This window comes from Pseudomonas sp. ICMP 10191 (genome assembly GCF_001467335.1).
GTDB lineage: Bacteria > Pseudomonadota > Gammaproteobacteria > Pseudomonadales > Pseudomonadaceae > Aquipseudomonas > Aquipseudomonas cerasi.
This window is the reverse complement of the sequence record NZ_LKGW01000135.1, coordinates 1-55,229: the sequence shown is the minus strand read 5'-3', so window position 1 is coordinate 55,229 and position 55,229 is coordinate 1. Positions and strand designations below refer to the sequence as shown.

General features: G+C 57.8%; 62 protein-coding genes and 7 pseudogenes. 53 read left to right on the top strand and 16 right to left on the bottom strand.

All coding sequences use genetic code 11. From position 1 onward, the window contains the following. Positions 1-265: 265 nt before the first annotated feature. Positions 266-721, top strand: a complete 456-nt coding sequence (locus AO388_RS20795; protein ID WP_054082003.1) for a GNAT family N-acetyltransferase — start codon at positions 266-268, stop codon at positions 719-721. Between the two features lie 13 nt (positions 722-734). On the opposite strand, the gene AO388_RS20790 is transcribed toward AO388_RS20795, so the two are convergent. The 5 genes and pseudogenes from AO388_RS20790 to AO388_RS20775 all read right to left on the bottom strand — a co-directional run bounded on the left by AO388_RS20790 (position 735) and on the right by AO388_RS20775 (position 5,326). Next, positions 735-1,235 (bottom strand): GAF domain-containing protein, encoded by a 501-nt coding sequence (locus tag AO388_RS20790; protein ID WP_003431595.1) that lies wholly within the window; start codon positions 1,233-1,235, stop codon positions 735-737. Between the two features lie 414 nt (positions 1,236-1,649). After that, the gene (locus AO388_RS30420) at positions 1,650-2,438 is read right to left on the bottom strand and encodes a methyl-accepting chemotaxis protein (RefSeq protein ID WP_371123822.1); all 789 of its coding nucleotides are present in this window, start codon (positions 2,436-2,438) and stop codon (positions 1,650-1,652) included. A gap of 69 nt (positions 2,439-2,507) precedes the next feature. Then, a pseudogene (locus tag AO388_RS30415) lies at positions 2,508-3,275 on the bottom strand (MCP four helix bundle domain-containing protein); the annotation flags it as partial. 267 nt (positions 3,276-3,542) lie between these two features. After that, positions 3,543-4,466, bottom strand: coding sequence for a proline iminopeptidase-family hydrolase (locus AO388_RS20780; protein WP_058417048.1), 924 nt, complete (start codon positions 4,464-4,466; stop codon positions 3,543-3,545). A 95-nt stretch (positions 4,467-4,561) separates the two neighbouring features. Further along, on the bottom strand, positions 4,562-5,326 hold the full coding sequence (locus AO388_RS20775) for a LuxR family transcriptional regulator (RefSeq protein ID WP_003368638.1): 765 nt from the start codon (positions 5,324-5,326) through the stop codon (positions 4,562-4,564). Positions 5,327-5,509: 183 nt separating this feature from the next. On the opposite strand from AO388_RS20775, the gene AO388_RS29405 reads away from it, so the two are divergent. The 9 genes and pseudogenes from AO388_RS29405 to AO388_RS30410 all read left to right on the top strand — a co-directional run. After that, on the top strand, positions 5,510-5,665 hold the full coding sequence (locus tag AO388_RS29405) for a hypothetical protein (RefSeq protein WP_003368637.1): 156 nt from the start codon (positions 5,510-5,512) through the stop codon (positions 5,663-5,665). Beyond that, positions 5,665-6,612 (top strand): ABC transporter permease, encoded by a 948-nt coding sequence (locus AO388_RS20770; protein ID WP_058417047.1) that lies wholly within the window; start codon positions 5,665-5,667, stop codon positions 6,610-6,612. Before AO388_RS29405 ends, AO388_RS20770 begins: the two co-directional genes overlap by 1 nt. Then, positions 6,609-7,472, top strand: a complete 864-nt coding sequence (locus tag AO388_RS20765) for an ABC transporter permease (protein ID WP_058417046.1) — start codon at positions 6,609-6,611, stop codon at positions 7,470-7,472. The genes AO388_RS20770 and AO388_RS20765 overlap by 4 nt, the downstream gene beginning before the upstream one ends. Then, positions 7,469-8,473, top strand: a complete 1,005-nt coding sequence (locus AO388_RS20760) for an ABC transporter ATP-binding protein (protein WP_058417045.1) — start codon at positions 7,469-7,471, stop codon at positions 8,471-8,473. Before AO388_RS20765 ends, AO388_RS20760 begins: the two co-directional genes overlap by 4 nt. Next, positions 8,470-9,450: an ABC transporter ATP-binding protein gene (locus AO388_RS20755; RefSeq protein WP_058417044.1), complete on the top strand. Its 981-nt coding sequence runs from the start codon at positions 8,470-8,472 to the stop codon at positions 9,448-9,450. The genes AO388_RS20760 and AO388_RS20755 overlap by 4 nt, the downstream gene beginning before the upstream one ends. Positions 9,451-9,500: 50 nt before the next feature. Beyond that, positions 9,501-11,015, top strand: coding sequence for an ABC transporter substrate-binding protein (locus AO388_RS20750; RefSeq protein ID WP_058417090.1), 1,515 nt, complete (start codon positions 9,501-9,503; stop codon positions 11,013-11,015). A gap of 164 nt (positions 11,016-11,179) precedes the next feature. After that, complete coding sequence (gene nhaA, locus AO388_RS20745) at positions 11,180-12,358, top strand: Na+/H+ antiporter NhaA (protein WP_058417043.1); 1,179 nt, start codon at positions 11,180-11,182, stop codon at positions 12,356-12,358. A 101-nt stretch (positions 12,359-12,459) separates the two neighbouring features. Further along, positions 12,460-13,434: pseudogene (locus AO388_RS30085) on the top strand (PAS domain-containing protein); the annotation flags it as partial. A gap of 36 nt (positions 13,435-13,470) precedes the next feature. Further along, positions 13,471-13,758, top strand: a pseudogene (locus tag AO388_RS30410) (methyl-accepting chemotaxis protein); the annotation flags it as partial. A gap of 90 nt (positions 13,759-13,848) precedes the next feature. On the opposite strand, the gene katG reads toward AO388_RS30410, so the two are convergent. Continuing rightward, on the bottom strand, positions 13,849-16,119 hold the full coding sequence (katG, locus tag AO388_RS20735) for a catalase/peroxidase HPI (RefSeq protein ID WP_058417041.1): 2,271 nt from the start codon (positions 16,117-16,119) through the stop codon (positions 13,849-13,851). Between the two features lie 392 nt (positions 16,120-16,511). On the opposite strand from katG, the gene AO388_RS20730 reads away from it, so the two are divergent. Next, positions 16,512-16,943, top strand: a complete 432-nt coding sequence (locus tag AO388_RS20730) for a GNAT family N-acetyltransferase (protein ID WP_024662458.1) — start codon at positions 16,512-16,514, stop codon at positions 16,941-16,943. 15 nt (positions 16,944-16,958) lie between these two features. Here the strand turns inward: AO388_RS20730 and AO388_RS20725 are convergent, their stop codons facing one another. The 9 genes and pseudogenes from AO388_RS20725 to AO388_RS20690 all read right to left on the bottom strand — a co-directional run bounded on the left by AO388_RS20725 (position 16,959) and on the right by AO388_RS20690 (position 24,015). After that, positions 16,959-18,044 carry a GGDEF domain-containing protein gene (locus AO388_RS20725; protein ID WP_058417040.1) on the bottom strand — a complete coding sequence of 362 codons (1,086 nt, stop codon included), beginning with the start codon at positions 18,042-18,044 and terminating at the stop codon, positions 16,959-16,961. Between the two features lie 188 nt (positions 18,045-18,232). After that, a pseudogene (locus AO388_RS29230) lies at positions 18,233-18,423 on the bottom strand (chromosome segregation protein SMC); the annotation flags it as partial. A 224-nt stretch (positions 18,424-18,647) separates the two neighbouring features. Then, positions 18,648-20,342 (bottom strand): ATP-dependent nuclease, encoded by a 1,695-nt coding sequence (locus AO388_RS20720; protein WP_003313711.1) that lies wholly within the window; start codon positions 20,340-20,342, stop codon positions 18,648-18,650. Between the two features lie 144 nt (positions 20,343-20,486). Then, the gene (locus tag AO388_RS20715) at positions 20,487-21,644 is read right to left on the bottom strand and encodes a site-specific integrase (RefSeq protein WP_058417039.1); all 1,158 of its coding nucleotides are present in this window, start codon (positions 21,642-21,644) and stop codon (positions 20,487-20,489) included. Between the two features lie 207 nt (positions 21,645-21,851). Next, positions 21,852-22,052: a hypothetical protein gene (locus tag AO388_RS20710; RefSeq protein WP_003313708.1), complete on the bottom strand. Its 201-nt coding sequence runs from the start codon at positions 22,050-22,052 to the stop codon at positions 21,852-21,854. Further along, on the bottom strand, positions 22,049-22,288 hold the full coding sequence (locus tag AO388_RS20705) for an Arc family DNA-binding protein (RefSeq protein ID WP_003313707.1): 240 nt from the start codon (positions 22,286-22,288) through the stop codon (positions 22,049-22,051). Before AO388_RS20705 ends, AO388_RS20710 begins: the two co-directional genes overlap by 4 nt. Then, entirely contained in the window at positions 22,275-22,472 is a 198-nt protein-coding gene (locus tag AO388_RS20700; protein WP_003313706.1) for a carbon storage regulator, read from the bottom strand. Before AO388_RS20700 ends, AO388_RS20705 begins: the two co-directional genes overlap by 14 nt. Before the next feature lie 77 nt (positions 22,473-22,549). Further along, positions 22,550-22,936 (bottom strand): response regulator transcription factor, encoded by a 387-nt coding sequence (locus AO388_RS20695; protein WP_003313705.1) that lies wholly within the window; start codon positions 22,934-22,936, stop codon positions 22,550-22,552. Positions 22,937-23,070: 134 nt separating this feature from the next. After that, positions 23,071-24,015, bottom strand: a complete 945-nt coding sequence (locus tag AO388_RS20690; RefSeq protein WP_236713925.1) for a LexA family transcriptional regulator — start codon at positions 24,013-24,015, stop codon at positions 23,071-23,073. On the opposite strand from AO388_RS20690, the gene AO388_RS27910 reads away from it, so the two are divergent. The 11 genes from AO388_RS27910 (at position 23,903) to AO388_RS20635 (ending at position 31,482) form a co-directional block, all read left to right on the top strand. Then, positions 23,903-24,211, top strand: a complete 309-nt coding sequence (locus AO388_RS27910; RefSeq protein WP_083515856.1) for a transcriptional regulator — start codon at positions 23,903-23,905, stop codon at positions 24,209-24,211. The two genes, AO388_RS20690 and AO388_RS27910, sit on opposite strands and share 113 nt — an antisense overlap. A gap of 490 nt (positions 24,212-24,701) precedes the next feature. Then, the gene (locus AO388_RS20680) at positions 24,702-25,112 is read left to right on the top strand and encodes a hypothetical protein (protein ID WP_058417037.1); all 411 of its coding nucleotides are present in this window, start codon (positions 24,702-24,704) and stop codon (positions 25,110-25,112) included. Further along, positions 25,109-25,348 (top strand): hypothetical protein, encoded by a 240-nt coding sequence (locus AO388_RS20675; protein WP_003313700.1) that lies wholly within the window; start codon positions 25,109-25,111, stop codon positions 25,346-25,348. The genes AO388_RS20680 and AO388_RS20675 overlap by 4 nt, the downstream gene beginning before the upstream one ends. Further along, entirely contained in the window at positions 25,345-26,064 is a 720-nt protein-coding gene (locus AO388_RS20670; protein WP_058417036.1) for a Rha family transcriptional regulator, read from the top strand. The genes AO388_RS20675 and AO388_RS20670 overlap by 4 nt, the downstream gene beginning before the upstream one ends. After that, positions 26,061-26,438: a hypothetical protein gene (locus tag AO388_RS20665; RefSeq protein WP_058417035.1), complete on the top strand. Its 378-nt coding sequence runs from the start codon at positions 26,061-26,063 to the stop codon at positions 26,436-26,438. Before AO388_RS20670 ends, AO388_RS20665 begins: the two co-directional genes overlap by 4 nt. Then, positions 26,435-27,211: a helix-turn-helix domain-containing protein gene (locus AO388_RS27905; protein WP_083515855.1), complete on the top strand. Its 777-nt coding sequence runs from the start codon at positions 26,435-26,437 to the stop codon at positions 27,209-27,211. The genes AO388_RS20665 and AO388_RS27905 overlap by 4 nt, the downstream gene beginning before the upstream one ends. Then, positions 27,208-27,996 carry an ATP-binding protein gene (locus tag AO388_RS20655; RefSeq protein ID WP_058417034.1) on the top strand — a complete coding sequence of 263 codons (789 nt, stop codon included), beginning with the start codon at positions 27,208-27,210 and terminating at the stop codon, positions 27,994-27,996. Before AO388_RS27905 ends, AO388_RS20655 begins: the two co-directional genes overlap by 4 nt. Further along, the gene (locus AO388_RS20650; RefSeq protein WP_058417033.1) at positions 27,993-29,375 is read left to right on the top strand and encodes a replicative DNA helicase; all 1,383 of its coding nucleotides are present in this window, start codon (positions 27,993-27,995) and stop codon (positions 29,373-29,375) included. Before AO388_RS20655 ends, AO388_RS20650 begins: the two co-directional genes overlap by 4 nt. After that, on the top strand, positions 29,368-30,720 hold the full coding sequence (locus AO388_RS20645) for a tyrosine-type recombinase/integrase (protein WP_058417032.1): 1,353 nt from the start codon (positions 29,368-29,370) through the stop codon (positions 30,718-30,720). Before AO388_RS20650 ends, AO388_RS20645 begins: the two co-directional genes overlap by 8 nt. 94 nt (positions 30,721-30,814) lie before the next feature. Then, on the top strand, positions 30,815-31,099 hold the full coding sequence (locus AO388_RS20640; RefSeq protein ID WP_058417031.1) for a hypothetical protein: 285 nt from the start codon (positions 30,815-30,817) through the stop codon (positions 31,097-31,099). Further along, on the top strand, positions 31,096-31,482 hold the full coding sequence (locus tag AO388_RS20635) for an antiterminator Q family protein (protein ID WP_058417030.1): 387 nt from the start codon (positions 31,096-31,098) through the stop codon (positions 31,480-31,482). Before AO388_RS20640 ends, AO388_RS20635 begins: the two co-directional genes overlap by 4 nt. Positions 31,483-31,594: 112 nt before the next feature. On the opposite strand, the gene AO388_RS20630 is transcribed toward AO388_RS20635, so the two are convergent. Then, complete coding sequence (locus AO388_RS20630; protein ID WP_058417029.1) at positions 31,595-32,176, bottom strand: DUF6037 family protein; 582 nt, start codon at positions 32,174-32,176, stop codon at positions 31,595-31,597. A gap of 252 nt (positions 32,177-32,428) precedes the next feature. Between AO388_RS20630 and AO388_RS20625 the strand changes: the two genes are divergently transcribed. The 31 genes and pseudogenes from AO388_RS20625 to AO388_RS20485 form a co-directional block, all read left to right on the top strand. After that, positions 32,429-32,800 carry a hypothetical protein gene (locus AO388_RS20625; RefSeq protein WP_058417028.1) on the top strand — a complete coding sequence of 124 codons (372 nt, stop codon included), beginning with the start codon at positions 32,429-32,431 and terminating at the stop codon, positions 32,798-32,800. Continuing rightward, on the top strand, positions 32,800-33,138 hold the full coding sequence (locus AO388_RS20620) for a hypothetical protein (RefSeq protein WP_058417027.1): 339 nt from the start codon (positions 32,800-32,802) through the stop codon (positions 33,136-33,138). Before AO388_RS20625 ends, AO388_RS20620 begins: the two co-directional genes overlap by 1 nt. A gap of 47 nt (positions 33,139-33,185) precedes the next feature. Next, entirely contained in the window at positions 33,186-33,470 is a 285-nt protein-coding gene (locus AO388_RS20615) for a hypothetical protein (RefSeq protein ID WP_058417026.1), read from the top strand. A 3-nt stretch (positions 33,471-33,473) separates the two neighbouring features. Further along, positions 33,474-33,812 carry an HNH endonuclease gene (locus tag AO388_RS27900; RefSeq protein WP_083515854.1) on the top strand — a complete coding sequence of 113 codons (339 nt, stop codon included), beginning with the start codon at positions 33,474-33,476 and terminating at the stop codon, positions 33,810-33,812. Positions 33,813-33,816: 4 nt separating this feature from the next. After that, positions 33,817-34,440: an HNH endonuclease gene (locus AO388_RS27895; protein WP_083515853.1), complete on the top strand. Its 624-nt coding sequence runs from the start codon at positions 33,817-33,819 to the stop codon at positions 34,438-34,440. A gap of 163 nt (positions 34,441-34,603) precedes the next feature. After that, positions 34,604-35,110 carry a terminase gene (locus AO388_RS20605; RefSeq protein ID WP_058417024.1) on the top strand — a complete coding sequence of 169 codons (507 nt, stop codon included), beginning with the start codon at positions 34,604-34,606 and terminating at the stop codon, positions 35,108-35,110. Further along, positions 35,107-36,795, top strand: a complete 1,689-nt coding sequence (locus AO388_RS20600; RefSeq protein ID WP_016568945.1) for a terminase large subunit — start codon at positions 35,107-35,109, stop codon at positions 36,793-36,795. Before AO388_RS20605 ends, AO388_RS20600 begins: the two co-directional genes overlap by 4 nt. 2 nt (positions 36,796-36,797) lie before the next feature. Further along, positions 36,798-38,012, top strand: coding sequence for a phage portal protein (locus tag AO388_RS20595; protein WP_058417023.1), 1,215 nt, complete (start codon positions 36,798-36,800; stop codon positions 38,010-38,012). After that, a complete protein-coding gene (locus tag AO388_RS20590) occupies positions 37,996-38,640 on the top strand; it encodes an HK97 family phage prohead protease (RefSeq protein WP_003418882.1) in 645 nt (214 codons plus the stop codon). Before AO388_RS20595 ends, AO388_RS20590 begins: the two co-directional genes overlap by 17 nt. After that, positions 38,637-39,842 carry a phage major capsid protein gene (locus AO388_RS20585; protein ID WP_016568944.1) on the top strand — a complete coding sequence of 402 codons (1,206 nt, stop codon included), beginning with the start codon at positions 38,637-38,639 and terminating at the stop codon, positions 39,840-39,842. The genes AO388_RS20590 and AO388_RS20585 overlap by 4 nt, the downstream gene beginning before the upstream one ends. A 52-nt stretch (positions 39,843-39,894) precedes the next feature. Further along, positions 39,895-40,095, top strand: a complete 201-nt coding sequence (locus tag AO388_RS20580; RefSeq protein WP_016568943.1) for a DUF7302 family protein — start codon at positions 39,895-39,897, stop codon at positions 40,093-40,095. Next, the gene (locus AO388_RS20575) at positions 40,096-40,395 is read left to right on the top strand and encodes a head-tail connector protein (RefSeq protein WP_003418877.1); all 300 of its coding nucleotides are present in this window, start codon (positions 40,096-40,098) and stop codon (positions 40,393-40,395) included. After that, positions 40,395-40,715: a head-tail adaptor protein gene (locus AO388_RS20570; protein WP_058417022.1), complete on the top strand. Its 321-nt coding sequence runs from the start codon at positions 40,395-40,397 to the stop codon at positions 40,713-40,715. The genes AO388_RS20575 and AO388_RS20570 overlap by 1 nt, the downstream gene beginning before the upstream one ends. Before the next feature lie 9 nt (positions 40,716-40,724). Next, positions 40,725-40,889, top strand: coding sequence for a hypothetical protein (locus AO388_RS29400; RefSeq protein ID WP_010416569.1), 165 nt, complete (start codon positions 40,725-40,727; stop codon positions 40,887-40,889). A 3-nt stretch (positions 40,890-40,892) separates the two neighbouring features. Further along, a complete protein-coding gene (locus AO388_RS20565) occupies positions 40,893-41,393 on the top strand; it encodes an HK97-gp10 family putative phage morphogenesis protein (protein WP_003313677.1) in 501 nt (166 codons plus the stop codon). Then, positions 41,386-41,772, top strand: coding sequence for a DUF3168 domain-containing protein (locus AO388_RS20560; RefSeq protein WP_003313676.1), 387 nt, complete (start codon positions 41,386-41,388; stop codon positions 41,770-41,772). The genes AO388_RS20565 and AO388_RS20560 overlap by 8 nt, the downstream gene beginning before the upstream one ends. Before the next feature lie 54 nt (positions 41,773-41,826). Beyond that, positions 41,827-42,324, top strand: a complete 498-nt coding sequence (locus AO388_RS20555; RefSeq protein ID WP_020339850.1) for a hypothetical protein — start codon at positions 41,827-41,829, stop codon at positions 42,322-42,324. A gap of 11 nt (positions 42,325-42,335) precedes the next feature. Further along, entirely contained in the window at positions 42,336-42,671 is a 336-nt protein-coding gene (locus AO388_RS20550; RefSeq protein WP_057434444.1) for a hypothetical protein, read from the top strand. A gap of 65 nt (positions 42,672-42,736) precedes the next feature. After that, entirely contained in the window at positions 42,737-42,913 is a 177-nt protein-coding gene (locus tag AO388_RS20545; protein ID WP_235811922.1) for a hypothetical protein, read from the top strand. Between the two features lie 21 nt (positions 42,914-42,934). Further along, positions 42,935-46,339: a phage tail tape measure protein gene (locus AO388_RS20540; protein ID WP_058417021.1), complete on the top strand. Its 3,405-nt coding sequence runs from the start codon at positions 42,935-42,937 to the stop codon at positions 46,337-46,339. Positions 46,340-46,360: 21 nt separating this feature from the next. Further along, positions 46,361-46,945 (top strand): hypothetical protein, encoded by a 585-nt coding sequence (locus AO388_RS20535; RefSeq protein ID WP_058417020.1) that lies wholly within the window; start codon positions 46,361-46,363, stop codon positions 46,943-46,945. Continuing rightward, a complete protein-coding gene (locus AO388_RS20530) occupies positions 46,945-47,547 on the top strand; it encodes a hypothetical protein (protein WP_003418869.1) in 603 nt (200 codons plus the stop codon). The genes AO388_RS20535 and AO388_RS20530 overlap by 1 nt, the downstream gene beginning before the upstream one ends. A 2-nt stretch (positions 47,548-47,549) precedes the next feature. Then, positions 47,550-47,948: a DUF6950 family protein gene (locus AO388_RS20525; RefSeq protein WP_058417019.1), complete on the top strand. Its 399-nt coding sequence runs from the start codon at positions 47,550-47,552 to the stop codon at positions 47,946-47,948. Further along, entirely contained in the window at positions 47,948-51,010 is a 3,063-nt protein-coding gene (locus AO388_RS20520) for a phage tail protein (RefSeq protein WP_058417018.1), read from the top strand. The genes AO388_RS20525 and AO388_RS20520 overlap by 1 nt, the downstream gene beginning before the upstream one ends. Positions 51,011-51,018: 8 nt before the next feature. Then, a complete protein-coding gene (locus AO388_RS29725; RefSeq protein WP_005739968.1) occupies positions 51,019-51,327 on the top strand; it encodes a hypothetical protein in 309 nt (102 codons plus the stop codon). After that, a complete protein-coding gene (locus tag AO388_RS20510) occupies positions 51,327-52,013 on the top strand; it encodes a hypothetical protein (RefSeq protein ID WP_058417017.1) in 687 nt (228 codons plus the stop codon). Before AO388_RS29725 ends, AO388_RS20510 begins: the two co-directional genes overlap by 1 nt. Positions 52,014-52,038: 25 nt before the next feature. Further along, positions 52,039-52,377, top strand: a pseudogene (locus AO388_RS27890) (phage tail protein); the annotation flags it as partial. 492 nt (positions 52,378-52,869) lie between these two features. Further along, positions 52,870-53,424, top strand: coding sequence for a tail fiber assembly protein (locus AO388_RS20500; protein ID WP_057405343.1), 555 nt, complete (start codon positions 52,870-52,872; stop codon positions 53,422-53,424). A gap of 62 nt (positions 53,425-53,486) precedes the next feature. Then, positions 53,487-54,020, top strand: coding sequence for a glycoside hydrolase family 19 protein (locus AO388_RS20495; RefSeq protein ID WP_058417015.1), 534 nt, complete (start codon positions 53,487-53,489; stop codon positions 54,018-54,020). Further along, a pseudogene (locus tag AO388_RS20490) lies at positions 54,017-54,542 on the top strand (DUF2514 domain-containing protein). Before AO388_RS20495 ends, AO388_RS20490 begins: the two are co-directional and overlap by 4 nt. A gap of 183 nt (positions 54,543-54,725) precedes the next feature. Beyond that, positions 54,726-55,229 (top strand): annotated as a pseudogene (locus tag AO388_RS20485) (SGNH/GDSL hydrolase family protein); the annotation flags it as partial.

Sequence of the window (55,229 nt, the reverse complement as noted above, 5' to 3'; positions counted from 1 at the left end):
AATCGGCCGCAGATCGGATTTTTTGAACGCTATCGTTGTTCAAGCCGCGCACGGCGAGGGGTTGGCCATTTGTTTACGGTATCTTGTGAGCACTACCATTCGTCGACTGGCCGAAAATAAGTTGACCGAACGTCGTTATTCGGGCTGTTCGCCTACATTTTTTGTATGAGGAGTGCGCAAATCCTTCGCCGTATGAGCGGTGTCTTGCTTGCCATTGCGCGTTCGAAATGAATTCACCTACTGCAGGGTAACCAGGAACCACGCCATGAGCATCAAGGTACGACCCGCCCGCATAGCCGAAGCGGATGCCATCAGTCGAGTGATATTGGCGGCCTTGCGAACCAGCAATGCCAGGGATTATCCCGTCAGCGTGATCGAGCGCGTGCAATCGGGTTTCGGCCCGGGTGCGATCGAGCGGTTCATGCTGCAGCGTCAGGTGTTCGTGGCGTCAGAGGGCAATGTGGTGGTGGGCACTGCGAGTCTGGAGGGGGAGGTCGTGCGCTCGGTATTCGTCGACCCTGACAGGCATAGGCAGGGGATCGGGCGTTTATTGATGGCCGAGCTGGAGGCTGTCGCACGCAATGCGGGCGCGGTGCGAATGGTTGTACCGTCATCCTTGACTGCGCAGGCGTTCTACTTGGCGCTGGGTTTCAACGTGGTGCGGGAGCATCTGGAGGGAGAGGAGCGCACATTAATCATGGAGCGGCAACTGCGCGTCTGAGGCATTCCATGCCTTAAGCGGTGACTTCCTGCATTTCCTGCAATTGATAGTGCGCATACAGCGTGCTGGCGATCAGCGTGCAAAACACTTTCAGGGTATCGAGGGTATTGGCGTCATCGAGTGGCGCAGGCTTGGTATCCAGGCCACACAGGGTGCCGAAGAACTCTCCGTTGGGAAAAATGATCGGCAACGAGAAGTAGCTCTGGAAACCGTACATTTTAGTAATGGGATGCTCTGCGTAGACGGGGTCGGTCGCGACTTCGTTGATCACGATAGGCTGGCGGTGCTGACGCAACTCATTGCAGAACGTGGTCTCCAGCTTGAGCTGATGACCGGGTTCCAGCCCGAACTGGATTTCATCGTATACAGCACATGCGGTCCAGCTGGCCTCGGTTACTTTGGCAATTGCCGCAAATCTCAGCCCGGTCAGCCGGGTCACCAGTCGTAAAAGACTGGAAGTGGCCTCGATTTCACTGATGACTGCCAGCTCTGCTGAAGTCAGTTTGTTGTTCAAAATGTGTCACCCTGGTCATAAAAGCACTGATGCGGCCTTGGCGGTACGCCGGGCGCTGCCGATCCCGTGCAGGAAGTGATCGTGTCATACCTGATCGTGGCTTACATAAATATTGTGTTGTTCGACGCCAACTATTGAATGAGTTCAATGCCCCTGTCAACGTTGCGGGCTTTTTCAAATAGCCTGTGCTTGTAAATAGGTCTTTATGGATCCTATTTCAACTAATGAAGACTATGTGTCTGAAAGGCTGTCAGCAGAGAGATGCGGCTCACAGTTTTTGAGAGGAGGGGACTGCCGGCTGGAGGAACCATTGCGGTTTTTTTGCCGAAAACGGTACTGACGCTATAAAAGAAGGGCAGCAGACGAATCTGCTGCCCTTCTGTCATGCCCGGCATGTGTGGGTGTTGTTCTGGATTACGTCTTGAAGCGCAGCACCAGATCATTCAGGTTGACCGCCAACTGCGAAAGTTCGGTACTGGCGATCAGGGTCTGACGGGTGCCTTCGCTGCTCTGCACGGCCAGGTCGCGAATGCTGACCAGGCTTCTGTCGACATCACGTGCTACATGCGCCTGCTGCTCGGAGGCCGCTGCGATCTGCAGGTTACGGTTATTGATCTCGAGTACCGAGTTGGTGATCTGACGCAGCGACTCTCCGGCGTCCTCTGCCGTCTTGCGGGTGCTGTGAACTTCCTCAGTGCTCTTCTGCATGGACTCGACCGTGGCGGAAGAACCGGCCTGAATCGCTGAAATCATCTGTTCGACTTCCTGGGTGGACGTCTGTGTGCGATGCGCCAGAGCCCGCACTTCATCGGCTACCACAGCGAAGCCGCGACCCTGTTCACCGGCACGCGCCGCTTCGATGGCTGCGTTGAGTGCCAGCAGGTTGGTCTGCTCGGCAATGCCGCGAATCACGCCCAGCACTTTGCTGATGTCCTGAGCCTGGCCAGCCAGCGCAGTGACTTGCGCTGAAGAGCCCTCGACCAGGCCTGTCAGGTTCTGCATGGCCGTCAGGGTTTCGTTAACGCGCTGGTTACCCAGGTCGGCGGAAAGGCTCGACTGTTGGGCGGCCTGCGAGGTCGACGTAGCATTACGAGCGACCTCTTCTACGGCAGCACTCATTTCGTTTACCGCAGTAGCAGCCTGCTCGATTTCGCTGTTCTGCTGCTGCAGCGTGCGGTCGGCACTTTCGGTGATCGACGTCATCTCGACGGCGGCAGTGCTCAGTTGTGCGGAGGCGCCGGAAATTTCGTGAATGGTGGTGCGCAGGTTCCCCGACATGGTATTCAGGGCCGTCATCAAGCGTGATGCTTCATCACTGCCGGCAACGCTAAGTTGTCGGGTCAGGTCACCGGCGGCGATGTCTTCTGCGAGTTTAAGCGAGACGCTGATCGGGTCGACGATGCTGCGTGTCAGGGCAATCGCGAGGACCACGGTAAGCAGGAACGCTGCGATCAGCACAATCATCAGGACGTTGACGCTGTGATTGTAGACCTCGGTTGCATCTTTCCCGGAGCTCACGGCTTCCGTGGCATTTTGCTCGCGCAGTCTGGTAAGTTTTTCCTGGTACGCAGTGGCCTTTTGGGCCTGCTCTCCGTTGGCAAGGGAGACCGCTCTTTCATGATCAGAACTGTCCAACGCGACGACCTGTTTCAAGCCATCAATGTATACGCTCATCTTGTTGTTGGCTTCTTCGAATTGCGCGCGGTCGGCTTCACCTGAAAGCAGGTGTTTTTGATAAAAGTCGCTGTTGGCACGTAGCGCCTCGATCGCTTCCCGGACCTTGGCTTCCGCGGTGGCGTGTACAGCGGGATCGGTGCTCGCAAGCATCCTGATGCTTTCCAGGCGAGCGTGAAGCAGGGCGATCTGAATGTCGTCGACTACCTGGATACTGGGCAGTGAGTTTTCTTCAATGTTCTGCTCAGCCTTGCGCAGATGGTCGATCTGCACGTAGGAGAAGGCACCCAGACCGATCAACAGTAAGGTAATGACGCCAAAGCACAGGGAGGCCCTGCGTGAAATACTTAACGATCTGAGGTTCATGGTTGCCTCCAGCGGCAAAACAGGCGGAAGGCCAATACTTTCCTTCCAGTAACTGTTTTTCTGCTGAAAACGAGAGAGCTTTAACAAAATAGCCATGAAAGTTATTTCATAATGGCCTTTTGCAACTATCTGCTGTAAGGCAGCTGTATGTTGGCAAAAAGTTCCAGTAACACTGTGAGAAAAGTTAACCGTTAGTCGGGTGAATGCTACTAAAGTATTCACTCTAATAATGCAACTCTCAGGGCGTGGATCCATCAGGCCTGAACATCAAGCTGCGGACTCTGCAACCGATTCGACCAACGTGTCCAGAAAACCTGCGATGCATCCCATGCAGGCCATTCGCTCTTCTACATGGGGCATGTGACTGGACTCTTCGAAAACAGACCAACTGATGGTGGGGACGTTATCCACATAGGGCTTCACGACGAGCGGTGTGGCTTCGTCATACTTACCGGAAATCAGCAAGGTCGGAACGCTGATGAGTTTCAGGCGATCGACGATGGTCCAGTCCTTCATCGTGCCGATAACGTGAAACTCGGTAGGGCCATTCATGGCGTGGTACACGGTCGGATCGGCGTCAATCGCGTCGAAGGTACGTTTTACCTCCTCCGGCCACGGTGTGATGCGGCACACGTGACGGTCATAGAATGCTCGCGAGGCTTTCAGGTATTCCGGGTCTTTCAAGGTTTCCGCTTTTTCATGCTTGAGCAACGCGGCCTGTACGTCAGATGGCAGATCCTCGCGCAGCCGGTTGGCCTCACTTACCCAGGTGCGCATGTCTGCGGGGGAGTTGGCGATGATCAGCGCTTTCAGCCCTTCGGGCTGACGCACGGCATGCTCTGAAGCCAGCATGCCGCCCCACGACTGGCCCAGCAATGCGTAGTTGTTTTCGATGCCCAGGTGCTCAAGCAGGTTATCCAGCTCACTCAGGAACAGTTTGACCGTCCAGAAGTCGCGACCCTTGTCGGGCAAGTGGGTCGACTTTCCGTTACCCAACTGGTCGTAGTGGATAACGGCCCGGCCGGTGCTGACGATGTCCTTGAACGAATCGACGTAGTCGTGCGTACAACCGGGGCCGCCGTGCAGAATGACCAATGGTGTGCCGGGACCGTGCAGGTCGCCTGTGATGCGATACCACGTCTGATAGTCGCCAAAAGGCGCAAAACCTTCCTTGATCGTCATATCTGCCATGTCGCCGGTCCCTGCTGGATAGTTTGGGGGCACCATAGCGCGGCGTCTTGCGCCTCATAACTATAGAAAATGATAGGTTTTGGCCGATAAACCGGTCAGTGGTCGAGTAAACGGTAGTGAACGGCACGCACTACCGCCTGTACACGGTTTTTGGCCCCCAGCTTCTGCATGGCCGAATTCAGGTGCAAGGTCACCGTGGCGACAGAGCGGTTGAGCTGATCGGCAATCTCTCTGGCCGTCAGGCCCTCGGCAGACCAGCTCAGGCATTCGCGCTCGCGCGGGGTCAGCCTGATCGCATTGCACGAGCGAATTTTCTGGTCGAACAGCGGGTAGGCGACCTCCTGAAAGGCGTGAGCCAGCAGGCCGAACTCGGCCAGGCTCTGGCGGGCGTCCTCAAGGGCGACGTCGCTGCCGTCCGCACACAGACCGGTCAATGTGGCGAAACCGCCTTTGGGCATGTGGATCGGCACCGTCACGCCACAGGTCATGTGTGAGTCATGCAGATAGCGCACCACCGGCTTGTGCATATCCGTGATGAAGGTTTTCAGGACCGTCTCGGCCCTGGGCTGGTATGACCATACAAAAGGCGAGACGCTGGCGACGGCCAGGTGTTGCACCGGATCGATCTGGTAATAGCCCTGACTGCACCAAAGCGCGTACCAGTCCGCAGGTGTATTGCGCAATGACAGCAGCGACGGGGTGATCAGTGCTCCATCATGGGACACCGGCACAGGGCTGTAGTCATAAATCACGGCATCGAATCCGAGATCCGATGCCAGCAGCAGCGCGCAATCCATTTGCTGATCCAGCGTGGATGCAGACTGCAGCCGCGAATTGAAATCCGACAACCTGATATGCATGGCATGACCTCCTTTGTCATTGAGCCGATGTAGGGCGCTAATATAGCAATTAGCAAGGACGGTGCCACGCGTGCGCCCAATCGGCTGCCAGTCCTGTAAAACCTATAAGAATTGCTAGCTGTCTGCGCTCGCCTTGCAGGATAGGGTTGATGCCATGAGCGTCGTCCGCAAAGGTGCAATGCAATGGGCTATGAACACAGGCCGGATGAGCTGAAAACAATCAAAGTCGACGGATGGTCAATGTTCGACTACAACTTTGCTCTGCCCTTTTACGTAGAGGGGGCGGCGGCGTACTTTCCGGTCCTGCTGAATTTTCTGTCACAGCATCGGGGCGTCTGATGAATCTGGGTCGTTATCGTTTCATTCTCCAGCGTCCGTTGCAGCTGCTGCCGGTGCTGTTCGGCATCAGCCTGGTCACCTTCATTCTGGTGCGTTCGATCCCCGGCGATCCGGCGCGCATCCTGCTGGGCTCGCGTTCCACACCGCAGGCCTTGGCCAACATCCGCGCCCAGTATGGTCTGGATGAGCCTCTGTGGACACAGTACGTGTATTTCATGAAAAACCTGGTGCAGGGCGATATGGGTAAATCGCTGCTGTACAAGATAGACGTACTCAAGCTGATCAGCACACGGATCGAGCCCACGGTACTTCTGGTGTTGGGCAGCGTTCTGCTGGCGTTGCTGATTGCCGTGCCCCTGGCCACGCTCGCGGCTCGCAACAAAGGCAGTTGGAGCGACAACCTGATCCGCGTCTTCACCACCACCGGGCTGGGCATGCCTGCGTTCTGGCTGGGGATCATGCTGATCCTGATGTTCAGTGTGCAGCTTGACTGGTTTCCGGTGTCGGGCTACGGCAGCGACTGGCTGGACAAGGTTCATCACCTGGTGCTGCCCTGTCTGACCATCGCTCTGGCCCTGTCTGCGGTGCTGATTCGCAACCTGCGTGCGAGCATGCTCGTGGAGCTGCAAGCCGATCATGTGACGGCGGCCCGGGCGCGTGGCCTCAGTGAAAGTGCGCTGTTTCGGCGCCACGTGTTGCCCAATTCGCTGGTGCCTTCGATCAACCTGCTGGCGGTGAACATCGGCTGGCTGATCAGCGGCACCGTGGTGATCGAAAGTCTGTTTGCGATTCCCGGCATCGGTCAGTTGCTGGTGCGCGGCATCTTCAGCCGCGATTACATGGTGGTGCAGGGTGTGGCGATGGTGCTGGCATGCGCCACGGTGATCGTGAACTTCCTTGCCGATGTGGCCACGGTGGCCATCGACCCGCGGGTGAATATCAAATGACCGTGGCCCATGCGCATCTTCGTCCGCACTGGCGTTCCCGGCTGCGCCTGCGTTTGCGCAATGGCCGGCTGGCGATGCTGCTGGGCGGCTCTTTACTGGGCGGGTGGCTGATACTGGCGCTGTTTGCGCCATGGCTGGCACCTTACGACCCGATCTACCAGAACACCGAGCTGCGCATGCTCGCGCCGCACCTCGCGCATCCGTTCGGCACCGACAATTTTGGTCGCGACATTCTGTCCAGAGTGATCTGGGCGGCACGCGTCGACCTGCAGATCTGCGTGCTCGGGGTGATCTTCCCGTTCATGATCGGGACCTTCATCGGCGCCTTGTCGGGCTACATTGGCGGGCGCTTCGACAACCTGTGCATGCGCGTGATCGACATCGTGCTGGCGTTCCCGTTTCTGGTGTTGATGCTGGCGATCATCGCGATTCTCGGGCCGGGCCTGGGCAGCTTCTACATCGCCATGGCGCTGGTGGGCTGGGTGTCTTATGCGCGGCTGATCCGCTCACAGATCCTGGTGCTCAAGGAAAGCGATTTTGCCTTGGCGGCCAAAAGCCTGGGTTTTGGTCACTTGCGTATCCTGTTCCGCCATCTGCTGCCCAACGCGATGTTCGGCTCGATTGTGTTTTCCATGTCTGACGCGGTTCTGGTGCTGCTCAGCGGCGCATCGGTCAGCTACCTGGGCCTGGGTGTGCAACCACCGATGGCGGAGTGGGGGACCATGGTCGCAGAAGGGCAGGCGTTCCTCACCTCGGCGTGGTGGATCTGCACCTTTCCGGGCCTGGCCATCGTGACGTTGGCTATGGGCTTCAGCCTGTTGGCGGACGGCGTCGCCGAAACCCTGGGAGAACGGCAATGAGTACGCCCGTGCTGCAGGTCAGCGAGATGAGCGTGGTGGCGACCCATGCAGCGAACCATCGAAATCGCGAAGTGACCTTGGTTGACCGGTTGTCGTTCGACCTGCACCAGGGCGAGATTCTCGGGCTGGTCGGTGAAAGTGGCTCTGGCAAGACCATGGCCTGCCGGGCGTTGATGCAATTGATGCCGTCGCCGGATCTGCACGTGCGCGGCGGCTCGGTACGCCTCAATGATGTCGATCTGTTGACGCTGGATGCCGCTGGAATGCGTGCCATGCGCGGACGGCGGATCGGCATGATTTTCCAGAATCCCAGCAGCCACCTGGACCCGCTGATGCGCATCGGCGAGCAGATCGCCGAAGGTGTGCGTCTGCATCAGGGCGCGTCGAAGCGTGAAGCCCGGGCGCAGGCCATCGATCTTTTGCGCCAGGTCGGCATTCCCGATCCGGCGTCGCGTGTGGATAACTTCCCCCACGAATTTTCCGGTGGCATGCGCCAGCGCGCAATGATTGCCGTAGCGCTGGGCTGTGGGCCGCAGGTCCTGATCGCCGATGAGCCGACCACCGCACTGGATGTGACGGTGCAGGCGCAAATCCTGCGTCTGTTGCTGGACTTGCGCGACCGGCACGGGCTGTCGTTGATCATGATCACCCACGACCTCGGCGTGGTGGCGCAAACCTGCGACTCCATCGCGGTGATGTATGCCGGTCGCCTGTGTGAGCACGGCAGCAAGCGCGACGTGCTCGCTCGCGCACGCCATCCTTATACCCACGGCCTGATCGAATGCCAGCCCGCCAGCAGCGCGGGCAGCGAACTGCTACGGACCATTCCCGGTCAGCCGCCCTTGCTCGACGCACTGCCAAGCGGCTGTCGTTTTCATGCCCGCTGCAGTCATGCGGGGGCAGACTGCCCTGACAAGCTGCCGCTGATGCGGCCGATGGGCGTTGCCCATGCTGCGGCCTGTCACCACCCGTTGGTGCAATCCCGGGAGGCCGTTTCATGAGCGGCACCACACTGCTGAACGTCAATGATCTGGTGGTGCGCTTCCCGGCCCCCGGCTCGGGTTTCCTCGGTCTCAACAAGCGTTGGGTGCACGCCGTCAACGGGGTGTCGCTGAGCATTTGTACGGGTGAAACGCTGGGTCTGGTCGGCGAGTCCGGCAGCGGCAAGAGCACGCTGGGGCGGGCTATTCTGCGCCTGAATGACATCACCTCCGGGCAGATCGTCTTCGATGACGTCGACATGGCCCAAGGCAGCGGTATCAATCTGCAACGCCTGCGCAGCGAAACCGCGATGGTCTTTCAGGACCCGTCCTCTTCGCTCAACCCGCGCATGACCATCGGTGCGACGCTGGCCGAGGTGCTCGCCGTGCAGCGCAAGGTCGCCACTTCCGACATTCCGGCGCGGGTCATCGAGCTGCTCGACATGGTCGGTCTGCGGCCCGAATTTGCCGAACGCAAGCCGGGTGCCTTGAGCGGCGGACAATGTCAGCGTGTCGGCATCGCCCGCGCGCTGGCCATCGAGCCACGGCTGATCATTGCCGACGAGTGTGTGGCGGCACTGGACGTCTCCATTCAGGGACAGATCATCAACCTGCTGCTGGAGCTGCGCCAGCGCATGAACCTGGCGATTCTGTTCATTGCTCATGACCTGGCCATCGTGCGTCGCCTGTGCGATCGGGTGGCGGTCATGTACCTGGGCAAAATTGTTGAAGAAGGCCCGGTAGAGGACGTCTTTCTCTCGCCGCGTCACCCCTATACCGCTGCGCTGATTCAGGCGATTCCGGAAATCGATCCGGATCGCCCGTTGCCCGGCGAGCCGTTGCAGGGTGAGCCGCCAAGCCCCCTGCAGCTACCCGACGGCTGCGCGTTTCATCCGCGTTGCCGGTTTGCCAGGCCGACCTGTTCCAGCGTCGCGCCACCGACGCGGCATGTCGGCCAGCAGCGCTACGACTGTGTGCTGGAAGCCCCGATTTTTTGATCCTGATCTGTAACGACATCTGTCCCGACATCGACAAGGAGTTCATGCGTATGAAAGCTCGACCAATGAAAATGCTGACCGTCGCCATGCTGGCGGCCTGTTCACTGGCGGCGGGTGTTGCCGAAGCTGCGGGCGTGCTGACCATCGGCCGTCGTGAGGACGGCACCACGTTCGACCCGATCAAAAGTGCGCAGAACATCGACAACTGGGTGTTTTCCAACGTCTACGATGTGCTGATCCGCGTAGATGACAAAGGCACCAAGCTGGTGCCGGGGCTGGCGGAAAGCTGGTCGATCTCGCCTGACGGGCTGACCTATACGCTCAAGATGCGCCCGGCCAAATTCTCCGATGGCTCGGACCTGACAGCCAGTGACGCAGTATTCAGCCTGCTGCGAATTCGCGACGACAAGGGTTCACTGTGGAGCGATTCCTACAAGATTATCGACAAGGCCGTTGCGACAGATCCGCATACGCTGGTCATCACGCTGAAGAGTCCTTCGGCCTCGTTCCTCTCGCAACTGGCCCTGCCCAACGTGTCGATTCTCTCCGAGAAAGCCATGAAGAGCATGGGCGAAGAGGCGTATGCCGAGCAGCCTGTCAGCTCCGGCGCATTTACCGTGAAGGAATGGCGTCGCGGTGACCGGGTAATTCTGGCGAAGAACCCCAACTTCTGGGAAGCGCCGAGCGTGAGCCTGGACGGTGTCGAGTGGATCTCGGTGCCGGACGACAACACCCGCACGCTCATGGTCCAGAAGGGCGAGCTCGATGCTGCGATATGGATACCGTTCTCGCGCATCGCAAATCTGCAGAAGGACCCCGATCTGGTGGTCCACCTCGACCCCTCCACTCGCGAGGATCACCTGCTGATCAACCACGAACACGGCGCATTGGCCAAGCCTGAAGTACGTCAGGCGCTGGACATGGCCATCGACAAGAAATCGCTGGTCGAAGCCGCTACCTTCGGGCTGGGCACCGTGGCCAATTCCTACATTCCCAAAGGCGCGCTGTACCATTACGCCGACAACCTGCAACGCCCTTATGACCCGGTGAAGGCCAAACAGATGCTGGCGGACGCCGGCGCGTCGGACCTGAAACTCAATTACGTGGTCAACGCGGGCAACGAAGTCGACGAGCAAATCGCGGTCATGCTGCAACAGCAACTGGCCAAGGTCGGCGTGACCACAACGCTGCAGAAAGTCGACCCGAGCCAGAGCTGGGACATGCTGATTGCCGGTGACTACGACATCTCCGTGATGTACTGGACCAACGACATCCTCGACCCGGACCAGAAGACCACCTTCGTGCTCGGCCACGACACCAACAATAACTACATGACCCATTACAAGAACGACAAGGTCAAGGAGCTGGTCGCTGCCGCACGGGTCGAAATGGACCCGAAAAAGCGCGAGCAGATGTACATCGACCTGCAGAAAATGGCCAAGGCCGACGTCAACTGGATCGACCTCTACTACAGTCCCTACATCAGTGTGTCGCGCAAGAACATCGAGCACTTCGGTCAGAACCCGCTGGGCCGCTTTACGCTCGAGGAAACGGTCAAGAAGTGACATGAACAATGCCTGCCTGATCGGCAGGCATTGTTCAGCGACGTTTCCCGGCCCGGTTTCGGCCGGGAAGCGTTAATTTGTATCCTCAGGTTTACCAAGCCTTCAACAGGCTCTGCGGATGGTAAGGTTGCGGCCTTTTTTGCGCTGTACCCCGCGGAGCCGTCATGCATAAACCCACCCCCCGTACCGAATCCCCGAACGCGCTGGCGTTCATCACGCGTTTCTTCGCCGCTGAATCCGCTGGCGGGCTGGTGTTGATGGCGGCTGCGCTGGCGGCCTTGATCGTCGCCAACTCACCGCTGGCCGACAGCTACTTCGCCGCGCTGCACGCAGTGTTCGCCGGGTTGTCGGTTTCGCACTGGATCAATGACGGTCTGATGGCGGTCTTCTTCATGCTCGTCGGCCTGGAGATCAAGCGCGAAGTGCTCGCCGGTCAGCTCGCGTCGTGGAACCAGAGAGCCTTGCCAGGCTTTGCGGCACTGGGCGGCATGGTGGTTCCGGCGCTGATCTACGTGGCGTTCAACTGGGGACGGCCAGACACCATCGGCGGCTGGGCCATTCCGGCAGCGACCGATATCGCATTCGCCCTGGGGGTGCTGTCCCTGCTGGGCAAGCGCGTACCGCTGTCGCTGAAGATATTCCTGTCTGCACTGGCGATTCTCGATGACCTCGGCGCTGTATTGATCATCGCGCTGTTCTACACCAGCGATCTCTCCATGCCCATGTTGCTGGCAGCGCTGGGTTCCATCGCCGTGCTCGTCGCGCTGAATCGTCTGGGTGTTAAAAAACTGCTGCCTTACCTCATCGTTGGCGCGCTGCTGTGGTTCTTCATGCTCCAGTCCGGCATCCACGCCACCCTCGCTGGCGTTGCGCTTGCGCTGTGCATCCCGTTGGGCAAACCCGATGAAGAGGCTCGCTCGCCACTGCTGCATCTGGAAGAAAAGCTGCACCCGTGGGTGGCGTTTGCCGTCGTGCCGATCTTTGGTTTTGCCAACGCTGGCGTGTCACTGTCGGGCATTACCGCCGACAAGCTCGTGGACCCGGTCCCGCTCGGCGTTGCGCTAGGGCTGCTGGTCGGCAAGCAGGTCGGCATATTCGCCATGGCCGCGCTGGCGATTCGCGCAGGCCTGGCCCGTTTGCCGGACGGCAGCAACTGGGGTCAGCTTTACGGCGTTGCGGCCTTGTGTGGTATCGGCTTCACCATGAGCCTGTTCATCGGCGCACTGGCCTTTCCGGGCGCGCCGGAACTGGTCGACGAGGTCAAGGTGGGTGTGCTGATCGGTTCGGTGTTGTCGGCTGTGTTGGGTGTGGTTGTGTTGCGCAGGTTTGCGCAGCGGGGGTGAATCTGATCGCAATCTGGCATTACAGAAACCGGGCGGCAGGACGATAAAGACGGGACGTGCCAGGGACTCGGCCAACTTCTCCTACTTTGAGAGCCCACAGCATGCTTCACCTGTTCAGTCCCCGTCGTGACAAAAAGGCCCTTCAGCAACTGATCTCCTCGCTCAAGGGCGGCACTGAGCCCGCGGTAGGGGGATGTGCTGAAAAAACCGCGGTACTTGAATGCTGGAGCTCGCTGAGCACCCAGCGTCGCCTTGACGAGCAACGTATTGCCGATCTTGAGCAAGAACTGGAAACCGCCCGCCATCTACTGGGTGAAGCCTCTGCCTCGGCTGCCGCTTATGAAACCCGCTTTGATCTGGTCAACCGTGCATCGAGCGAGGGCCTCTGGGATATGGAGGTGGTCGCGGGCGATCCGGTCAATCCGAACAACCGATTCTGGTGGTCTCAGCAACTACGCACGCTTCTAGGTTTCAACGACGAGCGCGACTTCCCCAACGTACTGGCGAGCTGGGCAGACCGGCTTCATCCTCAGGATAAACAAGCCACGCTCGATGCATTTGCCAAGCACCTGAATGACCGTTCCGGCAACACGCCGTACCGAGTCAAGAATCGTCTGGCGATGAAGAACGGCACGTATCGCTGGTTCTATGCCCAGGGCGAAACGTTAAGAGACGCACGCGGAACGCCGCTGCGGGTCGCCGGCTCTCTTCGGGATATCCACGACGAGCTTGAACGTGATCTTGAACACGATGTGATCATTACCCGATTCGAACTGGCCCGGGAGATGCTCTCCGACGGGCTCTGGGACATGGAGGTCATTGCTGGCGACCCGGTCAATGCGCGCAATCCTTTTTGGTGGTCTCCACAATTCAGGCGTCTGCTGGGTTTTGAAACGGTGGAAGAGTTTCCCGACGTACTGGATAGCTGGGCGTCACGGCTGCACCCTGAAGACAAGGAGCGCAGTCTGACGGCTTTCGGTGAGCACCTGAATGACCGGACTGGCAAGACGCCGTTCGATATCGAGTACCGCCTGAAGATGAAAACCGGCGAGTACCGCTGGTTCCGTGCGCGCGGCCAGACTCGCCGTGACCCCGAAGGTGTTCCACTCAGGGTGGTGGGTGCGTTGGTGGATGTGCATTTGAAGCATGAACAGGACGCTCTTCGCGATACCGAAGCACAGCATCAGAAAAACCTGGAAGAGAACATCGCTCAACTGACCCAGATAGTTGGTACTATCCAGAGCATTGCCAGCCAGACCAACCTCCTGGCGCTCAATGCGGCAATCGAAGCTGCGCGCGCCGGTGAGGCAGGGCGGGGCTTTGCGGTTGTGGCAGATGAAGTTCGCAAGCTGGCGACCCGAACGACCGAAGCGACGGAGCAGGCGGCAAGCATGATGAGCCGCTCATGAAACCAGCCTTCGCTTTTTGATCGCAGCGAAAAAAACGCCTCCGCAAGGGAGGCGTTTTTTCAACTCAGCACATCAGACACATCAAGCCAGGTCGAAGCGGTCCAGGTTCATCACCTTGGTCCAGGCTGCCACGAAGTCTTTGACGAACTTCTCGTGAGCATCCGAGCTGCCATACACCTCGGAAATCGCACGCAGTTGAGCATGCGAGCCGAAGACCAGGTCGACACGGGTGCCGGTCCATTTCACTGCGCCAGTCTTGCGGTCACGGGCCTCGAAGGTATCAGTGCCACCTGCGGTCGCTTTCCACTCCACGCCCATGTCCAGCAGGTTCCTGAAGAAGTCGTTGGTCAGGGTGCCCGGCTGATCAGTGAAGACGCCATGCTTGCTCTGTCCGACGTTGATGTTCAAGACCCGCAGGCCGCCCAGCAGTACAGTCATTTCCGGTGCAGTCAGGGTCAGCAATTGCGCCTTGTCGACCAGCAACGATTCTGCCGAGACCTTGTAATGCCCCTTCTGATAGTTGCGGAAACCATCAGCGATTGGCTCAAGGAAGCCGAACGACTCAACATCGGTCTGCTCTTGAGACGCATCGGCGCGGCCCGGTGCGAATGGAACGGTGACGTGCTGGCCTGCATTTTTCGCAGCCTGCTCGACACCTGCGTTACCCGCCAAGACGATCAGGTCGGCGATTGAAACCTTCTTGCCGCTCGACTGACCCGCGTTGAATTCGCTCTGAATGCCCTCGAGGGTCTTCAGCACGCCCGCCAGTTGGTCAGGCTGGTTGACCGCCCAATCCTTCTGCGGAGCCAGACGCAGACGGCCGCCATTGGCACCACCGCGCTTGTCCGAGCCACGGAAGGTAGAAGCTGCCGCCCAAGCCGTCGATACCAGCTGCGAGACCGAAAGGCCCGAAGCGAGAATCCTGGCCTTGAGTGCGGCCACATCCTGATCATCGACCAACGCATGATCAACGTTTGGAATCGGGTCCTGCCACAGCAGCTCTTCGGTCGGTGTTTCCGGGCCGAGGTAGCGGGCCAGCGGGCCCATGTCACGGTGAGTCAGCTTGAACCAGGCGCGGGCGAACGCGTCGGCCAGTTGCTCAGGGTTGTTCAGGAAACGGCGGGAGATCTGCTCGTAAGCCGGATCGAAGCGCAGCGCCAGGTCAGAGGTCAGCATGCTCGGTGCATGACGCTTGGAGGGATCGTGGGCATCCGGAATCTTGCCCGCGCCAGCGCCGTTCTTCGGCGTCCACTGATGCGCGCCTGCCGGGCTCTTGGTCAGTTCCCATTCGAATCCAAAGAGGTTTTCGAGGTACTCGTTGCTCCATTTGGTCGGCGTCGAAGTCCAGGTCACTTCCAGGCCACTGGTGATGGTGTCGCCACCCTTGCCGCTGCCGAATTTGTTTCTCCAGCCAAAACCCTGCTCTTCAAGGCCGGCTGCTTCAGGCTCCGGACCAACGTTGTCGGCAGGGCCGGCACCGTGGGTCTTGCCGAAGGCGTGACCACCGGCGATCAGCGCCACGGTCTCTTCGTCATTCATCGCCATACGACCGAAGGTTTCACGGATATCCCTTGCCGAAGCAACCGGGTCCGGCACACCCTCAGGGCCTTCAGGGTTCACATAGATCAAGCCCATCTGCACGGCGGCGAGCGGGTTTTCCAGGTTGCGTTCGCCGCTGGCAGTACGGCTTTCTTCGTTGGCATGGTTCTCCGGCTCGGCCACCAGCGTGCCGTCGCCCGGTTGCTGCATTTTCTTCTGCGCGCCGTAGCGCTCCTCACCACCCAGCCAGGTGGTCTCGGAACCCCAGTACACGTCTTCTTCCGGTTCCCAGACATCCGCGCGACCACCGGAGAAACCGAAGGTCTTGAAGCCCATGGACTCCAGCGCGACGTTACCGGTCAGCACGATCAGGTCAGCCCAGGAAATCTTGCGGCCATACTTCTGCTTGACCGGCCAGATCAGGCGGCGCGCCTTGTCCAGGCTGACGTTGTCAGGCCAGCTGTTGAGCGGCGCAAAACGTTGCTGACCGGCACCGGCACCGCCACGACCATCGCCTGTGCGGTAGGTACCGGCGCTGTGCCAGGCCATACGAATGAACAGCGGGCCATAGTGGCCGAAGTCTGCCGGCCACCAGTCCTGGGACTGAGTCATGACGTTGCGCAGGTCCTGTTTGACCGCTTCGATGTCAAGGCTCTTGAATTCCTTGGCATAGTCGAAGCTCTCGCCCATCGGGTCGGAGAGCGAGGAATGCTGATGCAGAATCTTCAGATTCAGCTGCTTGGGCCACCAATCACGGTTGGTAGTGCCGCCGCCAGCAGCGTGGTTGAAGGGGCATTTCGATTCAGTTGACATGCTTGATACACCTTTTTTGTCATTTGCATCCGGCCATCCAGTCCACTCGTGGGACCTCAGACAGTGATGACGGAACTCAACAGCACTGGGTTCATGCCGGCCGCTCGGTCAACGATCGGGCCAGCTCTACAGATACGCAGCACAGCGATCATCAGATTGCTGCGAGGCAAGCCCGCAACGTGCGTCGCAAACTTGAGCTCATTCTTATCTCCTTATCAGGGTGGAACCGCGCGGCTCTCACCGACGCTTATCCAGATTAGCCTTCTTCGCGAAGATTTCTAATAGAAAGAACATTACGGGTTGATAGGCAGACTCTGGCGGCGCTGTCATCAAGGCATCAAGCGGCTCTGCTAACCTGTCCAGCCCATGAGACTGCAGGCCAGGCTTAGCCCATGATCACGATTCGCCGCATGACCCTGGACGACTACGACGCGGTCATCGAACTGATGCGCAGCACGCCGGGCATTTCCCTGCGCGACGCCGATTCACGCGAAGCGACCGCACGTTACCTTGAACGCAACCCCGGCATGAGCTTCGTCGCCGAGGCAGGCGGCGCCCTGTGCGGCTGTGTGATGTGCGGGCACGACGGACGCCGCGGTTATCTGCAGCATCTGATCGTGCTGCCCGAGTATCGCCGGCGCGGTATTGCCCATGAGTTGGTTGAACGCTGCCTCGAGTGTCTGGACACGCTGGGTATTTACAAATGTCACCTGGACGTCATGAAGAGTAATGAAGCGGCCGGGCGTTATTGGCACGGGCAGGGGTGGACGTTGCGGGAGGATATCGATCGGTATTCGAAGGTGCGGCGGGGCGGGAATGTTTGAAGGGGGAGACGGGCGCTACGCATGCGTAGGGGCGTCAACTAATTGCATCGCTTGATTCTGCTTTGTCGTGCTGGCAGCGCTCGGTGAAACTATCCTGCCTTCAAAGGCGATACATTTTCTGCCACTGCGCTTGGCGTGATAGAGGTTCTCATCAGCCTCTTTCAACAGGTCATTGAACGTTTCAACCCGCGACAAACTTGCAACACCGCCACTGAATGAATAGGGCACTTGAGCCGTTTCATCCTTTTGCGTGAGCATCAATAACTCTTCCAGTGCGTGTATAGCGTCTGTGGCGTTCGCCGCCGATAAGATCACACCAAACTCTTCCCCACCCAAGCGCCCAAAAGCGATTCGCCCCTTTATGTCTTTGAGGCGTGTCGCAAAACTTATAAGGACATTGTCGCCCACCTCATGCCCATGGGTGTCGTTGATACTTTTAAAGTGATCCAGATCAAGCATGGCAAACCACAACGACGATTTTTCAGCGGACGCCAGCGCAGTATTCAGACTGTCAACCAGCGCACGGCGATTGGGGGCGTGCGTCAGGGTGTCGGTTTCGGACAGTTCCTGATAGCGGTCCCTGGCTGCCATGGTCTGCATGATCAGACTCAGGAAGGTCGCATTCAGGCAGCCGCCCAGCAAGGTCGAACTGATCAGGAACACATAAAACAGCGGCTTATGGCCCACGCCGATGGCCGTCAGGTCCGTGTGCCACATGATCAACCAGATCAGCGCAGTGGCGGCGATGTAATCAATAAACTTGACGAAGAACACGCTCATTCCCGTGATGAGCAGGGAGGTGACAACCAGTCCCCACATCGACGCTTCCTCGCCCATGCGTTCGATCTGTTCATTGAACAGAAAGGTCAGTGACGCCATGTAAATAATGCCGAACAGACGCCACGCCAGCATGCTCCTGCTATTGGACGTGACAATGATCGACAGCGTCGCCCCCGTCAGCGCGCAACAGATGAATACATCCAGTGATCGATCAATGGACGGATTCAGGCACCAACTGATAACCCAACTGAAAAGACCGATCAGTTGAGACAGCTTCAAGGGTATGAAAATAGAGTTTTTCAGGTTTCTTCTTTGCGGCATGTGCAGTTTTCCATACTTACGCCAGCCGAACCATTATCGACGGCACACGCCTTGGTCGAGAGGGGTGATGATATATGGCCACTATACGTGATTGTCAGATGGGGGGCATGGCCGCTGGTCTTGCTGTGGGCGGCGTGCGCAGGCCTTGTTGAATGAGGGGCAGGGCAGCGGCCAGTCTGATCTACAGTTGCTTGCGCATTGCGCGAGTCGAAGCGCCTTTTCAGCTCTTTGTACTTGTCGCGCAATTCGCGCTCCTGGGCAGGCCTAATGGACTGCTCATTTCCAGCGCGGCTTCAAAAGGCAGCATCTGGGTATGCAACTGGTCAGCCTCTTTCAGCAGTTGATCGCGGCGGTCTTGCCGTTCTTGGATCTCGTTCATGTGTCTGGTCTCTGTTCAATTCGATTGGGAGTTGGTTGTGTGGCTGGCGAGGCCGGGAATCAGCTGGCGCTACCTCGATCAGCGGGGAGGCACTCAGGCAGTCCGCCCACAAAAAAAGACGCCTTAGGACGTCTTCATTTGCAATTTGGTGGGCCGGGGGGATTTGAACCCGCATCCAGCCTTTGTAAACCGGAGCTTACAAGGCCGGAGTTGTCATTATGCTGTCATTTCGCAACGAACGCTTTACTAATCGCCTGAAAAAGGGGCTTGAAAGACGCTAATTCAGACTTCGACCAATTCGCACGCTTTTTGAATTCATCAAGCATTAGTCGTTTTAACGAGTTTTTAGCACTTTTTCGATCGGCCTGGTTTTGACTTTGAGCTTTCATTACTAAGTTATGATTATTTCCAAATACAGATGAAACGATCAGAGGCGGTAATAGCCCTTCGATGCAGTCTCTGCCCGGCTCATTCACGCCAATCCCATAATAGTCAGTATCTTTCTCAAGGCCTAAAACTTTCATAGGGCGCTCTAGTTCAGATGTCGCATCTAGGTCAAATGTTACATACACCCGATGGAACTTTTCAATGACAAACTTGAGTAGTATGGAGTTCTTTAACGCGTCCTTTCCATCATATGCTAAAACCTCTGCACCTTCTGGCAGCGTAAGTCCGCTCAGACCAAGGCTGGAAATAAACTCAAGGTACTCTTTATCCAGAATTCCTTCGACAAAAATAGCGCAGTTTTTGCGCGCGCCTATGACCGTCTGCCAAGGCGTAAATGAGGCATTATCCAGTCCTAAAATTTGGCTAAAAGGGGACATCCAATTACTGGTATCGATGGGGACAATCTCAGTTTGTCTCAGATTGTTCCTAAAAGTCTTCCTCTCTAATAATATGTTTGAATCTGGGAACTCTTGGCACAACATGTATGGGCTATGAGTAGAGATTATTATCTGAATGTCTAAATCTCTGGACAAGCTTCTGATTACTCGGCCAAATTCAGCTTGAGCGGATGGGTGTAAGAAGCTTTCTGGCTCTTCTATTATTATAATCGGCGTTATCCTGTTTTCATCGCCAGCTTCAAGTCTTATTTTGTTGGCATAAAGAATCAACATCATTATATGTGTACGATTCTGTGTGCCAGTACCCCATTCGTTAAGTGAGACCTCGACGCTTTTATCTTTTAGGTTTAGTTCTAAAGGGATGTGGCCGTTTAAGTAGTTGTCGAAAACGGTAAGCTCTACTTCATATTTTTCTTCGAGTTTTCCTAGCAGTCCCGATAGCTCGGCTCTGTGCTTGCCAGCCAATTTTTTTATTTTCTTCTTCAGACGGTCTTGTTCAGCAGAGATTTCATTAAGCTCAGCACTTGAGAACATTAAGTCTTGAGCGAGTCTGGAAAAGCCTCCATTCAAATAAGCACTCATTCCAACTTCCGCGGAATTATGGAAAATGGCAAGCGTTGATGCTGTGATTTTGGTATGGATTTCCTTAGATGCAAATCTTTCGAGCGGCGCATCATTGAAATAAACAGTAGCGTCGTTATCGCTTGTCTCGGTATATCGCACCAAAATCCTCAAAGAAAAACTTTTTTCCTCATAATTTTCTATCGATGCGATTTTTAGTACAAATTTATACATGCCAGGGTCATCAAGTTCGCTAAAATATAAGATGTATTCTAGCTCGATCGGCATCGCTTCTTGAGTCCACTGAGTCTTTGCTGTAGCGTACTCAATACCTTCCCGCTCTGACCACCAAACATTTTTCCCCTTGTCTTTTAGTAACCCTTGTAGGGCTTTTATAACGCTAGTCTTGCCCGCGTTATTACGACCACTTATAGACGTAAAGGTGTCGCCAAAGGTGAGTGGAACGTTTTCCAGCGTTTTATAGTTTTTAACTACGATTGACTTAATCTTCACGCTACCGCTCCATGGCTAAAATCGGAGCGTGGCACATTGATGGCTTACCAATCAATCGCTGTGATTATGTACAGTTCTCTTTCTCCTGTGCGTTACCAGTAGTCTCTTGCACCAGGGTGCTATTTTATTTTCTGACCTGTTGGTTTAGATTTTCGATTTTAAAGTCCACAGCGTTTCCGCCTTCGCACCTGCGTGAAGATCGGCGGATGGCATCCAGCGTCCGTAAACTCGCGCGATCATCATCCAGTCAGCATGTCCCATTTGCTTCGCGACCCACATTGGATGTTCACCTGCTGACAGCATCATTGACGCGTAAGTATGCCGGGTTTGATAAGGGCGACGGTACCGCACTCCTGCTTTCTTCATAGCGGGAACCCACATTGTCTTTCGGATCGGCCCGTCGCCGGTCCAGCGTTCAAGTGTGCGAGGATTTTGGAACACCTCCGCGTCAGCCAGAAATGTGTGGGCCTTCTGTGCTTTCAAGGCGTCCATAGCTGGCCTGAGCAGCTTCACGGCCCTACGTCCGGCCGCCGTCTTTGTCACTTCAGCTTGCCCCTTCGCAGCTTGGGTAATGGCCCGGCTGACCAGGACTTCCTCGCGCAGCCAGTCGATATCCCCCCAATCCAGTGCAACGAGTTCGCTGGTGCGTAGGCCTGTCCACAAAGCGAACTGCATCATGTTGCGTGCTTGGCCATTGAGGGCCGCTAGTATTGCCTGCTGCTCTTCTGGGCTGAACGGGTCTACGTCGTCGTCCTTGGCTGGTGCCTCCTTCCGCGAGTAGGTCCAACCAGCCAGGGGATTCACCTCGATCAGCTCTTCCTCTGCAGCGTCAGTCAGCGCCGATCTGAGACAGCTCTGAATGTTGCTCAGTGTCTTGTTGCTGATTTCCAAGGTGCTTAACCAGTCGCGCACGTCTTTTCGTTTCAGCTCGACCATCATGTGCTCGCCAAGAGCCGGCACCAGACGCAGCTCCACGATCTTACGATAGCCGTCGAACGTGCTGCTCGAGACGTGCCGCTTCTTTCCCTCCAGCCAACGAGTCAGGAAGCCTGCCACTGTTTCCTGGTTTGCCTTAGGCGCAAACTTCGCGGCCCTAGGCGAGCCGGGAAACGTCACCGAGTAGTCGAACGCGCCGATCGATATCGCATGCTCGATCGCTGCCTTATGCTGCTCGGCCTTCTTCAGATTAGTGGGGGAGGGCTTGAGCGTGATGCGCTCGCGGCACCGGACGCCCCGATACATGAACGTGATTTCGATGCTCGTATCGGAGACCGCCCGAACTCCCCGCCCGTCTCTACCCATGACTCGTACCCTTCCATGTCGATGAGCGTCCGGCCATCCGGAGCCCTGTACCAAATTTCGCCAAGCCGCCAAATTCCATCACGGATTTTCGAGCGGATAGCGTCCTCGCTGTAGCCAGACTCGCTGGCGAATTTCCTGATGGTCATGTAGCGCATTGATTGCTACTCCTGCCGCTTCAGGTTTTGAACTGCGGGCGAAACTGACGCTTCAGCCTTCATCATCACGCGCCCCCGATTCAGCGACCGTGCGCAGCTTGAGTGCGATCCCGCATGAGGTGGCCAGGCCGGTCAACTGTCCAACGGTGGTGGCCGGGTCTTGAAGCGCCTGACCGAACCGAATCAGGCGCTCGCCCAGGCTTTCGAACTCGGTGCGCGGGTGTCGCTGGGTACCTTGGCTTAGTGTGCTCATGCCTGCTGCTCCTGGTCAGCCTCTGCAGCTTCGTGCGCAGCGGCCTTGGCCAGCGCATCAAGCAAGAGCTCTTGCCGCTCCTGGCCGTGCAGGTACAGGCGAAGGGCACGGATCACGACGGTGTTCATGCTGGTGTCACTTGATGCCGCTGCGCGCTCGACCTCGCTGCGCATGTCGTCCGGGAGGCGCACGACAAATTTGTCTGCACCGCGGCTGCCGCCTTCATACCGCTGCATGACGATCGCTCCCGGTGCGAGGGTTGGCCAACTTGGCAGTGCGGATTTCGGAACGGTCGACTGCCAGATCGGCCGGAGCATCGATGCCGAGTCGGATTTGGCCGTCCCGGCCGCTGATCACGGTGATTTTGATGTTGTCGCCAATGACAATTGATTCGCCGAAGCGACGGGTTAGACACAGCATGGTGCAACTCCTTTTGGTTTCTACAGGCAAGCCGAGGGCCTACCGCGATTGTTGGCTTTCGCAAAATTAGGTTTGGGTTATGCCGCCAGCGTCACTTCATAGCGTTTGGCTGCGATTCGAGTTTCGATCTTGGATTCACTCCCACCGCTGCGGCGGACTTTGGTCATCGGGTCGGTAGCGAGCGCACCGTGGGCGGCCAGCACGAGCGTAAGAGCAGCGGCGGGTGAAATCACGCCACGGCGAAAAGCTTCCAGAACAAGGCCACGCATGGTCTTGGCCCCGAACTTGAACCTGGCGCTATCGAGGCGCTTCTCAGCGGTAGCAGGACTTACGCCCATTGCACGACCAATCTCTTTTACCGTCAGATCGGCAGCCGCCCACAAGGTTGCCTCAAGCTCGCGAGGAGCCAAGCCCATTTTGAGGCTGCCTTTCCAGTTGCCGGCGGTGAGGGTGTTGGCGGTCATGGTTTGAGCTCCGTGCTTGTTTGGCGTGGGTCAAGTAAACATTCTGTTTACCTCAAGGTCAACACAATTTGTTTATTTTGTTTATTTTAGACCAAAAAAAACCGCCAAGGTGGCGGCATGATTGACGAGAGGCGTCAGGAGAAGAGAGATTTCGGCATCTTTCCGTCGACAACTGTGCCTACGATTTCCCAGCTATCGGTCAGCTCCTTGACAGGGAAAGCAGGGTTCAGTGGCCTCAAGTAAAGATCGCCTGCATCTTTAACAAGCTGCTTGAAGGTTGCTTCGTTGCTGTCGACCAGCCTGGCGACCACAAATTGGCCTGGCCGGGGCTCTAGGTCGGGTGCTACTAAAATCAGATGACCCTCTGGAAAGCTTGCTGGTCCTGAGCTGGTCATTGAGTTGCCGGTGACTTTCAACCAGAAGCCGCCTTCGCCTGCCCATACATCTGAACTGTGTCTTGGACACAGCGCGATGTTACTGGGGTCTATAGCTTCCGAAGGGCTTCCTGCCTGGACCCATGAGACCTCGGGGTACTCGAAAGAGCGCCGAGGCTGTATAGCCGGCTCGATATTCGTCGTCGGGCTGTGTGCTTCGTTCCATTCGCGATAGGCCTGGTCTGCCTTTACCTTCTCGGGCGCGGAAAGGCGACGGTAATCCTCGTCGATCTTGGAATAGTGTGGCTCCCCGGCTCCACTTTCTAACCATTCCGGATTCATTCCTAAGCGCCGCGCGACTGACAGCAGGTGACGCCCAGGAATGCCTCTGACGAACCAGTTATTAAGCATCTGGTTGCTGATTCCAAACTCAGCAGCGAATTGCGAGGCAGAGAGCCCCCTACTGCGCAGCAGATACTTGAGGCGATCGCCTGAATGTTTAGTAGTCATAAACACCGAGTTTACTGAGATTGCAATGTTTATTAAATAAACGTATTGTTGATTTGTCGAGGTCGCTTGCTGAGAAACGTTTATGACACAGACCCCTGTAGAACGAGCCATCACGGCGGCCGGTTCTGGCGTCGCATTGGCGAAGATTGTTGGAGTCAGCCCTATGGCCGTTTCCCACTGGAAGGTCAGAGGCATTCCAGCTCATCAGGTCATCTCCATCGAATCCGCTACCGGGGTGTCTCGCCATGAGTTAAGGCCTGACATTTACCCAGATGCTTCACCTATCTCGGACGAAATAATGCGCCAAATGCTGCTCGAGGAGCAGGCGGGCAAACCCTCTGTTCATACATCCAGTACCCGTCGACCGCGCACTGCGGGAGAAAGGGTATGAAAAATTCTGCATGCGAAAACTTTCAAAATTCCGCGCATGCGCGAGATTTCACGATATCTGTACGTCATAGGCGCCAAATAATGCGGCGTTATAGCCAAAAGCTACTTTTCTGGAAATTTCTTTCCTTATCAGGAGCGTTCGCCCAGCACTACTTAGGAAAGGACAGCATTTTTCGGAACTATCACATGACCTTGCAGATGTGCGCACGCAAAACTCGACCCTCCATAGGCCCTCGCTTGCTAGGTAACTTAGGGTCGTGCACGTTTTTAATGGAAAAGGAAGGCCCTCGCCAGGGCCTCTTCAGCAACTTCCAATGGTTGGCTTTTTTGCTGCCCAATGAAAAGGAATCAAGCATGAGTCAGCTCACTCCATTTCAGTTTTTGTTGTCCGGCTAAATCACGGGCAACAAAAAGGCCCGCAGTTCGCGAGCCTTTTTAAACCAGTCCACGCCAATGGACTTTTTGAACTTCTTCGTCTAGAGGACGATTTCATGCACCCGAAAAATACCACTGCACCCCCATTGGCGCAAGCGCCTTTGGAAGTCACGTTCACCGTTGAGCAAAAGCGGTTGATCGCAGACCTGCTGATCGCTGAAAGAAAGCATGCATCCCGCTGGTGGACTTACTTGAACGAAATGCGCCTCGTTAGGCAACTACCGGAATGGTGTGCGGACAAGAAAGACGTAGGCGGCCATCTGGATTATGACGCCTGGGCCAAGGACTGCAGCGCTACAAGCTGGGAGCTTCTAGGGTTCAGTGGTCACCTGAATCGTTTTGACACAGCGTCGAGCAAGGACGTGATTGATCTTGGCGTTGGCAAATGGGCGACGCTGGACGACAAGCGCGCGCCACAAAACGACGACCCTGAAAATCGTGGCGCCAGTGATGGGGGTGTTCAATGAGCAACCCAGAACATTACACCCACGTAGCCAAGCGGATCGCTGAATCCCTGGACGCCATCGGAATTCTCTCGGACGTGCTGGCGGAAAACACTGTTGCCCGCGAAAGCTCGGACGATGGCGAAGAGCAACTGAACTGCCGATGCGAGGCCGGCGTGCAGGCAGCCATCCGCCTTATTGCGATAGCTGCCTATACCGACCTTCAGTCGATTGCCCAAGGCTTGGGGATACCGGAATGAATCTGATCAACAGCACCGCCCCGACAATGTCCTCCCAAGAGATTGCCGATCTGGTCGGCTCCCGTCATGACGACGTGAAGCGCTCTATAGCTCGGCTTGCGGAGAGAGGAACAATTCAACTCCCGCCAGTGGCGGAAGTTAAAAATCACCTCCGCCAAACCGTCGCCGTTTTCCAGGTCTGCAAGAGAGACAGTTTCATCGTGGTGGCCCAGCTAAGCCCTGAGTTCACAGCAGCGCTTGTTGATCGCTGGCAGGAGTTGGAGGACGGCGCTCGCCCGATGACGCAGGCAGAAATCACGGCGGCGAATGCCAACCACCTGGTGGAAATGGAGCGCCAGCAACGTGAGCAGCAGGTGGCCATCGAACGGATCGAGCGCAGGGTCGAGGTGATCGCCGAACAGCGCGTTTGGGACCACTGCCCGCAGAACTGCATCCCGCTCGGCCGCATTCAGGCGGAAATGAACAAGGCCTATGGCCTGTCCGGGTCGACGGTGTCGTTCGTGCTGCGCCAGTGGCCAAACCAGCCAAATCACGCAGGCATGGTCCGTAACGGGCACGAGGAAGCGAAGGGCAGCCAGTACATCGTCTGGTCAAAGAGCCTCGTTACCGCCGCGTTCAAGCGTTTCATTTCCGAGTGCCAGATGGTCAGCGCCACTCAGGCCACACACCCCTATTTTGAAGGCCGGTTTCGACTGGTGCATAAGGTTAAGTCATGAGCAAAAAACCGTCCCATCAACAGCTTGTTCAGCGCGTGGCTGCTCTGACCGTTGACTGGTACCGCGCGCAGGCGCTCGTCCGAGACGTGCGGCAGCTGCTCAATAACGAGTATCAGCAGTACTTCGCAGTACACGGTGAGCCCGAGCCGAACTTTCGCCGAATCAACCCTGACGACCCGGCCTACACGCCAGTTATCAACTTCACGAATCAAACATATGAGCAGTCGCAGAAGGCCAAGCAAGCGAAGGGCAGCGCGAAACGCCGTATGGAGACCGCTGTGCGCGCTCTGATGGCGTATCGCGGCGAGGCCATCGAAGCGCCAAGGGCTGCAGTCGTGCGGCGCGCTAATGCAGCCGGGGAGACTTTGCAATGAGCAAAGACACCCCACGCAAATTCCAAGGCGTCTGGATTCCTGCCGAACGCTGGCTTGACCGCACGCTGTCGCCGGTGGAAAAGGTCATGCTTGGGGAGATATCCAGCCTTGAGACGGACGCCCGCGGCTGCTACGCGACGAATGCCCACTTCGCCGAGTTCTTCAATCTGTCGATTTCCCGCGTGTCTGAAATCATCAGCGGGCTGGCTAATCGCGGGCTTTTGGATGTCGAGTTGATTCGTGACGGCAAGCGCATTGTAGAGCGCCGAATTCGTCTTGTTGACCCATTCGATTATCCGAATACCCCTTCGGAAAAAGGCGCGAACCCCTTCGGAAAAGACGGCGAACCCCCTTCGGAAAACACGCAGGGGAACAATACAAACATCAACAATACAAAGAGCACTAAAAACCCTGTTCGCACCGGGGTGGAAAACGGGTCATTCGATACTTTCTGGAGGCTGTACCCACGCAAGGTTGGAAAGGACAAGGCATCGAAGGCGTGGCAGAAGCTCCAGATGACCGAGGCACTGTATGACCTGATCGTCTCGGCGCTTGCCAAGCATGTGGCGACACCTGGCTGGACGAAGGACAACGGCCAGTTCATCCCGCACGCCGCGACCTGGCTCAACGGCAAGCGCTGGGAAGATGAAGTAGAGCCGGCCGGCAATGTAGGTTCGGGCTCCCGTCACACCCAGCTCGATCAGGTGGACCACACCGACGGGCTGGAGCTGGACGACAACGGTAACTACCGGATTGCGGGGGATGGCCAATGACCTTCCAACCGCGTTACACCATCGACACCCGCCAGGGCGATTGCTCAACACACGGCCGCTACACCAGCGCGTTGGTCGAGCAGTTCGGCGCTGACCCGATCTGGTACGGCTGCCCTGGCTGCGAGTTTGATAACCGTCACTCGGCTGACATCAGTATCCGAGCTGGCGGCGTGCTGGTCCACACCGAGCGGTTGCTGAACTCACGGCTGCTCGATTCATGCATCCCGGCCCGGTTCCAGCAGGCCACCCTTGAAAACTGGAAGGCTGGGGATGACAACGCCAAAGCTAGGGCATGGAGCGTCGCCACGGGCTTCGTGGAGGCCTTCGCCGAAAACTATCAGGTGGGCCGCTGCGTGATGTTGCTGGGGCAGGTGGGCACCGGCAAGACTCACCTTGCGACTGCCATGCTCCAGCAGGTCATCCGGTACTTCGGCAATCAGGGCGTGACCGGTTTGTACGTAACGGCTGGTGGCATCATCCGCAGCGTGAAAGAGACGTTCGGCTCGCAGGCCAAAACCGAGTCGCAGGTCTACGCCGATCTGATCGGACCGCATCTGCTGGTTATCGACGAAGTGGGCCTGCAGAACGGCACCGACTTCGAGCGCCAGGTGCTGTTTGAGGTGATCAACGGGCGTTACGAGCAGCTCAAGCCGACGATTGTCGTCAGCAACCTGAGCATCACCGATTTGAAAGTGAACATGGGCGACCGCGCCGTGGATCGCCTGCGCGACCGTGGCGGGCTCGTCTGCGTGTTCCGCTGGCCCTCAGCGCGAGGTGCAGCATGAGCCGCGAACTTTACAGCGCTGACGCTGAATACGGTCTGTTGGGTGCGCTGCTGCTGGACGCATCGCTATTCGACAGCATCACGGCTCGCGTGAGTACCGCTGATTTCGCTTTTGACGATAACGCCGCGCTGTATCAAGCGATTATCGATACGCACGCCACGGGTCAGCCAATAGACGTGGTCACGGTCAGCACAGAGCACCCAGAGCTGCCCAGCGGTGAGCGAACCTTGTCCCATGCGGCAGAAATTGCGAAGAACACCCCCAGCACGGCGAACTGGGCCGGGTATCAACGCATCGTACTGGAGCGTTCAGCCCTGCGCCGTGTGGTTGAGGTTGCGGAGGTGATCAAGGATTCGGCCAGTGAGAACCTGCCGGTCGCTGACATCATCGCGCTGGCTCAGCAGGCAACGGCGGACTTGCGCGATCTGGGCGCCCCCGACCGAAAGGATTACTACAAGTACAGCGAGGTCTTGCCGGGCGTTATCGACGGCATTGACAGTCGGTTCAACAGAGCGGCGCAGCTCGGCCACGAAACCGGGCTGAAGGATCTGGACGAGCTGATCCGCGGCCTTCGCAACAAGAACATGATCGTGATCGCCGGCCTGCCGGGCTCAGGGAAAACCTCGCTGGGCGTGCAGATCGCTCAAAAAATTGCATGCACTGACAATGGTGTCGGGCTCATCGTCTCGATGGAAATGACGAAAGAGGAGCTGGTCACGCGTGGTCTCGCATCAGTTGGCGGCATAAGCCTGACCCGTATCGATCAGGGGCACACGCTTCAGGATGACGACTGGCCCCGTCTCACCAGCGCTGTGAACGTGCTGCAGAATTCCAAGCTGTTCGTCTGCGATGAGGAAGGCATGACTGCTGCCCGTATTCGGTCAACAGCCAGGCAGGTGCAGCGAAAGGAAGGGCTGAGCATCGTGGTGGTGGACTACATAGGCCTGATCGCCGCCGAGGGCGCCGGGCAGAACCGAACGCTCGAGCTGGGCAAGATATCCACAGCGCTCAAGAACATGGCCAAGGAACTGGACGTGCCGGTGATCGTTCTGGCGCAGCTCAACCGCGGATCAACCAACCGCACTGACAAAAAGCCACGCCCAAGCGACCTGCGCGACTCGGGCCAGATCGAGGCCGACGCCGACGTGGTGATCCTCGTGTACCGTGACCCGGATAGCGAGGAAGGGCAGAACGGTGTCACGGAGCTGATCGTGGGCAAGTGCCGCCACGCCAAAACAGGGTCGTGCATGGTCCAGCAGCAGGGGCAGTTTGTCCGCTTCGTGGACTTCGCCGGTAATTCCTACGCGACGGACGAAGAGGTCGAGATTGGCCGCGCCTTCGCGAACCGTGGGTATCGGGGGAGGGCAGGCAATGAATGATCTGGTGAAGACACTTACGGTGATCATGACAGACGCAGAAATCAGGCGGCATGCCTCGCGCCTTCACGTGCGTGCGCTGCGCGATGCTCGACACCCTGAACTGCACTTCCGTTATTCCACCGTCGACCGAGCCAAAGGTTCCTGGCATGTGGTGGTGCGCGGCAAGTGGGGTAAAGCCGGCAACTATCCTGGCATCAACGCCAAGCTGATGCAGTCCACGCTGCCGAGCATCCTTGCGCGCCGATCTGCGGACCCGGCGGCAAACTCGGTCACTACCAGTTGGGCCACTGTGGGCGACGTGCTGGAGTGGTACACCGACCGCATGAGCCGCGACCGTGGGTTGTCAGCCAAGCGCAAGGCCAGCGCCCAGTCCGCGCTACGCCGCCATCTGGTGCCCCGACTCCAGGATGTGGAGCTTGAAGCCCTCACCAGCCCTGCGTTGGACAGGTTGCTGATGTGGCCCCTGCAGGAGCGGTACGAGTTGTCTTTCGTGCGCTCGGTGTACGGCGTGCTGGCCGTAGCTTTCCGTCAGGCAACCCGGTTGGCGCTGCTGGGCTCCAATCCGATGGCCAGTTTCAAGTACACCGACTTCGTGCAGACGCGAATCCGGCCCAAGGCGGCCCGGTTGCGCAGCGATGACCTGCCGCCTCTGCTGCTGGAACTGGCTGAACGTATCGAGCGGGCACCGCTAGAGTCCATGCTCGCGCTGATGATGCTGTGCCACGGCACTCGCCTGGGTGAGACGCGGCTGGCCCGCTGGAAAAACGTGAACCTCACGACCCGGCAGTGGTTCATCCCGGCGGCAGACACCAAGACCAAGGCGGAACACACCCTGCCACTGACACCGCAGGCGTGCGCGCTGATCGAGCGTTACCGGAGTCTCCAACAAGCCAGCGGGTATCAGGGGCCGTTTCTGTTTCCTGGCCGCTCCGGTGCAGCCATCAGCGCAACGTTGGCCAGCACCCTGTTCTCTGGTTTGGCCAAGGGTGAGTGGTCCAGCCATGACTTGCGCAAGGTGGCCCGTACAGCGTGGGCCGATCTGGGAGTGGACTACATGGTCGGCGAGATGTTGCTCAACCACGCCATGAAAGACCTCGACGCGACTTACATCCATACCGCCGCCGAGGGCCTGAAACGCCAGGCACTGGAGGCGTGGCACAACTACCTCGAACAGCACGGGCTGACCCCTTTGCTCGGTGAGATATATGCAGGACACGAAAACATGAAACCTAACCCTAAGGCCACGGATATTAAGGCGTTCAGCGATTCTCAGTATCCATCCCAAGGGAGGAAGCATAACGAAAAAGCTACCGCATATACCCCCAGTGGAGGTGGCAGAGCATGAGGCCTTTTTACTGGTTGAAGCTGCGCGCTGTGTCAATTCAAGTATGTGGAAACGAAACCCTCGATAAATCAATGCAGGTCTGGAGTCGAGCGCTATGAACAATTTATCTGCAGCATTACCGCGCAAGAGCCTGACCGCCGTGGAGTGCAAATTCCTAAAGATCGGCAACCGCCAGTTGCTTGAGGCCAGCAACGGACGAATTGCATCTGCTGCCCTGATGGACATCGTCGCCGACTGGCATGCCTCTCGGGCGAGCGCAGGCTTTGAAGCGTTCGCCAGGGCATGGGTCATTGAGGGCAATGCCAGGAGCACCATAGCCACCAGACTGCTGATGGAACTCTTCGGCATGAATGAACCAGATCCTAGGAATGCAGCATGAAAAAGCGTACATACGTCGACAAGCCCTTGGGCGATACCGAATACCTGCTGGAAAACTGGGGCTCCTGGCGGATGTCTGGCATGGGTATCCCACGCTATGTCTCCCCACTGGCGGCGTTGTTGAACCAGTACTGCCCAGAGCCGAGCGTGCTGACTTATGTGATCACCGATGAGACTGCAATGCTGGTGGATGCCACCATCGCAAGGTTGATCGCGCGCAACCAGCAGATGGGCGATTTCATATGGTGGTACTTCGGCTCCAAGTGGACGATGGTCCGGATTGCTGAGACTCACAAAATGTCGGAGCGATCGGCCCGCGAAATCATTCGGCAGGGAGTGGCTTGGATCGACGGTGCTTTAGGAGATACTTGCGCAGCAGCGTAAAAAGTTCTTTCAGGCCTGATAAACACCTGTTTTCATGGCACGGTGTTCAGCTTTCAAGCGCGACACCCAGACAGTTAAAAGAAAACCCGGCCATATTTGAGCCGGGTTTTTATCACTGCGGCGGCGGCACGACTTGTTTTTTGTCCCCTTCGATGTCGGTCCATTTCGAACTGACATTTCGTTTCAAGCATGATTCATAAATAGGGACGCCGAGCAACTCCTTGGTCTTGTGCAAGTTTTTCGCCGTCACTTTCTCTCCACGGATATCGTTATTCCGCCACCCAAAAAAGAACCGCTTATGGGCTTCATCAACATCCCGTGTGCTGGATATTTCATGAGGCTCGGGGATCGCCGGAGAGGATGCTTTTGTTGGGATCTTAAGGTTGAACTCCTCAATAAATGCGGTGATGGAGAACTTCTCACCGGAGCCGCCTTTGATCCCAAGAATCTCTCTTAGCTTGAAATAGTCCTCCTCTTTTAGGTACGGGAACACTTCGAAACCTGGTTTGACGATCACCGTGAATGCGAAATTGTGGCCCTTTGCACCGAAAAGGAGTTCATTTGGTGTCTCGTCGATGAAGTAGTAAACGTCAAATTCCACCGCCAAGTGGTGGTACGTGAATCGTTGTCGAGTTATCTCCTGCATCCGCATTGACTTTTGAAGGGGGCGAAGTCCATTTAAGACGATTGTCATTTCTTGTCCTTGGGTTTTGCCGCAACGCTGAAAGCGTCTAGGTCTGGTGGTGTGGGTATTAGCTAGCGACTCTGCCTGCTCTTATACCTCTAAATCAACATGGTTTGAAGCAATGACGGCGACGAACTAATGGCAAGGATGGCTTGCCATCCAAACCACTATCGAGGCCACGCCTCAACGTTCATACCAGTGACAAGCCCATTCATTTCTTTGGCGGTATTTCCGCCTTTTTCTTTGTTCGTGGAGTAACGGATGGACCCAACCGACCTCGGCCCAGGCACAGCTACCTGGCTGGGCGGAACGGGCACCGTATTGCTTGGCGGATTTCTCTGGTTGAGGAGACTTCTCTCCAAAGATGCCGCTGACCGCGCAATGGACAGCGCCGATATCGGCACCGTCCGCAGGCTGAACGAACTGCTCGACTCGGAACGCCTGGCTCGCAAAGAGGCCGAGGCCCGATCTGACCAGTTCGCCAAGGAGCGCAACGAACTCGCTGCCGCTGTAGGCCGTATGGAGGGAAAGATCGAAGCCCTCACCAGCCAGATCACTCAACTCACCGACAAGGTCACATCGCAGAGCGCAGAGATTGCCCGTCTGCGCACCAAACTGGGAGGGATGAACTGATGGAAAGATGCGCACTTGATTTCATCGCTCGCCGCTGGTGGCGCCGCCTGGAAGTTTGGGTGATCGCCTCGCTGCTGGTAACCGGTTCGTTCGCGTTGGGCTTCGGTGCCTCTCAATGGTCGCTTGCCAGTTGGTATAGCGCCCAAGTCGCCGAAGTTCGCCGCGGTTACGACGAAGCCACGGTGCAGCGCGACATGCGTCTGAATAAGCTGGCCAAGTCTGCAACTGAAGCGGCCGTGAAGGTTGAGGGTGCAGCAGGTAAAGCCACGCAAGCGGCAGAGGTGGCCAGCAAGGCCGCCGACAAGGTCAACGAGGCGGTAGAGCGGCAGACGCCGTAACGCGCCACAAATTCAGACACTGCCATTTCGTGGCGCGGAGAAAGAACATGACCGACAGCAACCCTATGGCCGTTGGCGCTGAACTCAAGTTGGATCAAGTAGCAGGATTCACCAGCGGCTTTATGCTTGACCCATTGGAGCAGGCCATCGAGTCCACTGTTCGCATGCTGCGTGATGAGCATCAGCAGATGAAGGATATGAACGCCGAGCAGGACACCCCATTGAGTGATCGACTGGGCTCGCACCTCGACGCGTTGCTGGCGATCCAGATCCAGCGCGTGAATGGCGATGAGGATCGTGGCGTGCCGGTGACGCACCAGCAAGTGGAGTGACACATGGCTCGACTCAAGACGCTCGGCAACCGCGTAGCTACTCAAGGCGACCGGGTAAGCACCGCGCCTCCAGCTACCTGGCGAGCGGGCAAGACTACGGCGAACCAGCGAGGTTACAACTACGCATGGCAGAAAGCGCGCTTGGTCCATCTGGGCGACAACCCGCTGTGCGTCTACTGCGACCGAGCAGGGCTAGTCGTCGCTGCGTCGGTAGTGGACCACTCAGTACCTCATCGCGGTGATCAGGATATTTTCTGGGATAGAAGCCTTTGGGTTTCTCTGTGCACCCACTGCCATTCCTCTGTGAAACAACGCGAAGAAAGCTCACACCAGTTCAGGTAATCCTATGCAAACCGATAATTCCCAGCCGGCTCATTGCCGTGTCGCTGGATGTATTGCTGTGGCCAACAGGAAGGGCGCGGGACTTTGTGAAAAACACTACACCAGGCATCGCCGGCATGGATCCACCGACAAGGCCATAGTGGTCAAGCCTGGACTGCTCAACCATTCTCACGGCTACACGCTGGCCTATGCGCCGGAACATCCGTTGCGCCGCGATTCCAGCTGTCGAGTGTATGAGCATCGCAGGGTTTATCACGCCCAGCACGGGGATGGCCCATTTAGCTGTCATTGGTGCTCAACCGTCGTAAGTTGGGACGACTTGCACGTCGACCACCTTAACGATGTGAAGGATGACAATACTCCCAGCAATCTGGTTGCAAGCTGTGCCACCTGCAACCAGAAGCGCGGCTTCAGCAAGATGGCGCGGACTCACCGGCTGAGGTCCAACCGACGCTACACAGTGCATGGGAAGACGATGTGCCTCATCGAGTGGGCGCGCTATTTGAACCTGTCTCGCAATGCACTGGAGTACCGGCTGAGTGCTGGATGGAAGCTGGAAGACGTGTTCTCCCCAAGGAAAGGCAGGTCGGGACCACCAAGCCGTGCTCAACCCGTCGTTACAACATGAAGTGGCTCCGGGTCGCGCGTTTTGACCGTTTTCGGCGTGATCTGCACGGTTTTGGTGCGAAATCGGACGATTTGGAGGGGGGGGCAAAAATATAGAGTTTTTCGATCACTAGACCGCCCTCGACCGCACGTACAGATTTTTTCCCGCTCAGGATTTTTTGTTAATGGCCCTCACCCCTAAAAAACGCGCATTTGTCGATGCGGTCAGGGGAGGTGCGTCCAATAAAGATGCAGCCATAGCCGCAGGATACGCGGCTTCCAGCGCTGCGCAGGCGGGTGCGAGGCTGGCGAAAGACCCGTTCGTGATGGAGGCTTTAACAGGCTCGGCAGTTAACAAAAAAGTTAACAAATTTGTTAAAGGCAGCTCCCCAGCAGCGGCGTCACCCGCGGCACCTGTCGGCGAGCATGGCCAGGCTGAAGAACAGCCCGACGAGGCTTTCGATCTGTCGAAGGCTTTGCGCTTCTCCGACCCGAAAGACTTCCTGCTGGCAACGATGAATGACTTCGAGGCCGAGGCCAAGCTGCGGGTAGACGCAGCTAAGGCGCTCATGCCGTTCATTCACCCGCGCAAAGGGGAGAGCGGTAAGAAGGAGACGGCTAAGGACAAGGCCGCAGGCGCCGCTCAGGGCAAGTTCGGGGTTCGTAAAGGCCCGCTCTCGGTGGTGAAATGATGGAGTGGTCGACGTCCTGCACAGACTGGGAGCAGCGCATCGTCGCTCGCCAAAGCCTGATTCCTTTCGAGCCTCTGTTCCCGGATCAAGCAGCCGAGGCGCTGAATGTCTTCGGCGACCTGCGCATGGTGGATGCTACCGGCAGCCCTTTGATGTGCGAGACAGTCCGGCCTTGGGTGAATGAATTCGTCGCCGCGATATTCGGCGCATACGACCCGTACAGCGGTCGTCGGATGATCAGCGAATTCATGCTGCTGATCAGCAAGAAGAACGGCAAGTCGACCATTGCCGCCGGCATTATGCTGACTGCTCTGGTACTGAACTGGCGCACCTCTGGCGAGTTCATCATCCTGGCGCCGACCAAGGAGATTGCCGACAACTCCTACATCCCTATACGGGACATGGTGAAGGCCGACGAAGAGCTATCGGCCTTGCTCAAGGTGCAGGATCACTTGCGCACCGTTACGCACATGCAGACCGGCGCGACCCTCAAGGTGGTGGCAGCCGACAGCGAGACGGTATCGGGTAAGAAAGCCATCGGCGTATTCATCGACGAATTATGGGTCTTCGGCAAGCGAGCCAATGCCGAGGCCATGCTGCGCGAGGCTACTGGCGGCCTGGCCTCAAGGCCTGAGGGCTTCATTATCTGGGCTACGACCCAGTCCGATGCACCGCCTGCTGGCGTGTTCCGGCAGAAGCTGCTTTACGCACGCCAGGTGCGCGACGGTCTCATAGTCGATAAGTCGTTCTTGCCGGTGCTCTACGAATTCCCGAAACACATGATCGACGCGGGCGACCACCGCGACGTCAAACACGCGTATATCACCAACCCGAATCTGGGGCTGTCGGTAGACGAGCCGTTCATTGAACGCGGCTTCACCCAGGCGCAGATCGACGGCGAAGAGTCGTTCCGTGGTTTTCTCGCCAAACACTTGAACGTCGAGATCGGTTTGGCGCTGCGCTCTGATCGATGGGCCGGTGCTGAGTTTTGGGAAGTGCAGGCCAAGCTCCCCGGCCTGACGCTGGACGATCTGATCGAGCGCTGCGAAGTGATCGATATCGGCATCGACGGCGGCGGTCTGGACGACCTGCTTGGGTTTGCGGCAATTGGGCGTGACAAGCACACGCGCCAGTGGCTTTTGTGGACGCATGCCTGGGCTCACCCGTCGGTGCTTGAGCGCCGTAAGGGCGAGGCGCCACGGCTTCATGACTTCGCCAAAGAGTGCCATCTAACCATGGTTCAAGTCATTGGCGATGACCTCGAGGAAGTCGCGGACCTGGCTGCCCGCGTCGAGAAGGCCGGGTTGCTGGATCAGGTCGGCGTTGACCCGGCTGGCATTGGTGGTGTGCTTGATGCGCTGGTCGCCGCTGGCGTACCGCAGGACAAGATCATCGGTATCTCTCAGGGCTGGAAGCTGGGCGGCGCGATCAAGACTACCGAGCGCAAGCTGGCTGAGGGCGGGCTGATCCACGGCGGCCAACCCATGATGGCCTGGTGCTGCGGTAATGCCAGGGTCGAGCCGCGTGGCAACTCGATCCTCATCACCAAGCAGGCTTCGGGCTCGGCCAAGATTGACCCGCTGATGGCCACCTTCAACGCGGTATCCCTTATGTCACTCAACCCTGAAAGCAAAGGCGGGATGGATGACTACTTGAATAATGGTTTCTTCGGACTTGTAGGCTGACTATGTCATTTCGTTGGTACAACCCACTGACGTGGCGTTTCTTTGGCTACACCGATCCGTTGACCGGTGACTACGTCGAAGTCGATCTTGAGATAGGTGGCAAGCGCACCAAGGCTGGCGTGCGTATCACGTCAAAAAATGCGCTGAGCATCGGCATTGTCTGGTCTTGCGTGAAGATTCTGTGCGAATCGGTGTCCGGGCTGCCGCTCAAACTGTATGACGACCAGGACGGCAAGCGTGTGTTGGTCCCGTACAAGGACCGGGCAGCAAGGGTGCTGCGCAAGCCCAATCCCTATATGACTCGGCTGAATTTCCTGAAAGCGGCCGTCGTGAACATGGCGTTGCGAGGGAACAGCTACAACCTGATCGAGCGCGCGGCGAACGGCGATCCGATAGCGTTTCTGCCAGTTCCGTTTGACTCGGTTGAGGTCAATACAGACGGCGACCTGATTTATTTCGTGACCTTGGGTGGCGAGCGGTTTCCGGTGTCGCCCGAGAACATGCTGCATTTCAAATTGTTCAGCATTGACGGAATCGTTGGGCTTTCACCAATCGAGTATCAGGCAGAAACGATGGGGCTGGCCAAGGCCGCGCAGGACTGGTCAGCACACTTCATGCGCAAGGGCGGCTTCACTGGCGGCTATGTGATCTACGAGCAGTTCCTGACCAAGGAACAGCAGGCGCAGGTCATGGAGAAATTCCCAGACGTTCGTAAAGGTGACGCCGCTGACATCGGCAAGATGGCGATTTTGCAGGGCAACCCCAAGATCATACCGGCGGGTCTCAGTCAGAAGGACAGCCAGTTCATTGAGTCTCAGCAGTTTCAGGAAGAGGCGCTTGCAGGTGTGTGGGGCGTTCCGCTCTATCTGGCTAACCGGGCCGGTAAAACCTCAATCATGGGTTCGAATCTGGAGCAGCAAACCAGCGGCTTCGTAACCTTCGGCCTCAAGCCGTACCTCGACGCCATCGAGGACGAGCTCAACGACAAGCTGTTTGCAGGCACGACTCGCTTTGTCGAGTTCATCGTGGAGGGCCTGCTGCGCGCTGACAGCGCTGGTCGATCGGCTTACTACACAGCGGCCCTTGGTGGCTCCGGCGGCTCTGGCTGGATGGCTATCAACGAAGTCCGCGAAAAAGAAAACCTGCCCCCGCTATTGGGCGATCAATACAACCAGGTCACCCGATGGGAGATGCAGACCAATGCTGACAAAAATTGAAGTTCCCTTCGAGGTAAAGGCCGTTGATGACGCCGGTAACTTCGAAGGTTATGCCTCGGTGTTCAACAACGTTGATCTGGGCGATGACGTGATTCTGCCGGGCGCTTTCACCAAGGTGAAGGCAACGCGGGGAGGGCGCTTGAAGCTGGCGCTGTTTCACGACCTGACTCGCCTGGTTGGGTCTGCCGAGTTCACCCAGGACGCCCACGGCCTGTTCCTGAAAGGCAGGATCAACCTTGCCGTCAGCTATGCCCGTGATGCCTACGAGCTGATGAAGGAGGGCACGCTGGACAGCATGTCCATCGGCTTCAACACGCTGCTGTCGAGTTATGAAGAGCGTGCAGGCCGGCAGATTCGCATCATCAAGGAGGCTGAGCTGTGGGAAGCCTCGATCGTCCCGTTCGGCATGAACCCCGAGGCGACCATTACCGACGTGAAGTCGGATATCAGACTTTTTGAAAAGGCCCTGCGTGAACGCATGGGCCTTTCGCAAAAGGAGGCGGCTGCGGTCGCCTCGCTCGGCTATACCGCCGTCCACCGTGATGGTGGTGCAGCGGACACGGTGATCGTGGATGAGCTGAAAGCAATCTCCCAACTGTTCAATACCCAATTTGGAGTTCAGCCATGACCGCTGACGTAAAAGAAATTCGCGAATCCCTCGAAAAGCAACTCAAAGAGGGCTTCGGCAACCTGCAAGTGAAATACGACGCCGTTTCTGGTGAGCTGGAAAAAGGTAACGCTGTGGCTGGAGATCTGAAAAAGCAGATCGAAAACCAGAAAGGTGAGTTGGAGCGCATCATCGAGCAGGTGCAAATTCTCGAAGAGAAGGGCATCAAGTTGCGTGGCCAGGGCGGCGACAAGAAAGGCTTTATTGACTTCGTCAAAGGCAATGACGACTACAAGGCCGTGAGCTCGCGAAAGCAGGATAAGGCTGAAATCGAGATCACCAAGTCCGACATGGCGTCGATGACTGAAATGAAAGTCACCAGCTCCGGCCTGGTGGTCCCTCGGTACGACCCGACTATCCAGGACGTACCCCGCCAGAACCTGCTGATTCGCGACCTGATCCCGAGCACTCCGGTAGACGGAAATTCTTACAGCTACTTCGTCGAGAACGTCCACACACGCGGCGCTGGCATGGTTGCTGAAGGCGGTGTGAAGCCCACCAGCAACGTGACGTTCACCCAAAAGACCGACACCATCAAGAAGATGGCGGTTTGGATGCCGATCACCGACGAAGCGCTAGACGATGTGCCGCAGCTGTATTCCTACATTCAGGAACTGCTGCGCTACGACCTGAAGCTGGAAGAAGAAGGGCAGATCCTCAAGGGCGACGGTCAAGACAACAATCTCAACGGCGTCATGACCCAGGCAAGAGCATTTGACGCTGCTCTGTCCAAGACTGGCGACACGGCAATCGACACCGTGCGCCGCGCGATCTACCAAGTCCGCAAGCAATCCAAGCGCGCCGCAGATGCCGTGGTCATGACCGACCTCGACTGGATGAACATCGAGCTGCAGAAGGATGCTGAAAACCGCTACCTGTTCGCCAACCTGCAAGGCTTGGTCACTCCAATCCTTTGGGGTCGTCCGGTAGTTGCTTCGGACAGCATGGACGAGGGCGATGGCGACACCACAGGTGGCGAGTTCCTGACCGGCTCGTTCGCCCAGGGCGCGCGCATCTATGACCGCATGGCGTTCACCGTGAAGGTCGGCATGATCAATGACGACTTCGTACGCAACCAACGCGTCGTGCTCGTCGAAGAGCGTCTTGGCTTGGCGGTCCGCCGTCCATACGCCTTCGTCAAAGGTCGCTTCGCGGCCAAGTAAGCAGCACTTCATTCACAAGGGCCTGACGGCCCTTTTTTTATGGATAACGAATATGAAAATTCGAGCGCTGTGGGGCTTTAAGGGCATCCAGGCAGAGTTGAAAAACGCTACGGGCCAGGCCCGCGCTGGCGAAGAGTTCGACGTTAGCGATGAATACGGGCACACCCTGGTAGGCAAAGGTTTGGCTACGGAGGTTGACGGCAAAACCGCTCCCAAGACCACCAAGCAGGCCAAGCCCGAAGAGAACAAGTAAATGATCGACCTGGCACGCGTGAAGCTGCACCTCAAGGTGGACGGTGAAGAGGAAGACACGCTCATTGCTGGCTACTTCGAGGCGGCCAAGTCTCACGTCGCCATGCACTGTGACCGGGAGCTGGTCGAGGGAAATCCGGCCGGACCAGAGCAGATGGGTTTTACCCCGGACGTCGTGCAGGCCGTATTGCTGATGGTCGGTCACTGGTATGCAAACCGCGAAGCCGTCGTTATTGGAGGCGCGCCTGCTGAGGTGCCGCTGGCGGTAGACCGCCTGCTTTGGTACAGGAAGCGATTCTGATGAGAGCAGGCTCAATGCGACACCGTCCTACGCTCTACAAGCCTGCGCGGGTCAAGAATCGAACCGGTGGTTTTGACGACACCTGGATAGAGTCCGGCCAGCTTTGGGCCGAGATCACGCTGCCTACCGGGCGCATCGAGGCCGTTGCTGAAAAGCTTGCAGCGGTGGTTACCGCGGAAGTCCGGGTGAGGCCTCGGCCGGATCTGGTTGCAGGCTGCCGCCTGGTGAACAGAGGCGTCACCTATCTGATTGTGGCTGCACTGCCAGACAACGAGCTTTCAATGCTCCGTCTGCTCTGCACCAATGTCCCCAACCCTTGAGGAAATCCCATGAACGTTAGAGCACTTGCCAACATCTCCGGCGCCGTAGGCGAGCGGACTACAGGCGATGAATTCACCGTGGACGCTGCTACGGCAAAGTCTCTGATTGAGCGAGGCCTGGCCGAAGAGGTCAAGAACACCCCGGCGCCGAAAGCCGACAAGGCAAAGGAGTAACCCATGGCGCGCCGGTCCCGTATGTCCGGCGACTTCAAGCTACGCCGGACGCTGCGCAACATTCATCAGAACGTGGATAACGAGCTGCGCCCGGCCATGCAGGAGGCCGCCAACAAGATCCTGGCCACCATGAAGTCGACCATCCCTCGGGACACTGGCGAAGCGGCTGGCGCCCTGAAGGCGTTTGTCTCCAAAAGTGGGTTGGATGCGCAGATCGGCATTCGTGGCAAAAAGGACAACCGCCGATTCTTTTACCTGCGGTTTCTGGAATATGGCACCAAGGGCTACGACGGGAAAAAGCGCGCGGGCAACCGTAGTCGCTCGGTCAAGAATAAGTCGGACGGCTCCACGTTTTTCGGCAAGTACCCGAGCATACCTGCGCTGCCGGCTCATCCGTGGTTGCGGCCTTCGCTGGACGTGAACCGGGAGGTGGTGATGGCAGACATCCGCGCCGCCGTGAATCGAACGCTGAAGAAGGCCAGCCAGGGAGGAAACGATGGCTGATCCGTCCGTTGCCCTGCAGGTCGCACTTTTCGAGCGGCTACAGGCCGAGGTGTCATGCCCCATTTACGATGGTGCACCGCTGGACACGCCTATGCCGTATGTCTCCATCGACCGCGAAATCTCGACCAACACCAGTCCTATCGCCGGGCGCAAGCGTCAACAGCGCCTGCTCTACCTTACCGTCTGGTCAGATGCTCACGGCCAGGCCGAGGTCAAGCGCATTAACGCTGAGGTAACCGCCGCGTTGGATGAGCGCCCCTTGCCGCTGGAAGTTGGCAGGGCAGTGTCTGTACGCGTTGAGCGCGCCGACTCACAGCGTGATGCAGACGGCGTCACGTACATGGGCGCTATCACGGTCCGCGTCATCACCACTCACTGATTCAACATCTGCCGCTTCGCGGCTTTATCCAATGTGCCTTTTGGAGGAATTTCCATGGCCGACGACAATTTGAACACCGCTGCAGGCTGCCGACTTGGCCTCGGCACCAAGACCGGCGCCGATACAGAAGCCGATTACAAACAGGACGTATACGTCGACGTTGGCGAAATCGAAGACCTGGGCGAGTTTGGCGACACCTTCAGTTCGGTGACCTTCACGTCGCTGAAGGATGGCCGCGTGCGCAAGTACAAGGGTACTGCCGACGCTGGCGACATGACGCTGACTGTCGGTCTGGACAACGGCGACGCAGGCCAAAAGGCCGTGAAGGTTGCCCACAAGGACCGCTCCAAGGGCGATTACAACATCAAGGTCACGCTGAACGACGGTGACGCGACAGCAACGCCTGCCGTGCTGCCGACCACCTTCTACTTCCGCGTGAAGGTGATGAACAACACCGTTGCGCCTGGCGCAGCGGACAACGTCGTGCGCCGTAACATCACCATGGGCATCAACTCCGATGTCCTCGAAATCGCTGCCGGCCCTGCCGCCTGATCGGGTGAACCATGAGCAAGACATTGCACGGCAACATCGATCTGGTCATTGGCGGGGCCACCTACCAACTGCGGCCGACCCTGGCTGCCGTCCGTGCTATCGAGGCGCGTTTCGGCGGACTCCGAGGCGCAGCCAGCGCGCTGCATCAGGTCAGCGTGGACGGCGCCGCGCTGATCATCGCTGCCGGTGCCAACCTGACTGAAAAGCAGACGGAAGGCCTGGCAGAGGCGGTATGGCAGGCGGGCGTAGCAGACATGACCCCGCAACTTAACGATTACCTGGCAGCCCTGTACAACCCGCGCGGTGGTGAGCCGGGAAAGGAGCAGCCGATGGAGTCAGCGCCGTAGAGGCGGGGAGCTACGTCGATCGGCTTTATGCGGTGGCCACCGGCTGGCTCGGTTGGTCACCGCAAGTGGCTTGGCATACCTCGTTGCCCGAACTGTTCCTCGCTATGGACGCGAAGATCGAGTGGGCACGGATGACCAGCCCATTCCCCAGCAGCACCCAGTCCAGCCCCCAATCCAAACCCAAACTGACGACTGTCGCGCAGAAGCTGCGCATGGCGCTCACCGGCAAGGGCAGCACATAACGTTTTTCCGGAGTTCTACACGTGGCCGATACCGACGTCCAAGGCATGCTGGTCCGCATCGAAGCCACCACGGCGCAACTGCGCCAGGAGCTGACCCGCTCGGAAGGCTCGGTGTCGAGCACAGCTCATAACATCGATCAAAGCCTGGGACGGATCGACAACGCTTTCGACCGAGTGAACGCCAGCGCCCAAACGGTGGGCCGTGCGGTCACATCAGCATTCGATCAGATCGGCGCCGGTAACCTGGCCGCTGCTGGTTCGATCGCTGGGTTGGTGGCGCTGACGACCAGCACCATCGATTACGCGAAAGAGGTCAAGAACCTTTCCGCGCTATCGAATACCACGGTCGAAGACTTCCAGCGCATGAGCTACGGCGCGAAGACTGTTGGCATAGAGCAGGACAAGCTGGCCGACATCTTCAAGGATACCAATGACCGCGTCGGAGAATTCCTGCAGCGTGGTGGCGGCGAGATGGCTGATTTCTTCAAAGAGATTGCGCCAAGTGTGGGGGTGGCAAGGGAGCAATTTGCCAATCTGTCCGGGCCACAGGCTTTGCAGCTCTATTACACATCTCTTGAAAAAGCCGGAGCGAATCAGCAGCAGCTCACGACCTTCATGGAGGCAATGGGTGACGAATCTACGGCGCTTATTCCGTTGTTGCGAAACAACGGCAAAGGCTTCAAGGATTGGGGTGATCAGGCAGATCGCACGGGCAACATCATTTCTGAATTCAACATCAACCGTCTCGTCGCCGCGGGGCAGGCAATTTCGGGTTTGAAAGCAACCTTCTCCGGGGCGGCCAACCAGATCACCATCGGCCTGCTGCCAGGTATAGAGAGCATCACCAAGTCTCTACAGGGCCTGAGCGACAACGGCGGCGCTAAGCGTCTGGGCGAGACGATCAGTTTTCTGGCCGAGAACGTGGATGTACTGGTCGCAGCCCTGGGCGGCAAGATGGCGGCGGCTTTCGCCAAGTTCGCCATTGATGCGGTCGCATCGTCTGCGACGGCTACCAAGGCGATGCTCACCAACATTGCCACCACCAAAGCTTCTGCCATTGCCAAGGCCGAGGAAACGGCGGCGTCGGCAGCGTCTTCTGCTGCCAAGCTACGCGAATCAGTCGCGGCATACTCGGCCGCTCAGGCGTTGGAAGCTGAGACAATCGCGCGGCTCGCCCAGGTGCAGGCCTCGCGCCAGGCGCTTGCCTATCAGGCTAGTCTGGCCGTCGGCACGGTGGAAGAGACGCGATACACCGCCGCGCTGGCCGCCATGGATGTCGAACTTGCAGCAGCCAAGACGGCCGCAGCGGCTGCCACCCAGCGGCTGGCAATCGCTACTGCGGCGTCTTCGTCTGCCATGGCGCGCGACACGGCGGCTACGGTCGCCAACGCTGCAGCCCAGGCTCAGGCCGCAGCGGCCAAGAACGTGCTGGCGCGGGCGAGCTCGTCCCTGCTGGCGCTGCTGGGTGGCCCGGCCGGGATCGCGGCGCTGGCGATCGGCGTCGGCGTGGCGTTCCTGGCCATGGGGTCCAATGCCCAGACCGCACGCACAGACGTAAACGATCTGAAACGGTCGGTCGAAGAGGTGCGCAAGGAATTCGCTCAGCTGACCCGCGACCAGCAGCAGGGCGCACTGGTGCGTGTCACCGAGCAGCAACGCGACTCGGCCAAGGAAGCCGCAGATGCATTCGAGGGCCTGCGCACGTCGATGCAGCGTGCGCTCATCGGGCCGCGCTCCAGCGAAGCCGGCGGCAAACAGTTTGCGACGTTGGCAAGCAGCATGGAGGAAGCGAGGAAGGCCGGACAGCCGCTGTCCGACACGATTCTCAAGGTTGGCCAACAGCTTGGCATTCCTCAAAAACAGCTCGACGGCTGGGTCAAACAGTCCGAAGCGGTCAGCACGCTCGACGTTAATACCGACCTGCTCGCGGCACGCCAAGCGCTGTACACCAAGCAGCTCGACGGCAGCACCGAGAGCACGAAGGAAAAGAATAAAGTCGATATTGCCGCCGAGAATGCCGGCAAGAACTTCCAGCAGACGCTGGAAAAGCAGATTCACTCGCTCAAGGACAAGACGAAGCTCGAGGAAGCCGACCGGTTCATAACCGAAAACAAGATCGATCCGCAGGGCGCGCTCGCCAAGCAGATCCGCGACACCGCCAAGGCCTACGACGCCCAGAAGGACGCGGACAAGTCTGCGACAGAGTCAGCGCAAAAACATAAAGAGGCCCAGAACAAACTTGAGCAGCAGCTCAAGACCGCTGCTGATGCCTACGCCAAGCTCAAGGAAAGCTTCGATCCGGTCAGTGCAGCGGCAGATGAACAGTCGAAAAAAACCGATGAACTTCGGCTGCTTTACAAGTCCGGGAAGATTTCCACGGAAGAGTACGGCAAAGGCCTGCAATGGCTGAAACAGCAGTATGACCAGACCGTGGCGTCCGCCAATGGGATGGCTGAAGCCATGAAGTACGAGGCCGACCTACAACGTCAGCTCGCTATTGCTACCGCGTCTTACCAGCAGACAGCCTCAGCAGTCGGCATGGGTAGCAAAGAAGCTGAGCGGGCGCAGGCTCGTTTGTCGTTGGAACAGGACACCAACAACAAGGTACTAGCGTTGCGTGAAACTCTGGCAACTGCCACGACGGACAAGCAACGTCAGGACCTGGAAAGACAGATCGCCTTGACTCAGCAATACGGCGCTAAGACCGCACAAGCAATGCAGGACGGCTGGAAAAAGGTGGATCAGGCGCAAGGTGATTGGACCAACGGTGCTAAAGCTGCGTGGCAGAACTACCGGGACGACGTCGCCAATATCGCCGGACAGACCCAGTCGCTGATTTCTGACGCTTTCGACGGCGCCGAGGATGTTCTAACCGAGTTCGTCAAAACCGGAAAGCTGTCGTTCAAAAGCCTGGCTGACTCCATCGTCGATGACTTGATCCGCATCCAGGTGCGCAAGGCGCTGGTCGGCGCCGTGTCATCTTTTGCCAGTAGCGGCCTGGGATCAGGTATCGCCTCGGTGTTTCAGGCTGATGGCGGTGTCTGGGATCGAGGCGTTCAGAAGTTCGCCAAGGGCGCCGCCTTCACCAACTCCATCGTCAACACCCCGACGCTTTTCGGTATGGCTGGCGGCAAGACCGGCATGGCGGGCGAGGCGGGGCCAGAGGCGATCATGCCCCTGACGCGGGCTGCCGACGGCTCGTTGGGTGTCCGCATGGTAGGCGGTGATGCAGCTGGCGGTAGTACGGCGACAACCTCGACCGCTCTGGGCAGCGTTACCCAGAACTTCACCTTCCAGGGCAACGCTGACGCCGTATCGAGAGCCGAGGTTCGGCGCGCAGCCCAGGAGGGCGCACAGGCGGCATATCAAATGGTGCTTAACGATTTCAAAACCAACGGGCCAGCCCGGCAACTGATCAACCGCTGAGTACCAGCATAAGGAGGCGTCATGGCGCACGATTGGCCTGAATCGCTTGAGCCATCGCAAACAACATGGGGTGTCACTTACAACAACCGCGCATTCACTTCCATTCTGTCTAACTCACAACAAATCCTTGGCTACCCCGGCGCGTACTGGATATGCACGATGACCTTCGGCGTGCTGTTTGATGAGGACGAGCGACAGCTCACCTCGCTGATCGGGAAGCTGCAGGGCATGTATGGGACTGTGAATATTCCCGCTATCACCCGTACCCGAGTCGACGATATCGGTGATGCGGTAGTGGTGTCAGGTTTTTCTCAAGCCACGTTTATGACCATCGGCGGCGTGATACCCAGCGCCAAGGTGTTTTCAATGGGTGACTACATCACTGTTGGCGGTGAAATGTTCGAGGTGATAGAGGGTGCCAGTTCGACCGCGGAGGGCATGGTGCAAGTTTCGCTCAACAAGCGCATCCGAAAAACGCTGACCGTGGGCACGCACGTTGAATATCGCAATCCCTACTCGGAGATGCGCCGTTTAGACGATACCCATCAGGTGGTTCAAGATCCGTTGGTATCCAACAGCACTTTGCAATTCAGGGAGGCGTTCTGATGCCCTCAGCATTTCCTTTTAGTCAGCGCGTGGTGGATATCATCGCCACTGGCAAATTCATGCCGGTCTACGCCGTGCAGCTGGACTTCGCCGACGGCATGGTTTTCGCTCACACCGGAACCGGCGAGCTGGTCGTCGACGGTATCACCTACGAAGGCGTGGGCAATTTCGGTCAGGTCAGCCAGTCGAAAGAAAGCGACAACTCAGGCTCGCCCATGTCGGTGGATCTGACGCTGAGCGGGCTGGACTCATACATCCTTTCTGAAACCAACGTGCGCGGTTGCCGGGGCCGAATGGCCAAGGTCATCTTCGTAGTGTTCGACGAGGCTGGTAACTACGCCGCCGACATTCTGTTTTCCGGCCGCATGGACGCCGCCAAATTCTCGTTCGCAGGGAATGGCCAGGAAGGCAACACAATCACTGTCCCGGTCATCGACCGTATGGCCGAATGGAGCCGCACCGGCACTGAGCGCTGGACGGACGAAAACCACCGCGCCCGGCACCAGGGCGACCGATTCTTCTACGCAATCGCGCAAATGTCCGAATGGCCCATCTATTGGGGGTCTGCCAAGGATGCGCCGACCTTCACCTACGGAAATTAGCTATGCGCCATCGAGACTGGACCACGCGTCTGCACGAAGTAATCAAGGCTGCCCAAGGGCGGCCTTTTTCGTGGGGCGAATTTGACTGTTGCCTGTTCGCCGCCGACTGCTCGAGCGCCGTGTGCGGTGTTGATCCCGCAGAGCAATACCGTGGCGCCTACAAGACCGAGGCGGGCGCCAAGCGTGCGCTGAAGAAGCGTCACGGCAGCCTGGAAGCTGCATGGGATGCCTGCTTTGCAAGGGTTGCCGTCCCGTTCATCCAGCGCGGCGATGTCGTGATGTACGAAGCACCGGCAGGTCGCAGCATGGCCGTGTTCTGGGCGGGTGATTACTGGGCAACGACCGATGACGGCGTTGCCCGAGTTGTGTGTGAGCCGCTCGCGGCGTGGAGGGTTGAATAATGCCCAGTGGCGTTAAAAAGATTGCCCAGGTCGCCGTTGGCGCTGTGATTGGTTTCGTTCAAGGCGGCCCGGTGGGCGCTGCTATCGGCGCTGGCCTGGCGTTTTACGCGGCATCCCAGCAAGAAAAGCTCAACACAAACTCACCGCTGCGCGACAACGAGCCCTCCGCTCAGACCGTACGCTCGTCGAAAGCCCCCGTTCGTTACATCCTCGGTCGGGTGTCGACTGGTGGCGTATTGGTCTGGGCTCAGGAGCAGTCTGGTACCGCAACCGAGGGCGAGCTGTTGCACTTGGTCTACGTGCTGTGCGAGGGCGCGGTAGACGGGATTGAAAATATCTACCTTGGCGAAGAGGAAATCAGCACATACGGCGAGTTCGCCAGCTATGAACTGATCGTCAATCCGACAGAAGTTAACCCGTTTCTGAAGGCCAACTGTCCCGACTGGAAAGACAGTCAGATCGGGCGTGGCCTATCGTTCCTGCGCATCACTCTGAAGTACAGCGCTGAGAAATTTCCGTCGGGAATTCCGGAAATGCGCGCTGTGCTACGAGGGCGAAACGACATTTACGACCCACGCACCGGCAACAACATCTACACCACCAACACCGCGCTGCACATCCTCTGGTTCCTGCGTAACCGTTGCAACGTCCCGGACGACGAGATCATTTTTGAGACCTTCGCGAGTGCGGCAAACGTCTGCGATGAAACACTGACGAATGCCGATGGCTCAGTCAGCCAGCGCTATCGTACCTCCTGCGTGATCGGTGCCGACGAGCAGCGTCCGGGCGTGTTGCAGAAGCTGGAAGCGTCATGCGCCGGTAAGCTGATCCGCGTCGGCGGCCGCTGGATGCTCCAGGCTGGTGCCTATTACGGTCCGTATGACTTCGAGATCACCGAAGACATGATCATCGGCACCGTGTCCGGCAGCACCGAATCTACCAACGATTCCGCCATCAACACGGTGCGCGGCACATTCATCGATCCTGAGCAGTCCTGGACCGAGACGGATTACCCCGAGGTCAGCGTTTCCGAATGGATTCTTGAGGACGGTGGCGAAGCTGCGGAAACGATGACGTTCCCGTATGTGGACGACGCGTACCAGCCTCAGCGCTTGGCAAACATCGCGTTACGCCAACGCCGGGCAGGCGGGGCGATCAGCCTGCCGATGAACTTTTCAGGCTACAACTGCCGCCCCGGCCGCGTAGTCCTCGTCAACCTGCCATCGCTGAACATCTTTGGCGAATTCATCGTCTCTGACTGGTCGATGGGTGATAACGAAGGCTGCACTGTCCAGGTCAAGCAATACGAGGCGGCAATCTTTGATGACGCCGTGGGCCAGCCTTACAACCCGCTGGGCTTCATCAACCTGCCAAGCGGCGGGCTTGGGTCGCCCACCGGGCTTGCGTGGGCAGCTGGCGATGTTGCTGAGGTGGTGCAGGGCGTGCTGTCGTGGGTACGACCGCAGGGCATCGTCACCTCGTATGTGGTCACGGTTCGCCAGGGCGGGAATGCTGTGCAGTCGCGCTCTGTGCCTTCCACTGCCAACACGCTGGCTATCAATGGTCTGCCGTCCGGTGCGTACACAATGAGTGTGGCTGCTCTGGGGCCTATGGCCAGGTCCGGCGAGGCGACGATATCGGTGGGCATTCAGGGGCCGCCAATACCGGAATCGTGCGTAGTGCAGTCCTCGCTCGACAGCATCGTGCTGATTCCTCAAAACCCGAATCACGCGCTGAACGGCGGCACCTACGAGTATTTTTTCAGCACCAATCCGAAGGCCACATCAGGCACGGCCGAGTATCTTGGGCAGGGCTTGTCGTTCACTCACAATGGCCTGGCGTTTTACACCAACTATTACTATTTCATCCGATCGTCCAATGCATACGGGAAGAGTGCTTTCCTCTATGTGCCAGCCTCAACGTCGAACGACGTCTCGGCTTACCTGGCGGCTCTAGCCGGGAAGATCACCGAAACCGAACTCGGACAGAAGCTGCTGAAAAAGATCGAGCTGATCGAGCAGTTGCAAGACCAGATCAATGCGCTAGACGGACTCAAGGCCTACGACCCAGACGAGACATATGAAAAAGGTCAGATGGTCGTGGACGATGGCCGGATCTATCAGGCTGAACAGGCAGTGCCCAAAGGAACGCCGCCACCGAACGTCGCTTACTGGGAGGACGTCGGAACTCTGCTAGAGACGGCCAACGGCTTGGCTGCTCAGGTTCAGACCCACACTACCGAAATCAATGAGTTGAATGGCGTCGTTACTGCCCAGGCGTCGAACATGCAGGCGCTGCGGGCCGCGTATCGTGAGGATGACGGAGAGGGCGCTCTGGCGGATGCGCTGAAGGGCTACAACAGTGCGGCCAGCATTGTTCAGGAGGCTGTTACCCGCGCCGCTCAGAACGAAGCCACGGCACGAACAATAACGCAACTGACGGCCACGGTGGGTGCAAACACCAGCCAGGTCACTGATCTGCGTGAGGTAGTCAGCACCAACCAGGCATCTACCGCAAGCTCGCTTCAACAGCTTTCGGCCTCGGTCGCATCTGCAAATAATGCCGCTGCCCAGAACACAGCAGCGATTCAGCAAACCGCTACCGCTTATGCGGACACTGCAGGAAAGCTGAGCACGATGTGGTCTGTGAAAATGCAGGTCACGCAGGACGGACGTTATGTGGCGGCGGGCTTCGGCTTTGGTATTGAGAACACCGAGGCAGGTCTGCAAAGCCAGTTTTTGGTAAGCGCTGATCGATTTGCCATCGTTAACTCAATGGCGGGCGGGGCTATATCGACACCTTTTGTTGCCCAGAACGGCCAGCTTTTCCTCGGCCCTACGTTCATCATGGATGGCACGATCACCAACGCCAAGATCGGGAGTTACATCAGCTCGACTGACTATGTGGCTGGGCAGCGTGGGTGGATTCTGCGCAAGGACGGGACGCTCGAGATCAACGGATCAGGCGCTGGCGGCGGCAGGTTGGTAGTTACCAATCGTTCGGTTCGCGTCTACGACACCAACAACGTCAAGCGCGTGCAGCTCGGAGACCTCAGTGAATGAGCAACGGAATGAGGGTGTGGGGCGCAGATGCTGCGCTCCAGTTGGACGAGAATTCATTCACGATCCGGGTTGTACTGTCGACGCTTGTCACGTTCTCCGGCTCCACAAAGACCAGCCAAGACTTTGCTGTGCCTGGAGTGGGGCCGGGGAACGGCGTGGCAATAGTGATCCCGGCCGGCACCTATGACAGTAATCAAAGGCAGCATGAAACAGAACTCGTTGACGGTGTCGCGAGGGTCTACAACCACACCAGAACTTATGGATCAAGCACGGTTTCCTCGGGAACCATGCGCCTAATCGTTATGAGGTTTTCATAATGGCGGAAGCATACGGACTGGAGTTTTCCAATAACAGCAATGTGGTGGTGCTTGACTCGCAATACGCGAGGCTGATGGTTATTGCTTCCGGGCGTTATCAGCCCACCGAGGAAAGCGGGCTTGGCTCGACCACTTACTTTCCTCGGCCTGTTACATCCCAAGAACCGCCCTTGGTGTTCGTTAGGCCTGATACTGTGAATGCAGTTGCAGGTCTTTGCATGATGCGTCTTGTGGGGTCGGCTGGTAACTGGACAGGGTTCTACGTCCGAGCGTATGACGTGAATACCGCGCAACCCAATGGGCGATATTTTGTCGCGCAGTTTTCGGCGCAGCCGGTGGCGGATTACGGCATGCGTCTATGGGATGGCGCGACAAATCTGCTATTTGATTCTGGAACGCCGAGCGCAAACTTTACCCGCGCGTTTCAAAACTGGAGTTATGAGCGGTACGATTATTCTTCGCAAAACTTTGTTCGCTGCTATTACTCGGTGCCTTTTAATTTTCCCGAGAACGAATATCTACTTATTAACTCGTTCGGAATGGGGCTGAACTCGGGTAGTGGGATATCAAGAGGGCTGTATTGCTGGTGGGACTTTCCGAATAATAAGCTTTATGCAATCACCACTGCGCCAGCTAATCCGACAGCATTTTTTCTGCCAGCAGTCTTTGCAAAGATGAACGTCTGATCCATCAATTTATTGAGTAAACATCATGCCTTGGTACAAGTCGGGTACGGTTTCCGTCACCCAAAATTCGAACGCGGTCATTGGCAGCAATACCGCATTCATTGCAAACAGCCGGGTAGGTGATGGCTTTCGCGGGCCTGATGGTGGCTGGTATGAGGTGACCAACATCGCCAGCAATACCGCGATGTCGATCGCGCCGAACTATCAGGGCGCCACCAACAACGCAGGTGGGTACGCGCTTGCTCCGATGCAGGGCTACGTCAAGGATTCTGCTGATGCACTTCGGGCGTTGGTCAATCAGTTCGGCTCTACGCTTGCGGTGCTGGGTACTTCTGGCACATTGGCAGGAGTAAGGGCGGCACTTGGTATTACAAATACGGATGGATTGCCCGAAGGTGCTGCTAAATATTTCACGGAAGCGAGGGTAAGGGGGACGCCTCTAACAGGTTTTTCCTCTGCGGACGCCTCATCGGTGTCGGCCGGTGACTCTGTACTGACAGCCATTGGTAAAATACAGGCAAGATTAATCAGCTCCGGCTTGGGCTATGACGCCCCCCTGACATCTGTCGACCACAACAACAAACCTTGTGGAACGATGGGAGCCTATCAAAGGGCGGATTGGACCGGAACAACTCCCGACGCCGGCGGTGGTTCTATGCCTGCGTGGTTCAACGTATTATCCATGGGGATTGAAACCCGAAAAAGCATGATAGTAATGCAAGCCTATAACGTGAGTTCGGCTTGGCCTCGAATGTGGATTAGGGCACGCCATGATAATAATTATTCTAGTGAGTGTGAGGTGTATACAACCAAAAATACTATGCGCTCATCTGATGGAACTTTAAAGGCAATCTAAATGGCAACTCGCGCAGCAATAAATATCCTTGGTTCCAATGGAGAGCTGATAGACATTGTCAGCTTGGGCGTAGGCAGTGTTACCACCGAGCATAGGGAAGTGGGGCACTATAGGGTTCTGGGGACCTTGGGAATGGCTCCGCCGCCGCTAGGCTGGGGATATGTGATCAACCAAATGGATGTGGGAGCAGAGGTAAACATTCGCTATGAGGACGATGTACTCAATGTGTTTGTTACCAAAGAAGGCACGCCTGCCGATCTTCTGCATAGCATTACACTTCATGTCGCAGTTGATGATCTGCCGATTCCTGACATTCGAGAACCCGACCAATTAGATACCGATCCTGCTGAAACGGTAATCATCCAGAGTCAGAAGCTTAGAGCGGCCGCTGACTTTGCGATGGCCCCCCTACAAGATGCATTCGACATCGGGGAGGCGACCGAGCAAGAAGCATTGTCTTTGAATGCCTGGAAAAAATACCGCCTGCTGCTCAGTCGGATATCTGAGCAAGCAGGCTATCCACACAGCATCGACTGGCCAGAGGTCCCCATCTAAGCCTCGCTAAAACATCCAAGCCCGCCATTGAGCGGGTATTTTTTTCGCCTGGAGAAAATCGAATGTCTATCACAGCGCAGCAGCTGCTGCAGATCCTCCCGAACGCCGGCCAGAGAGCCGGCGTTTTTGCACCTGTCCTGAACACGGCTATGAGCAAGTACCAGATCGTGACACCGCTGCGCATCGCGGCATTCATTGCCCAGGTAGGCCATGAGTCCGGTCAGCTGCGTTACGTGCGCGAGATATGGGGACCGACTACGCAGCAGCTGGGGTACGAGGGCCGCGAGGACCTTGGCAACACCGTTGCGGGTGACGGCTCGAAATACCGTGGCCGTGGCCTGATCCAGGTGACGGGCCGTGCCAATTACGAGGCGTGCGGCGAAGCGCTGGGCCTGGACCTGATCAACCACCCCGAATTGCTCGAGCTGGCGCAGCACGCCGCGATGTCGGCGGCGTGGTTTTGGCACCGGGCCGCGCTCAATACGCTGGCCGACAAGGGTGACTTCCTGACCATCACTAAGCGCATCAACGGCGGCACGAACGGCTTGGCTGATCGGCAGGCGCTGTACGCCCGAGCGCTTGAGGTGCTGGCGTGAAGGCCCTGCCGTGGAAGGCAGTCGGCCTGCTGCTGATCCTGCTGGCGCTGGCGGGTGCGTTGTACGGGGGATACCTGCACGGCGTGACCGTCACCGATCTGGCCTGGAAGGCGAAGTGGGCCGAGGAAGTCAGCAGCCAATCCGAGGCGGTGGCCATCACGACCACCGAGTACCGAACCGAAGAGCAACGCCGCCAGAAAGCGGCCAACCAGGTGGCAAACGATGCAAGACAAGAACAGACCGCTGCGCTTACTGATGCTGCTGTCGCTGACGCTGCTGGCGACCGGCTGCGTGTCGAAGCCGGAAAGCTGGCAGCCACCACCAGTTGCGCCCCCGGCGATACCGGCGCTGCCGAACGAGGCAAGGCAGCCAGCCGCGCCGCCATGGTGCTCTCCGACCTGCTCGGCCGGGCTGACGCGCGAGCGGGAGAGCTGGCATTATGACGAATCCCGAATAGCCGGCCTGGCGTGTAACCGCTTTGTCGATGAGCTATCCAACACCACCAACCAAGCCAGGCCGTAGGCCGCCGGGGAAGTACTGTGCAGACAGCAACGAAGCAAGAAACCTACGACCGCACGATGAAAGTGACGTTGGCAGTGAAGGCGAACGGCGGGTCTTCTGGAAAGACGGTGGCTATCAGCTGAGCATTCCGCCCGCGACGATCCGCTACGTGCCCGCTGCTGGCGCTGCATTTGAGGTCTACGCATGAGCCTTCTGGTAAACCCAATCCCACGCCGCCAACCGATCCGGCGTGGCCTGGGCCTGCTCGGCGATAGCTTCTCGGGCAACTGCCATACCATCGCCGCGACAGCGTTCGGCACCGAGGCCTACGGTTATGCGGGCTGGATCGCGGCGCGCACCGGTCTATTCCCCAGCTACCTCGACAACCAGGGCAAGCTCGGCGACCACACCGGGCAGTTTCTGGCCAGGCTGCCGGCCTGCATTGCGTCATCCACTGCCGACCTGTGGCTGCTGCTGTCGCGCACCAACGACAGCACCACGGCAGGTATGAGCCTGGCCGACACGAAAGCCAATGACACGAAAGCCAACGTGATGAAGATCGTCACCGCGTTCATGAACACGCCCGGCAAGTACCTGATCGTCGGCACCGGCACGCCGCGCTTCGGCAACAGGGCACTGACCGGGCAGGCGCTAACCGATGCGATCGCTTACAAAGACTGGGTGTTGAACTATGTCAGCCAGTTCGTG

Coding starts and splice junctions, on each gene's coding strand:
- AO388_RS20795 (WP_054082003.1), top strand. CDS start 266: ATGAGCATCAAGGTACGACCCGCCCGCATAGCCGAAGCGGATGCCATC.
- AO388_RS30420 (WP_371123822.1), bottom strand. CDS start 2,438: ATGACGTCGATCACCGAAAGTGCCGACCGCACGCTGCAGCAGCAGAAC.
- AO388_RS20780 (WP_058417048.1), bottom strand. CDS start 4,466: ATGGCAGATATGACGATCAAGGAAGGTTTTGCGCCTTTTGGCGACTAT.
- AO388_RS20775 (WP_003368638.1), bottom strand. CDS start 5,326: ATGCATATCAGGTTGTCGGATTTCAATTCGCGGCTGCAGTCTGCATCC.
- AO388_RS29405 (WP_003368637.1), top strand. CDS start 5,510: ATGGGCTATGAACACAGGCCGGATGAGCTGAAAACAATCAAAGTCGAC.
- AO388_RS20770 (WP_058417047.1), top strand. CDS start 5,665: ATGAATCTGGGTCGTTATCGTTTCATTCTCCAGCGTCCGTTGCAGCTG.
- AO388_RS20765 (WP_058417046.1), top strand. CDS start 6,609: ATGACCGTGGCCCATGCGCATCTTCGTCCGCACTGGCGTTCCCGGCTG.
- AO388_RS20760 (WP_058417045.1), top strand. CDS start 7,469: ATGAGTACGCCCGTGCTGCAGGTCAGCGAGATGAGCGTGGTGGCGACC.
- AO388_RS20755 (WP_058417044.1), top strand. CDS start 8,470: ATGAGCGGCACCACACTGCTGAACGTCAATGATCTGGTGGTGCGCTTC.
- AO388_RS20750 (WP_058417090.1), top strand. CDS start 9,501: ATGAAAGCTCGACCAATGAAAATGCTGACCGTCGCCATGCTGGCGGCC.
- nhaA (WP_058417043.1), top strand. CDS start 11,180: ATGCATAAACCCACCCCCCGTACCGAATCCCCGAACGCGCTGGCGTTC.
- katG (WP_058417041.1), bottom strand. CDS start 16,119: ATGTCAACTGAATCGAAATGCCCCTTCAACCACGCTGCTGGCGGCGGC.
- AO388_RS20730 (WP_024662458.1), top strand. CDS start 16,512: ATGATCACGATTCGCCGCATGACCCTGGACGACTACGACGCGGTCATC.
- AO388_RS20725 (WP_058417040.1), bottom strand. CDS start 18,044: ATGCCGCAAAGAAGAAACCTGAAAAACTCTATTTTCATACCCTTGAAG.
- AO388_RS20715 (WP_058417039.1), bottom strand. CDS start 21,644: ATGGGTAGAGACGGGCGGGGAGTTCGGGCGGTCTCCGATACGAGCATC.
- AO388_RS20710 (WP_003313708.1), bottom strand. CDS start 22,052: ATGAGCACACTAAGCCAAGGTACCCAGCGACACCCGCGCACCGAGTTC.
- AO388_RS20705 (WP_003313707.1), bottom strand. CDS start 22,288: ATGCAGCGGTATGAAGGCGGCAGCCGCGGTGCAGACAAATTTGTCGTG.
- AO388_RS20700 (WP_003313706.1), bottom strand. CDS start 22,472: ATGCTGTGTCTAACCCGTCGCTTCGGCGAATCAATTGTCATTGGCGAC.
- AO388_RS20695 (WP_003313705.1), bottom strand. CDS start 22,936: ATGACCGCCAACACCCTCACCGCCGGCAACTGGAAAGGCAGCCTCAAA.
- AO388_RS27910 (WP_083515856.1), top strand. CDS start 23,903: ATGACACAGACCCCTGTAGAACGAGCCATCACGGCGGCCGGTTCTGGC.
- AO388_RS20690 (WP_236713925.1), bottom strand. CDS start 24,015: ATGCCTCTGACCTTCCAGTGGGAAACGGCCATAGGGCTGACTCCAACA.
- AO388_RS20680 (WP_058417037.1), top strand. CDS start 24,702: ATGCACCCGAAAAATACCACTGCACCCCCATTGGCGCAAGCGCCTTTG.
- AO388_RS20675 (WP_003313700.1), top strand. CDS start 25,109: ATGAGCAACCCAGAACATTACACCCACGTAGCCAAGCGGATCGCTGAA.
- AO388_RS20670 (WP_058417036.1), top strand. CDS start 25,345: ATGAATCTGATCAACAGCACCGCCCCGACAATGTCCTCCCAAGAGATT.
- AO388_RS20665 (WP_058417035.1), top strand. CDS start 26,061: ATGAGCAAAAAACCGTCCCATCAACAGCTTGTTCAGCGCGTGGCTGCT.
- AO388_RS27905 (WP_083515855.1), top strand. CDS start 26,435: ATGAGCAAAGACACCCCACGCAAATTCCAAGGCGTCTGGATTCCTGCC.
- AO388_RS20655 (WP_058417034.1), top strand. CDS start 27,208: ATGACCTTCCAACCGCGTTACACCATCGACACCCGCCAGGGCGATTGC.
- AO388_RS20650 (WP_058417033.1), top strand. CDS start 27,993: ATGAGCCGCGAACTTTACAGCGCTGACGCTGAATACGGTCTGTTGGGT.
- AO388_RS20645 (WP_058417032.1), top strand. CDS start 29,368: ATGAATGATCTGGTGAAGACACTTACGGTGATCATGACAGACGCAGAA.
- AO388_RS20640 (WP_058417031.1), top strand. CDS start 30,815: ATGAACAATTTATCTGCAGCATTACCGCGCAAGAGCCTGACCGCCGTG.
- AO388_RS20635 (WP_058417030.1), top strand. CDS start 31,096: ATGAAAAAGCGTACATACGTCGACAAGCCCTTGGGCGATACCGAATAC.
- AO388_RS20630 (WP_058417029.1), bottom strand. CDS start 32,176: ATGACAATCGTCTTAAATGGACTTCGCCCCCTTCAAAAGTCAATGCGG.
- AO388_RS20625 (WP_058417028.1), top strand. CDS start 32,429: ATGGACCCAACCGACCTCGGCCCAGGCACAGCTACCTGGCTGGGCGGA.
- AO388_RS20620 (WP_058417027.1), top strand. CDS start 32,800: ATGGAAAGATGCGCACTTGATTTCATCGCTCGCCGCTGGTGGCGCCGC.
- AO388_RS20615 (WP_058417026.1), top strand. CDS start 33,186: ATGACCGACAGCAACCCTATGGCCGTTGGCGCTGAACTCAAGTTGGAT.
- AO388_RS27900 (WP_083515854.1), top strand. CDS start 33,474: ATGGCTCGACTCAAGACGCTCGGCAACCGCGTAGCTACTCAAGGCGAC.
- AO388_RS27895 (WP_083515853.1), top strand. CDS start 33,817: ATGCAAACCGATAATTCCCAGCCGGCTCATTGCCGTGTCGCTGGATGT.
- AO388_RS20605 (WP_058417024.1), top strand. CDS start 34,604: ATGGCCCTCACCCCTAAAAAACGCGCATTTGTCGATGCGGTCAGGGGA.
- AO388_RS20600 (WP_016568945.1), top strand. CDS start 35,107: ATGATGGAGTGGTCGACGTCCTGCACAGACTGGGAGCAGCGCATCGTC.
- AO388_RS20595 (WP_058417023.1), top strand. CDS start 36,798: ATGTCATTTCGTTGGTACAACCCACTGACGTGGCGTTTCTTTGGCTAC.
- AO388_RS20590 (WP_003418882.1), top strand. CDS start 37,996: ATGCTGACAAAAATTGAAGTTCCCTTCGAGGTAAAGGCCGTTGATGAC.
- AO388_RS20585 (WP_016568944.1), top strand. CDS start 38,637: ATGACCGCTGACGTAAAAGAAATTCGCGAATCCCTCGAAAAGCAACTC.
- AO388_RS20580 (WP_016568943.1), top strand. CDS start 39,895: ATGAAAATTCGAGCGCTGTGGGGCTTTAAGGGCATCCAGGCAGAGTTG.
- AO388_RS20575 (WP_003418877.1), top strand. CDS start 40,096: ATGATCGACCTGGCACGCGTGAAGCTGCACCTCAAGGTGGACGGTGAA.
- AO388_RS20570 (WP_058417022.1), top strand. CDS start 40,395: ATGAGAGCAGGCTCAATGCGACACCGTCCTACGCTCTACAAGCCTGCG.
- AO388_RS29400 (WP_010416569.1), top strand. CDS start 40,725: ATGAACGTTAGAGCACTTGCCAACATCTCCGGCGCCGTAGGCGAGCGG.
- AO388_RS20565 (WP_003313677.1), top strand. CDS start 40,893: ATGGCGCGCCGGTCCCGTATGTCCGGCGACTTCAAGCTACGCCGGACG.
- AO388_RS20560 (WP_003313676.1), top strand. CDS start 41,386: ATGGCTGATCCGTCCGTTGCCCTGCAGGTCGCACTTTTCGAGCGGCTA.
- AO388_RS20555 (WP_020339850.1), top strand. CDS start 41,827: ATGGCCGACGACAATTTGAACACCGCTGCAGGCTGCCGACTTGGCCTC.
- AO388_RS20550 (WP_057434444.1), top strand. CDS start 42,336: ATGAGCAAGACATTGCACGGCAACATCGATCTGGTCATTGGCGGGGCC.
- AO388_RS20535 (WP_058417020.1), top strand. CDS start 46,361: ATGGCGCACGATTGGCCTGAATCGCTTGAGCCATCGCAAACAACATGG.
- AO388_RS20530 (WP_003418869.1), top strand. CDS start 46,945: ATGCCCTCAGCATTTCCTTTTAGTCAGCGCGTGGTGGATATCATCGCC.
- AO388_RS20525 (WP_058417019.1), top strand. CDS start 47,550: ATGCGCCATCGAGACTGGACCACGCGTCTGCACGAAGTAATCAAGGCT.
- AO388_RS20520 (WP_058417018.1), top strand. CDS start 47,948: ATGCCCAGTGGCGTTAAAAAGATTGCCCAGGTCGCCGTTGGCGCTGTG.
- AO388_RS29725 (WP_005739968.1), top strand. CDS start 51,019: ATGAGGGTGTGGGGCGCAGATGCTGCGCTCCAGTTGGACGAGAATTCA.
- AO388_RS20510 (WP_058417017.1), top strand. CDS start 51,327: ATGGCGGAAGCATACGGACTGGAGTTTTCCAATAACAGCAATGTGGTG.
- AO388_RS20500 (WP_057405343.1), top strand. CDS start 52,870: ATGGCAACTCGCGCAGCAATAAATATCCTTGGTTCCAATGGAGAGCTG.
- AO388_RS20495 (WP_058417015.1), top strand. CDS start 53,487: ATGTCTATCACAGCGCAGCAGCTGCTGCAGATCCTCCCGAACGCCGGC.